A 57,671-nucleotide genomic window follows, 5' to 3' on the forward strand; every position below is an offset into this window, starting at 1 on the left:
CTGCTGGTAGCCGCCGCCAAACTGGCGTCCGCCCTCCATCATGCTCAGGAACTGATCAAACTGAATACGCGAGAAGCCAAGCTCTTCGGCGATGACATACAGCACCGCGCGCTCATTGGGATGCAAAGAACCATCGGCAAACGCGGCCTGTAGCTGGATCTCCAAGAACATACGGATGAGATCGACACGCCCAAAGCAGATGCTGCGCAATTCCCGCAGCTTTTCACGCAGGGGAAAATCGGCCTGCTTGCCTTCGCGAAACGCCTGCTGCGCCGCCGTTCTTGCCGCACCATGCAACTGCATTCTTTCCATCAGCGCACTGGCAACATGAATATCGGCTTCGGTTACACGCCCTTTCGACTTGGTTAAATGCCCCATTACCTGAAACGTCGTGCTAAAAAATAGAGCCTGTCGCTGCGCTTGGTTAGAAAAGTAGCCACTACTTCTCACCTGACGCGACTTATCTATCATATGGCCAATAAGTAGCCCTAACACGACGCCCCAAAAGCCCGTTCCTGACATTAGACCAAGAACTAATCCGATTAATTTACCCCAATACTGCATATCGTCCTCAATTCATCATGCCGAGGGACATAATTTGCTTTATCATACCTGTCATTTATTCTGACGCCTAACGACAGCAACCAAGAATGCGTCAATTTAACACTAGCGCAACGCTAAGGGGTGATATAGTCTCTGAGCGTTCGCTGCTCGACGCCTCTGATGACGGAACTTCTGAAACCGCGTATGAAAAAAAGTATTCCAACACTGGTTGCCACCTTGGTTTGGTCGGCACTCTATAGCCAGAACGCTCTGGCCGATCTTGCTGAGCAATGCTTGCTCGGCGTGCCTATGTATAACAAACCACTGGTATCCGGCAATCCAAATGATTTACCGGTGCATATTCAAGCCGATAAAAGCGACGCAAATTATCCCGATAATGCGGTGTTCAGCGGAAACGTGAACATTGAGCAGGGTAATAGCACGCTGACAGCCGATCAGGTTCAGCTCGATCAGAAGTTTCTTAAAGATAAACCCGATCCGCTGCGCACGGTCACTGCAACCGGCAACGTTAACTATTCAGATAATCAGGTCAAACTGAAAGGCCCGAACGCGTGGTCAAATCTGAATAACAAAGACACTAACGTATGGCAGGGTGATTATCAGTTCGTGGGTCGCCAAGGTCGAGGCACCGCGGATTTAATGAAAACCCGCGCCGAGAACCGTTACACCATTTTAGAAAACGGGACCTTTACGTCCTGTTTGCCTGGCGATAATAGCTGGAGCGTTGCAGGTTCTGAAATCATTCAGGATCGGCAGGAAGAAGTGGCAGAGATTTGGAACGCGCGCTTTAAAATTGGCGGAGTTCCGGTTTTCTATAGCCCTTACCTGCAGCTCCCTATCGGTGACAAACGTCGCTCCGGCTTCTTACTCCCTGATTTTAAATATTCCAGCAGCGATGGCGTTGAGTTTAGCCTGCCATGGTATTGGAACATCGCCCCTCAGGTCGATGCCACCATTACGCCACACTACATGGAAAACCGCGGTCTGCAATTGCAGAACGAGTTCCGCTATCTGACCGTAGCGGGTGCAGGTTTGATGGAGCTGGACTGGTTAAACAAAGATAAACAGTACGCTGACGATCGTCTGGATAAAAATAATATCTCTGACGCGGAAAAAGATAAAAAACGCTGGTTGTTCTACTGGCAACACAGCGGCGTGATGGACAAGGTGTGGCGATTCAACGTCGACTACACCAAAGTGAGCGATCCTTACTACTTTAACGATCTGGATTCGACTCACGGCTCCAGCACCGATGGCTATGCGACGCAGAAATTCAGCGTGGGCTACGCCGAGCAAAACTGGAACGCAACGCTATCCACCACGCAGTTCCAGGTGTTTGCTGATGCCGGTAATACAAACGCATACCGTGCTGAGCCACAGCTAGATTTGAACTACTACAAAAACGATATCGGGCCGTTTGACCTGCATTTGTATGGTCAAGCCGTTAAATTTACCAACGAAAGCGATACTCAGCCTGAAGCCGATCGTTATCACTTTGAACCGACTCTTGACCTTCCTTGGTCAAACGGCTGGGCCAGTGTGAATACCGAAACTAAGCTGTTGGCAACGCATTATCAGCAGACGCTGCCGGATAACAACAGCAACTTTAGCGATCTTAAAGACTCGGTAAACCGCGTTATGCCAGAGTTGAAAGTCGACGGAAAAATCACCTTCGACCGGGATATGGACTGGGCTGAGGGCTACACCCAAACGCTGGAACCTCGTGCTCAGTACCTGTATATCCCATACCGCGATCAAAGCGATATTGGCGTTTATGACTCAACGCTGTTGCAGATGGACTATACCGGTCTGTTCCGTGACCGTATCTATAGTGGTCTAGACCGTATTGCCTCCGCCAACCAGATGTCTACCGGCTTAACCACGCGTATCTATGATGATGCGTTGGTAGAACGCTTTAACGCCTCTCTGGGGCAGATCTACTACTTCGAACGCTCACGTACCGGTGATGAAACGCTATCTACCGATAAAGATAAAGACACCGGTAGCCTCGTTTGGGCGGGGGATTCTTATTGGAAAATTACCGATCATTGGGGTATCCGTGGCGGCTTGCAGTATGACACCCGTCTAAACAGCGTCGCGCTGGGCGATGCGGTCATGGAATATCGTAAGGATGCCGAAACGATGGTTCAGTTGAACTATCGTTACGCTAGCCCTGAATATGTCACCGCGATGATCCCACGTTATGCCAATAACGATCTGTATAACCAAGGGATTAGCCAAGTGGGCGCAACGGGGAGTATTCCTGTCGCCGATCGTTGGGCATTGGTGGCTGCGTACTACTACGATACCAACGCGAATCAAACCGCGGATTCTCTGGTTGGTCTTCAGTACAACACCTGTTGCTGGTCTGTTGGTGTAAACTACGAGCGTAAAATCACCTCTTGGGATTCTACCGCCTCTCAGCCAAACAGTAAGTACGACAACAAGTTCTCGTTCACCTTCGCACTGCGTGGATTGGGCACGAATTACAGCTTGGGTACGGCAGACATGCTGCAAAAAGGTATCTTGCCTTACCAGCGTGCTTTCTAACATTTTGCGATTTTTGTGGTCTAATCACTACCTAGTTGTAGCTTGATTAGTAAAAGCAGAGTTTTGACATTAACCCGCAGCAATGCGGATTGGACAAATGGAAAAGGTATGAAGAACTGGAGAACGCTGATCCTCGGTGTGGCATTCTGTGCCAACACTGCGTTTGCAGCCCCTCAAGTCGTTGATAAAGTAGCCGCTGTGGTTGATAACGGTGTGGTGCTGGAAAGTGACGTCGATGGTCTGATGCAATCCGTAAAACTGAACGCGCGTGAAGCAGGTCAGCAACTGCCTGATGATGACACATTACGTCACCAGATCCTCGAGCGTCTGATCATGGATAACATTCAGCTGCAGATGGCGAAAAAGATGGGCATCAATATGACCGATGCCGACGTCGATCGTGCGATTGGTAACATTGCTCAGCAAAACAACATGTCGATGGATCAGATGCGTAGCCGTTTGGCCGCCGATGGGATTAACTATAAAACCTATCGCGAGCAGATCCGTAAAGAGATGCTGATTTCTGAAGTGCGTAACAATGAAGTTCGCCGCCGCGTGACGATTCTTCCGCAGGAAGTTGAAGCGTTAGCTAAACAAGTTGGATCGCAGAACGGCGCTGATACCGAGCTTAACCTCAGCCACATCCTGATTGCTCTGCCGGAAAATCCATCTCAGCAGCAGGTTGACGACGCAGAACAACAGGCTCGTCAGTTGACTGACCAACTGAACAAAGGTGCTGATTTTGGCAAGATGGCAGTAAGTTATTCCGCAGACTCTCAGGCGCTGAAAGGCGGCCAAATGGGCTGGGGAAAAATTCAGGAACTGCCTTCACTGTTTGCGGCTGCACTGCAAACGGCTAAAAAAGGTGACATCATTGGCCCAATCCGCTCCGGCGTTGGTTTCCATATCCTAAAAGTAAATGACGTTCGTGGCGGTCAGGCTAATGTGTCTGTTACCGAAGTTCATGCTCGTCATATTTTGCTACGCCCTTCTCCGGTGATGACCGACGATCAGGCTCGTGCAAAACTGCAGGAAGTTGCCCAGCAGATTAAGAACAAGCAGATCACCTTTGATGAAGCCGCGCGTGCTATTTCTCAGGATCCAGGATCAGCACTGAAAGGTGGCGATCTCGGTTGGGCTGTTCCGACCATGTATGACCCTGCTTTCCGCGATGCGTTAATGAAGCTGCAAAAAGGCGAATTAAGCGCACCGGTTCACTCTTCATTTGGCTGGCATTTGATTCAACTGATGGATACGCGCCAAGTTGACCGCACCGATGATGCACAGAAAGATCGCGCATATCGCATGCTGTTCAACCGCAAGTTTGCGGAAGAAGCACAGACTTGGATGCAGGAAGAGCGTGCCAGCGCTTATGTAAAAATTATTGATGGTAGCAATGCCCAGTAATCATACACATGACACGTTTCGTGTCGTTATAACCCCCGGTGAACCTGCCGGGGTGGGGCCGGATTTGGTAATCGCTCTTGCTCAACAGGCTTGGCCTGCTGAGTTGGTAGTGTGCGCCGATCCGGCTTTGTTGCTTGAACGCGCCGCATTATTGCAACTGCCGCTGACGCTGCGAGAATATCAGCCTGATGTCCCCGCTCAGCCGCAAGCAGATAAAACGCTGACCATTCTGCCCATCAAGCTGCACAGCAAAGCTTTGCCTGGGCAACTTGATGTTAATAATGGTGCCTACGTGGTGGATACGCTGGCGCGAGCATGCGATGGCTGCCTGAGCGGTGAATTCGCGGCGCTCATCACCGGCCCCGTGCATAAAGGCATTATTAATGACTCTGGTGTGCCTTTCACTGGCCACACCGAGTTCTTCGCCGAACGTAGCCATCGCGATCGCGTGGTGATGATGCTGGCGACGGAAGAGTTGCGTGTGGCATTAGCCACCACCCATCTTCCACTACTTGATGTGCCTGCGGCGATTACGCCACAAACGCTCACTGAAGTTATCACGATCCTAGATCATGATTTACGTACCAAATTTGGTATCGATGAACCGCAAATTTACGTCTGTGGCCTCAACCCCCACGCGGGTGAAGGCGGTCATATGGGACGTGAAGAAATTGATGTGATTATTCCGACGCTTGAGTCACTGCGTCAACAGGGTATTCACCTGATTGGGCCCTTGCCCGCTGATACACTATTCCAGCCTAAATATCTGGAGCACGCCGATGCCGTTTTGGCGATGTATCACGATCAAGGCCTGCCGGTGTTAAAATACCAAGGCTTCGGCCGCGCTGTGAATATTACGTTGGGGCTGCCGTTTATCCGCACCTCCGTCGATCACGGCACCGCGCTGGATCTGGCTGCTACTGGCATCGCTGATGTGGGTAGTTTCAGAACAGCATTAAATCTCGCTATTAAAATGATAAATAACAGTAATGAATAACAGAGTTCACCAAGGCCATCTGGCTCGTAAACGTTTTGGACAAAACTTCCTGACCGATCAGTATGTGATCGACAGCATTGTGTCCGCTATTCACCCAATGCCAGGCCAAGCCGTGGTTGAAATCGGCCCCGGTTTGGGCGCACTGACCGAGCCTGTTGCCGACCGCATGGACAAAATGACGGTTATCGAACTCGACCGCGATTTAGCCGCGCGACTAGCAACGCATCCGTTTATCAGCAGCAAACTTAACATTCGCCAGCAAGATGCGATGACCGTTGATTTTGGCGAACTGTCACGCGAGTTGGGCCAACCGATACGCGTATTTGGTAATCTGCCTTACAACATTTCAACGCCGTTGATGTTCCACCTGTTCACCTATACTGGAGCTATCAGCGACATGCATTTCATGTTGCAAAAAGAAGTGGTGAACCGTTTGGTTGCCGGGCCGAACAGTAAAGCCTATGGCCGTTTGACCGTTATGGCGCAATACTACTGTCAGGTTATTCCTGTACTGGAAGTTCCGCCAACGGCGTTCCGTCCAGCACCAAAGGTTGACTCAGCCGTGGTTCGTTTGATCCCACATGCGACTATTCCGCATCCGGTCAAAGACATCCGCGTGCTTAGCCGTATCACCACAGAAGCTTTTAATCAGCGTCGCAAAACCGTACGCAATAGCTTGGGCCATCTTTTCACGCCAGAACAATTGACCGAGCTGGGTATCGATCCTGCTCAGCGTGCAGAGAACATCTCTGTCGAGAACTATTGCAAACTCGCCAACTGGCTGTGTGAGAAATCAGCAGAATAGTTGTGCAATATACCCTCTCTGTTTATCGGTGAGGGTATAGATCTCGCTGACAACGTCATAACGGGAGCCGTACATCATGATTGATTCACCTCGTGTGTGTATTCAGGTACAAAGTGCCTATGCAGAAACCCAGTCTCTTCCCGATGAAGAGCGTTTTGTTTTCGCGTATACCATCACCATTAGGAATCTTGGACGATTCAATGTACAGCTCCTACGACGTTACTGGCTGATTACCAACGGTAACGGGCGTCAGACTGAAGTTCAGGGCGAGGGCGTGATTGGCGAACAGCCGCTCATTCTGCCTAATAATGAGTTCCAATATACCAGCGGAGCCATTATTGAAACGCCTTGTGGCACCATGGAAGGACATTATGAAATGATCGATCATACTGGTCAGGAGTTTCGTATTGCCATACCCGTATTTCGTTTAGCTATCCCGACACTCATTAACTGAGCAAAACTGACTCATCTATGTCTACATTATTGATTGGCGATGTCCACGGTTGCTATGAAGAGCTTCGTTCTTTATTGGCGCAGGTTGATTTTGATCCGGCTAAAGATACGCTGTGGCTAACCGGAGATCTGGTTGCTCGTGGCCCAGACTCGGTGGAAGTTCTACGCTATGTACAGTCGTTGGGCGATAGCGTTCGGATGGTGCTGGGTAATCACGATCTGCATCTTCTCGCCGTGTACGCAGGTATTAGCCGTAACAAGCCGAAAGATAAGATTACCCCACTGCTCGACGCCCCTGATGCAGATAGCCTGATTAACTGGCTACGTCGCCAACCCGTACTTCAGGTCGACAACGAGCTTAAGCTGGTAATGGCGCACGCGGGTATCAGCCCTCAGTGGGATATTGAGACTGCGCAGCTTTGTGCACGTGAAGTCGAAGCCGTGCTCAGCAGTGACAGCTATCCACTGTTTTTAAACGCGATGTATGGCGATATGCCAAACAGTTGGGTTGATGGACTCACCGGATTACAGCGCCTGCGTTTTTCAACCAACGCCTTAACGCGCATGCGTTACTGTTTCCCTGGTGGCGAACTGGATATGATCTGCAAAGATGCACCGGGCGAAGCGCCTTCACCGCTAAAACCATGGTTTAATTTGCCTAGCAAAGTATTGGATGAAGGTTACTCAATCGCCTTCGGGCATTGGGCATCACTGGAAGGGAAAGGCACTCCGCCGCAGGTCTATGCGCTGGATACCGGATGCTGCTGGGGTGGTGATTTAACCCTGCTTCGCTGGGAAGACAAACAGTATTTCACCCAACCCTCTCTACGACCTAAATCGATAGAAGAGTCCGCGTAATTAGCGTTCAATGATTTCAAAACAAAAAAGCCCGCAGTCATATGCGGGCTTTTTTTTATCAGGCTGTCACTTAGCGCTTGTGCAAGATCTCAAAGCAATAGCCGTGAGAGTTTGCGCTATCCGCATCGTGAAACTCGCTAAATGAGGTTTCCCACTCATCGGGTTCATAGTCTGGGAAGTAGGTATCTCCGCCCACTTCAGCGTCAACGTGTGTTAAATACATCCGTTGAGCTAGCGGCAGGAACTGAGAATAAATACTGCCACCGCCGATAACCATCACCTCTTCAACATCACCGGCAGCGGCAATTGCGGCCTCGGGTGAAGCAACCCATGTCACGCGATCATCATTGCCCGGCTGGCTGCTTAATACGATATTGTGACGCCCTGGCAGAGGCCGGCCAATGGATTCAAACGTCTTGCGTCCCATGATAACGGGCTTATCTAAAGTATTACGCTTAAACCACGCGAGATCGGCCGGTAAATGCCACGGCATCGCGTTTTCCATACCAATAACACGATCTGCTGCAAGCGCAGCAATTAGGCTGATATACATGTTGGTCGATCCTATCAAGTAGAAAAATTGCGCACACTATAAGTAAAGGGTTAGCGGGTGTCGATAGCCAGATGGCCTCATTTACACCCGCTTAAACTAACCCTCAGATAAAACAGCATTTCTACTTCAATTTTTCGCTTCTCAGACTCGCAAAAACTAAACGCTTGGACGTTTGCGGTATAACCACAGTCCCGGAAGAGATAGGCCGATGGAAAGCGCGCCCACAATAAACGACGCTTTTAGAAAATTGGTGACCATGGTTTCAAACAATGCATCGCTAAAGCCAAGGTGTGAAATTTTCACCACGGAAATCATCGCCGTGTAGGCATAGATACCGGGGAACATTGGGATCACGGCGGCGACGGTAAACACCTTAGGATGAGCAAGCAGCCTGCGCGACCACTGAATTCCCAGCACCCCGATCAATATCGCAGCCCCCAACGTTGCCCACTCGATATTTATCCCAAAGTGCATCATCACCATGCGTGAACCATGACCGATGGCACCCAATAACGCACAGTAGCGCAGCGCACGAACGGGAACATTAAATACCAACGCAAAACCCACGGCAGGCACTGCGGCTAAAACCATGTCCTGCAACAATGCGAGCAATAAATCGATTATATCCATCCTCTAAGCCCCCACAGCGACATTGCCATCACCACGCCAATACAGGTCGCTAGCGTCAGCAGCGACGCCATTGCCCAGCGAGCCAAGCCGGTATTTACATGCCCTTTGAACATATCCGCCACCGCATTAATCAAAGGGAAACCTGGCACCAACAGCAAAACACTCGCCGCCATAGCGATGGTGGATGTTGCTTTAAATGGGTCATATTGGATAAGCAACCCCGATACCGAGGTGGCAACAAAAGCAGTGATACAGAAATTAATCTGCGGGTGCATTTGACGCTGAGTCAGTACCTGCCTCACATACATCGCCACGGCGCTGGCAATAAATGCCACCAAAGATCCATCCCAACCGCCACCGTTGAGTTTGCAGAAACAAGCACAGGACAGTCCAACCATTAAAACCAGCAACCAGCGTGGATAACGCAGCGGTTTGATATGCTCAAAACGCCGATGCACGTCTTTGATATCCAGCAAGTGGTGCTCAGCCATAATCACAATGTGCTGAACCTCAGTCACAACGTGCATATTGATCCCGCGATCCACATTTTTGCGCGTTGACGTCATGCAGTGACCACCAATAATCGTCGTCAACACCACCGCATTTGCCGAGATTGAGCTTTCAACGCTTTCAGCTCCAAGCGCAACGCCTAACCGAGATGAAAGCTGTTCAACTAACATGCTTTCGGCACCGTGTTGCAACAAAAAAAGGGCACATTGTATACAGAGCCGAGTAATTTCCCTCTGCTTATGAGAATCCACATCCATGGTTTTTCCTGATTTTTTTGGTTGTTATACGTTCATTTTTCGCTTAAAAAGAGTGCTTTCATATTCTTATCATATTGCTTCAATAACCCCAATAGAGGTGATGCACTTGCCTCATCATGGCGTTATGATTTCGTCATATTCTCGCTCACCACGGATCTCATCATGTTTGAAACCACGCTGTTTGTTGCGTCTATCGCAACGCTAGGAATGTTATCGCCTGGCCCCGATTTCTTCTTAGTGATCAAAAACGCCTCGCGATACAGGCGTCAGGCCGGCATGATGACCGCCCTTGGCGTGATCGGCGGCGTAGCAACCCACATGTCGTATTGTGTCGCCGGTCTAGCCGTGGTGATCACCACCACGCCGTGGCTGTTTAATATTCTAAAATATGCCGGTGCCGCTTATTTAGTCTGGATTGGCATTCATGCCCTCTTTTCCCGTGGCGGCAGCAAGATAAATGTCGATAACCAAACGCCTCAAGAAGTCAGCCTTAAAAGCGCATTTTTGCAAGGCTATTTGTGTAACTTGCTCAATCCGAAGGCGACATTATTCTTTCTGGCGGTATTCACTCAGGTATTAGAGGTTAACTCAGGCGTAGGTGAAAAACTGTGGTATGCGGGGATAATTCTGGGTTTATCTTTCATTTGGTGGCCAATGCTGGTAGTGCTGATTCAAAGCGCCCCTGTTCGTCTAGCACTGGCAAAAGCACAAAAGATAATCGACCGGCTTTTAGGTGTGATGCTTATTGGGTTAGGCCTGAAAGTGGCCTTAAGCTAAGGCTAAATGCCCTCTTTCCGTGCATGAAAGAGGGCGAAAACGTTATGCGTCTTTTTGCAGTTCTGGCACATCCTCTTCGTGGATCGTAACCATAGGGTCAAGATCAGGAGATTTGCCGTCAATACTTCCGCGCCAGCCGCTTTGCTGAGCGATGGTCAAACGCGCCTTATCCTGCTCAATCGCCTGACTCAGCATTTCTTTAGCCCGCTGTAAACTGGCAAGACGGAATTCGGCATCCTCGTAATTTGGCACCGTTTCTTCCAGCATACGTAGGTTATAACGACGGAAAATATCTGCCTTTTCGCGAGCCTCGTAGGCCCCACAGCCCAAGTGCTCCAGCACATTGCGTCCAACACGTAGCGATCCTTCAAACAGCTCACGTTCAACGAACTCCACGCCGCGCTGCCGCAGCTGATAGTAATGATCGACATCGCGCGCGCGCGCAACAATTTTCAGATGAGGGAAATGTTCCTGCGCCAGCTCAGTCAACTGCAGGTTGGCATCCACGTCATCAATGGCGTTAATTAATACTTTTGCCTTGGCGGCACCCGCCGACTCAAGCAGATCCACGCGGGTTGCATCGCCATAAAACACTTTCATGCCAAATTTACGCAGCGTTTCGACATGGTCGGGATCGTGATCTAGCACGACGGTATGCACGTCATTGGCTAATAGCAAACGACCCGCAATCTGCCCAAATCTGCCGAAACCGGCAATGATCACGCTGGCATTATCATCATCAATAATGTCCTGCGGGCGTTCATCCTGTTTAACGTTTTTCTCCATGCGTGTGTATATCACCAGCAGGATCGGCGTTACCGCCATGGAAAGCGCAACCGCCAACGTGAGTGATTTTGCCCACTCACCGGGCAAAACACCGGCCATTTGAGCCGCACCAAACACCACGAATGCAAACTCACTGCCCTGCCCTAATAGCACCGCAAATAACGTTCTCTGCTTACGCGGTACGCCTAAAATCGGCGCGACCAGCCACAGCAAAGCCGCTTTTAGGATTAAGAACCCGAACAGCAGCGTCGCAATCAGCAACGGATGGCTAAACAAGGTGCCAAAATCGATCGACATTCCCACGCCGATAAAGAATAGCCCCAACAATAGGCCTTTAAACGGCTGGATATCGCTTTCCAGCGCGTGTCGATACTCGGAGCTTGCCAGCAAAACACCGGCCAAAAATGCGCCCATCGCCATCGACATCCCTGCCATCTCTAGCAGTACACCAAATCCAAACACCAGAAATAACGCCACGGCGCTGAACACTTCACGCATGCCTGAACGCGCAACAAAATGTAGCAATGGTCGAGTCACGTAACGACCGAGCAAGATAACGATAGCTAAAGCGCCAACCACTTTCGCCGCCGACAGCGCAAATGCGCCCATGGTGGTGGTTGCTCCGCTGCTTGCCAGCAGAGGGATCATCGCCACCAGCGGTATCGCCGCAATATCTTGGAATAGCAGAACGGCAAAGGAGGAACGGCCAATCGGTGATGGGGTCAAGTTGCGCTCATTCATCGCCTGCATCGCAATTGCGGTAGAAGAAAGCGCCAACGTTAAGCCAATCAAGATAGCCACTTGCCAACTCAGCCCCAGCAAATAGCAGAACAGGCTTAGTACCAATCCACAGCCGACCATTTGAATACTACCACCGCCGAATACCGAGGCACGCAGCGTCCAAAGGCGCTTAGGATCAAGCTCAAGGCCAATCACAAACAGCATCAACACCACGCCGATTTCGGCGAAAGTCAGAATAGACTCCGCATCAGAAACCAGCTTTAGCCCCCACGGGCCAATAATGCAGCCAGCGATCAAATACCCCAGCACCGATCCCAAACCAAGGCGCACCGCAATTGGCACAAACAGCGCCGCAGAGCCGAGATAAATCAGCCCTTCAATCATCATGCCGTGATTATCCATGTGCAGGCTCCTCAACGTCTGATGCCGGTAATTCTGCCTGCGGATGAAGCGCAATATAATTGATCAAACGCCGACGATAGCTTTCACTGGCTCGAGCCAACGCCGCTTCGTCGCATGAAAACGTATTATGTTCAGCAAAATAGGGTAGCCAGTTCATGCCGCAATAAACTGCCGTTGCCTGAATCGGCTGAGAAAGAATCGGGAAGCCCGGATGGTCACCTAAATCAAAATGATGATCGTTGCCACCGGTGGTGACCGCCCACATAAAATCTTTTCCCTCTAACGCTTTGCCGTTATGTCCATATGCCCAACCGTGCTCCAAAACTTTATCGATCCACAGCTTCAACAACGGAGGCATGCTGTACCACTGCATCGGGTGTTGCAGGATGATGAGATCGGCCTGACTCAACGCCTGCTGTTCGGCAGCAACGTTAATATTGAAATCAGGATAGAGCTCATACAGTGAGCGAACTTCAACCTCAGGAATATCGATAACGGCGTCTAACAAACGCTTATTGGCATGCGAATGCCGAGGATAAGGATGGGCGTATATTATCAGGATCATGCGTTTCTCGTTGTGCGAAAGCCTTAATGTATCTTAGACCCAAATATTGATGTCATGGCAGCAATGCAAGCGGTGCTAACAGGAATATTAATCGGTTAAGGCATCAAAAAACTTAGGGAATTTTCTACGACATAGCATGACAGTTTTAAAAACAAATAAAATCTGAAAATTTTTAACAAGTTGCTCAAGTTTTTGGAATGACGAAAACATTAGCCAAAAAAAAGCCTGACCGAAGTCAGGCTTAGCATTTCAACTCAGAAATTTTTGGCGCCGATATTACCCTTTCAAGCGCGCATGCATTTCCTGCACCGACGTTACCTGCTCGGTTGGGTCGGAATTCAGCGCCATCGCGGTAGCAAAACCACCGTTCAGCGTGGTGTCGTAATGCACTTTGTATTGCAGCGCGCTGCGGCGAATCAACTTGGAGTCTTCAATCGCCTGACGACCTGCGGTGGTGTTCACGATATAGGAATACTCACCGTTTTTGATACGGTCTTGAATATGCGGACGACCTTCATGCACCTTGTTGACCAAGCGTGGATTAATCCCTGCTTCGCCCAGAACGATTGCGGTACCGTGGGTCGCATCCAGCTCGAAGCCTTGTTTCAGCAGTTTTGCCGCCAAATCAACTACGCGGTGTTTGTCGCCTTCACGTACAGACAGTAGCGCACGCCCCGGGGTTTTCACCTTAGACTGGCTGCCCAGCATCGCTTTAGAGAAAGCTTCCGCAAAGGTGCGGCCAACGCCCATCACTTCACCGGTAGAGCGCATCTCAGGCCCTAAGATGGGGTCAACGCCTGGGAATTTATTGAACGGTAGCACCACTTCTTTCACTGAGTAATATGGCGGGATAACTTCTTTCGTCACGCCCTGCTGTGCCAACGTTTGGCCTGCCATCACACGCGCCGCGACTTTCGCCAGCGGAACACCCGTCGCTTTAGACACAAATGGCACGGTACGTGCCGCACGCGGGTTCACTTCAATCAAATACACTTCGTTATCTTTAACCGCGAACTGCACGTTCATCAAACCACGAACGCCGAGCTCCATCGCCAGTTTTTCAGCCTGTACGCGCATCACGTCCTGAATTTCTTGGCTCAGCGTATAAGCAGGCAGTGAACATGCCGAGTCACCGGAGTGAACACCAGCCTGCTCAATGTGCTCCATAATGCCGCCGATTAATACGCGCTCACCGTCACAGATAGCATCAACGTCAACCTCAACCGCATCATCAAGGAAGTGATCCAGCAGCACCGGTGCATCGTTAGACACGCTCACCGCATTTTGGAAGTAACGGCGCAGGTCGATTTCGTCATACACGATTTCCATCGCGCGGCCACCCAGCACGTAGGATGGGCGAACCACCAGCGGATAACCGATAACAGCGCCCTTCTCGATGGCTTGCTCGATGGTTGAAACCGTGGCGTTAGCTGGCTGTTTTAAGCCAAGGCGCACAACGGCCTGCTGGAAACGCTCACGGTCTTCAGCACGGTCAATCGCATCTGGGCTAGTACCGATAACCGGCATACCGGCGGCTTCCAATGCACGAGCCAGTTTCAGCGGCGTCTGACCACCGTACTGCACGATGACGCCCTGTGGTTTTTCTACCGCCACAATTTCCAGCACGTCTTCTAGCGTAACCGGCTCAAAGTACAGACGGTCAGAGGTATCGTAGTCGGTTGAAACGGTTTCAGGGTTACAGTTCACCATGATGGTTTCGTAGCCGTCTTCACGCAGCGCAAGGGACGCATGCACACAGCAGTAGTCGAACTCAATACCTTGACCTATACGGTTTGGACCGCCGCCCAGCACGATAATTTTCGGACGGTCGCTGTTTGGATTCGACTCGCACTCTTCTTCATAAGTGGAGTACATGTAAGCCGTGTCGGTGGCAAATTCTGCCGCACAGGTATCCACACGTTTGTAAACAGGATGCAGATTGTACTTGTGGCGCAGTTTGCGAATTTCAGTTTCAGCCACACCAGCCAGCTTCGCTAAACGAGCGTCAGCAAAACCTTTGCGTTTCAATTGGCGTAAGAATTCATGGCTCAGACCATTGATACCCACTTCCGCGACCTGCTCTTCCAAGCGCACCAATTCTTCGATTTGCACCAAGAACCAGCGGTCGATGTTGGTCAGGTTGAACACGCCGTCAACGGACAGACCTGCGCGGAAAGCGTCGGCGATGTACCAAATACGCTCAGCGCCAGCATCTTTAAGCTCACGACGGATTTTGGTGAGCGCTTCTGGGTCATCGAGGCTCACTTTAGGGTCGAAGCCCGCAGCGCCGACTTCCAGACCACGAAGGGCTTTCTGTAGAGACTCTTGCTGAGTGCGACCAATCGCCATCACTTCGCCGACGGATTTCATCTGCGTAGTCAGACGGTCGTTTGCGCCCGCAAATTTCTCGAAGTTAAAGCGAGGAATTTTGGTCACAACGTAGTCGATAGACGGTTCAAACGAGGCCGGAGTACGACCGCCGGTGATGTCGTTCATCAGTTCGTCGAGGGTATAACCCACCGCCAGTTTGGCTGCCACTTTCGCAATCGGGAAGCCAGTCGCTTTGGACGCCAGCGCAGAGGAGCGAGAAACGCGAGGGTTCATTTCAATGACGATCAGACGGCCATTTTTCGGGTTCACCGCAAACTGCACGTTAGAACCACCGGTTTCTACGCCGATTTCACGCAGTACCGCCATCGAGGCGTTACGCATGATTTGATATTCTTTGTCGGTCAGCGTTTGGGCCGGTGCCACGGTGATGGAGTCGCCGGTATGAATGCCCATCGCATCGAAGTTTTCAATCGAGCAAACGATGATGCAGTTGTCGTTTTTATCACGTACCACTTCCATCTCGTACTCTTTCCAACCAATCAGCGACTCATCAATCAGTAGCTCTTTGGTCGGTGAAAGATCCAGACCGCGCTCGCAAATCTCTTCGAACTCTTCACGGTTATACGCAATACCGCCGCCGGTGCCGCCCATGGTGAATGAAGGACGAATAATACATGGGAAGCCAACGTCAGCCGCCACGGCTAAGGCTTCTTCCATCGTATGAGCGATGCCTGAACGTGCGGTGTCGAGGCCAATTTTCTTCATCGCGATATCGAAACGACGACGGTCTTCGGCTTTATCAATGGCGTCGGCGGTCGCACCAATCATGGTTACGCCAAACTCTTCCAGCACACCTTGGCGCTCTAACTCAAGCGCGCAGTTCAGCGCAGTCTGTCCACCCATGGTAGGCAGAACGGCATCAGGGCGCTCTTTTTCGATGATTTTGCGCACCACTTCCCAGTGAATCGGCTCGATATAGGTCGCATCGGCCATTTCAGGGTCAGTCATGATGGTGGCGGGGTTCGAGTTCACCAGAATGACGCGGTAACCTTCTTCGCGCAGCGCTTTACACGCTTGAGCACCCGAGTAGTCAAATTCACATGCTTGGCCGATAACAATCGGGCCTGCGCCCAGAATCAGGATGCTTTTTATATCAGTACGTTTTGGCATTTTATTTATTGCTCCTGATTATTTGGCTGTTCTTGTCATAGTGGTGCGGTAGGTCTGAATCAAATCGATAAAGTGGTCAAACAGCGGCGCAGCATCGTGCGGCCCAGGGCTTGCCTCTGGGTGGCCTTGGAAACTAAACGCCGCTTTATCCGTGCGATGAATCCCCTGAACCGTGTGGTCAAACAGGGACTTGTGCGTCACACGCAGTGTATCTGGCAGATTGTCGCCATCAACGGCAAAACCGTGGTTTTGAGCGGTAATCATCACAACGTCTTTATCGAGGTCTTTCACCGGATGGTTGCCGCCGTGATGGCCCAGCTTCATCTTGATAGTTTTGGCTCCGCTTGCTAGCGCCAGAAGTTGGTGGCCCAAGCAAATACCAAATACTGGAATTTCTGTATCTAAGAAGGTTTTAATGGCGCGAATTGCGTAATCACACGGTTCTGGGTCACCAGGACCATTGGATAGGAAAATGCCATCGGGATTGAGCTTCAACACATCTTCCGCTGGCGTTTGCGCTGGAACCACCGTTAGGCGGCAGCCTCTATCAACCAGCATGCGTAGGATGTTACGTTTCACGCCATAGTCATAGGCAACAACGTGGAATGGCAGCTCTGACTCTTCTTTCGCCGCAGGCAATTCGCCCATCAGCGTCCAACTACCTTGCGTCCAAGAATAAGATTCTCGGGTAGTGACTTCTTTTGCCAGATCCATGCCTTTTAAGCCTGGGAATGCTTTCGCTTTCTCCAGCGCCAATTGAACATCTGGCTGAGCACCGTCAATGCTACCGGTGATGATGCAGCCATTCTGAGCCCCTTTCTCACGCAGTAAACGCGTCAGTTTGCGGGTATCGATATCGGCGATAGCCACAACATTGTGACGTTTGAGGTAATCAGAGAGGCATTCGGTGCTGCGGTAGTTGCTAGCAATCAGAGGCAAATCGCGAATTATCAGGCCTTGAGCATGAACAGCGGAGGATTCTTCATCAGAGGCGTTAGTGCCGACATTGCCGATATGGGGATAAGTAAGAGTGACTAGCTGGCGGGAATAGGAAGGATCAGTGAGGATTTCTTGATAACCGGTCATTGACGTATTGAAGACCACCTCGCCCACCGCCGATCCATCTGCACCAATCGACCGACCGTGAAACTGGGTTCCGTCTTCCAGAACCAATATAGCTGACTTAATCAAAACACCCTCCAAAGAATATTCAGTCACATTATTTGCATATTAATGCAGATCATTCGATCTAAATCAATGCAAAAAACTGCCTTCTTGACTAATTTCCGGCAAATTGCGCGCATTCTAAAGACGTGATGAATGCTTGTCTACCTGAAAAGATGATTTTTTTGTATTTTTTAAGGCTTAAGAAGAGATTTTACAACGAAGAGGTTAAAAACAGGCATTAACTAGAAATAGAAAACGGTTGCCAGTGTCGTGAATTAGCGGCAATACGTTTATGATGCAATTTTCCTCTGCAAAGGTCAATCACAGTTTCTCACTAGGTTAATAAAAAGTAAAATAAAGAAACTAATAAGTCATTCACAATAAAAATCATTCCAACCTTACTTTAAAATAAAAAAAATGGATAACACATTGTTATCCATTTAATTTTTAATATTAAAAAAAACATTAAAAGAAGATTTTTACTGATTTTATCTAGAGTTCATTGAGAGAAAGAACATCACGCATATCGTAAAGACCAATAGGCTGATTGCCTACCCATGCAGCAGCACGTACAGCGCCGCTGGCAAACGTCATACGGCTTGATGCCTTGTGAGTAATCTCGATTCGTTCTCCCACATCAGCAAACATCGCCGTGTGCTCACCGACAATATCGCCTGCGCGAATAGTAGCAAAGCCGATACTCTTAGGATCGCGCTCTCCGGTGTATCCCTCACGGGCATATACCGCACACTCTTTTAGATCGCGCCCTAACGCTTGAGCAATGGTTTCTCCCATGGCTAAAGCCGTGCCTGACGGTGCATCAACTTTATGGCGATGATGGGCTTCAATAATTTCGATATCCGTATAATCCCCCATCACTTTTGCCGCTTTCTCTAGCAGCTTAAGCATCACGTTAACCCCAACGCTAAAGTTAGCAGCGAACACAATACCAATAGATTCAGCCGCTTTGCTAATGGTGGCTTTGCCCGTATCATCAAAGCCGGTGGTACCAATCACCATATTTTTGCGTTGGGATACACAGAACGCTAAATGCGCTAGCGTGCCTTCTGGGCGCGTAAAGTCGACCAAGACATCAAAGTTATCGGCGGCATCCTGTAGGCTTGCGCTGACTTTTATGCCTGTTTGGCCAATACCCGCTAATTCACCAGCATCTACGCCTAGCAATGAAGAGCCTTCACGCTCAAAAGCGGCACCGAGCACCACGCCTTCAACGTTTGCCACCGCAGCAATTAATTGTCTTCCCATGCGGCCACCGGCACCGGCGATAGCAATACGGATATGAGAATTAGACATCTTCCCTCTCTTAATTATTTAATTTCACTCAGCTAATTTCACTCAGCAAGATAGCCAAAGGCTTTCAATGTTAGTTTCAGGTTAACGACTCTTCCCTCTCACTGCCAGAGTAAATATACGGTAATTAGAAATTTGCGATTAGCGCGGTTCATCATCAGTTTTACGCGCTGACAAAACGTGTTGCCCCGTATTCAGAACAAAAATACAGCACCCGCATAATCATGCAAAACCAATCAGTTAGCATAGCGATACTAAGCATTTCATTACGATAACTTCGCTCTCAATTTGATACTAACATTCCCATTTTGATAGTTTTCCACTCTCCATCACCGTCATCCGACCTTCAGCCATCACATTCTGTAATTCGTCTAAGAAAAAACGCTCGATCCCCCTCACGTTTCCACCAATCACCTTACGGCTCTACGCCCTATGGCGTACATCTTGCTGCTTTATCGCTGATTTATAAATTTCGATTATTCATTTCATTCAAATTAAAAATCCCACGCTCCTCTAAGGAGAAAGCTATGTCGTTAGGATCCCCACTCAAGCGGGTGGACGCTGAAGCTAAGGTTACCGGCCACGCTCGCTATACCGACGATCATCAAATGCATGGCATGCGTTACGCTAAATATGTACGTAGTCCTCTCGCCCATGCTTATGTCACGGCCATTGATACTTATGCGGCACTGGCTTTGCCCGGCGTTGAAGCCGTATTTACTTATCAAGATGTGCCTGAATTACGATTCCCCACCGCGGGACATGCTTGGTCACTGGAACCCGCTAAACGAGACGTTGCCGATCGCCAGCTACTCACCCAACATGTGCGGCATTATGGCGACGGTGTTGCGATTGTGGTTGCGCGTGATGCGCTAACCGCAGAACGTGCCGCCGCGCTGGTTGAAGTGGCATACCAAGAGCTGCCGGTGATAACCACCGCACAGGGCGCTTTAGCACCAGACGCACCGCTGATTCATCCAGAAGGCAATACGCTGAAAAAAAGTAATATCAGCGCGAATCAGCCTAAAGAAGCAATCTCATCGGCTGATTTTCAACTCTCTGCGCATTTTCAAACGCCGGTGATCCAGCACTGCCATATGGAAGGCGTGACCTGTTTTGCCTATATGGAACAGCCAGATCATATTGTGATTGTCTCCAGCACCCAGATCCCGCAGATCGTGCGCCGTACCGTCGCTCAGGCGCTGGGTATGCCATGGTCAAACATACGCGTGATCAAGCCTTATATTGGTGGTGGATTCGGCAATAAACAGGACGTACTCGAAGAGCCGATGGCCGCATTTCTCACCCAAAAGATGGGCGGTATTCCGGTGAAGGTCGAACTCAGCCGTGAAGAGTGCTTTTTCGCTTCCCGCACGCGCCATGCCTTCAGTATCGACGCTGAACTGGGGCTTAATCACGACGGTATTTTAACGGGCTATCAGTTGGACGTGCTGTCGAACACCGGCGCTTATGCTTCGCACGGGCATTCCATCGCTTCCGCCGGTGCCAACAAAATCAGCTATCTCTATCCCCGTAGCGCCTTCGGCTATTCTGCTCTCACGCATTATTCGAACTACCCCGCCGCAGGCGCCATGCGCGGCTATGGCGCACCGCAGGTGGCTTTTGCACTTGAATGTTTATTAGATGACGCGGCAGAAAAACTGTCTCTCGACGCCGTCGATGTGCGTTTGCTGAATGCGGCACGCAGTGGTGATATCAATCCGGTTAACCACAAAAAGATTTATAGCGCGGGACTCGTTGAATGCCTTGAGAAAGGACGCGATCTGTTCGAATGGAACGCCCGTAAGGCCGCCTGTCAAAATCAAACAGGCGATCTGCGCCGTGGCGTCGGCGTCGCATGTTTTAGCTACGGTTCTAATACTTACCCCGTTGGCGTTGAAATTGCGGGAGCCCGCATGTTGCTCAACCAAGACGGCACGGTAAATCTGCAAATTGGTGCCACAGAGATCGGCCAAGGTTCAGATACCGTTTTCGCCCAGATGGCCGCCGAAACGCTTGGCATTCCCTTTGGACATATACGCGTGATATCCACCCAAGACACCGATATCACTGCCTACGACCCCGGCGCATTTGCGTCTCGACAGAGCTATGTTGCCGCACCGGCGGTAATGCAAGCGGCAAGCGAATTGCGCAGTAAAATACTGGCTCATGCTGAATTAATTAGCCACCAGCCACAGTGGGGACTCACGTTACTCAACGGAAATGTGGTGATGGCGGCTCAACCTGAAATGGTACTCATGAGCGTGGCGGAGGTTTCGATGCATGCTTACTACCATCAGGAAATCGGTGCCCAGCTGCTGGCTGAAATATCCCATAAAACCACCACTAACCCACCGGCTTTTGGCTGCACGTTTGTCGATCTCAGCGTCGATATTCCTCTATGCAAAGTCACCATCAATAAGATTATCAACCTGCATGATTCAGGCCGAATTCTTAACCCACAGCTCGCCGAAGGCCAAGTGCATGGCGGAATGGGCATGGGGATCGGCTGGGCTTTATTTGAAGAGATGATCATTGATGAAAAAACCGGCGTAGTTCGAAATCCAAACCTGCTGGATTATAAATTCCCCACCATTATGGATCTGCCCGATCTGGAGTGCGCATTTGTTGAAACCTATGAACCCCAGTCTGCCTACGGACACAAAGCGCTCGGCGAACCGCCAATTATCTCGCCCGCTCCCGCGATTAGAAACGCGATTCGTATGGCAACCGGCATCCCCATTAACACACTGCCCATCACGCCTAAAACGCTGTTTGCTGAATTCGTTCAGGCCGGACTCATCAGGGAGTAATCATGTACGATATCGAAAACTACTACCGTGCTCGCAGCGTACAGCATGCCTGTGAGCTACTCAGCGAATATCCCCAAGCGCGGCTTTTGGCCGGTGGCACCGATGTGCTGATCCAGCTCCATCACCTGAATCCTAACTATCGCCACATCGTTGATGTTCATGATTTACCCGAGTTAAAAGGGATCGCCATCGATCGCCATCATCATTTACGCATCGGCTCAGCCACCACGTTTACTGAGCTCATTGAACATCCGCTGATTCAGCAGCATCTGCCTTTGCTCGCCGAAGCCGCTGCGACGATCGCAGGCCCTCAGGTACGTAACGTTGCCACCTATGGCGGCAATATTTGCAACGGCGCAACAAGCGCAGACTCAGCGTCACCTACGTTAGCCCTGAAAGCAGAGCTAGAAATTGCGACTGCCCACGGTTGTTATCGGCGCTCTATTGAGGGTTTTCACACGGGTCCCGGAAAAGTTGCACTCCAGCAAGGGGAAATCGTGGTGGCCTTCCATTTTGCTCCCGAGTATTACCAACATATTGGCAGCAGCTACATTAAATACGCCATGCGTGGCGCAATGGATATCGCCACAATTGGCTGTTCGGCGGCATGTCGCATCGCTCAAGGGCGCTTCACCGATCTCCGTCTCACCTATGGCGTTGCTGCACCAACGCCAATTCGCTGCCCGCACGCCGAACAAAGCGCAATGGGTCAACCGCTGAACCAACAAACGTTGGCGGCTATCAGCGAAGCCGTGGCTCAGGATGTTTCCCCGCGCTCATCATGGCGCGCAGAGAAATCATTTCGCCTGCATCTCATTCGCACCTTGGCTCAACGCGCTATTTCACTCGCCGTTGAACGCGCTGGAGGAAAAATCGCATGAACCGTAAGCATTGGGTTGATATTGAATGTGAAATAAACGGGAAGCGTTACCCCTTTACGATTTCTCCCGCGCTGTCGTTGATGGAGCTTCTCAGAGATGAAGGGCTAACGAGCGTGAAGCAGGGCTGTGGCGTAGGAGAATGTGGCGCCTGCACCGTGCTTATCGACGGCGTCGCCACCGATAGCTGTTTATATCTCGCCGTATGGGCCGATGGAAAACGCATTCGTACCGCTGAAGGTGAGGTAAAAAATGGCCGGATCTCTCAGGTACAGCAGGCCTACGTGGATGCCGGAGCGGTACAGTGTGGTTTCTGCACGCCGGGTCTGGTAATGGCAACCACGGCGCTGCTCGCCAAGCATCCGTCCCGCCCGTTAACTCATGAAGAAATTCGCCGTGGATTAGCTGGAAACCTCTGCCGCTGCACGGGCTATCAAATGGTGATCCGTGCGGTTAAGGCATGCTGCGATAACTAACACCCGATCGCGGATACCTGTCAGATATAAAAAAATGGGATACCTTCCGGTATCCCATCTCATCAACGTTTGATATAGCCAAGCAATCAGTCGATTTGCTTCACATCCACACGCAATTCTTTAGGCACTTCAAAAACGATATTTTCTTCACGCCCTTGCATCTCAACGGCATCTTCGCCGCCTAACGCTTGAAGGCGCTTAATCACGTCTTGAACCAAGATATCAGGGGCTGAAGCACCTGCGGTGACGCCGATACGCTTCACATCTTTCAGCCACTCTTCGCGAATATCTTCCGCTGAATCAATCAAAAATGCGGGGATCCCTGCACGCTGTGCCAGTTCTGCCAAGCGGTTAGAGTTGGAGGAGTTTTTCGATCCCACCACCAGCACCACTTCAGCCTCACTAGCAAGATTGCGCACCGCTTCCTGACGATTAGTTGTGGCATAACAGATATCGTCTTTACGCGGGCCAACAATCTTAGGGAATCGTTCACGCAGAGCATCAATGATGTCTGACGTATCATCAACGGAAAGCGTGGTCTGAGTCATAAAGCACAGGTTATTTTCATTTTTCACCTGCAGCTTCCAAACATCTTCCGGCGACTCAACCAGATACATCCCGCCTTCAGGATTATTGTACTGGCCCATCGTGCCTTCAACTTCCGGATGCCCAGCATGACCAATTAAAATGGCCTCGGTTCCTTTACGGCTCGCACGCGCAACTTCCATATGGACTTTAGTGACCAGTGGACAGGTCGCATCGTACAGCATGGTGAGATTACGGGCTTTAGCCTCAGCACGAACGGCTTGAGAAACACCATGAGCCGAGAAAATCAGAATCGTGTTATCGGGCACTTCACTGATTTCTTCAATGAACACGGCTCCGCGCTCACGCAGGCTGTTGACAACATAGCGGTTATGCACCACTTCATGACGAACATAAATCGGCGCGCCGTAAATCTCTAGCGCGCGTTCTACGATACTAATGGCTCGGTCGACACCCGCGCAGAAGCCGCGCGGATTAGCCAGCAGGATTTGCATCAACGTCTCCCTGCTGCGGGTCAATCTCCAGCACCTCTACATCAAAGGTTACCGGATGTCCCGCAAGCGGATGGTTAAAATCAACGGTCACTGAATCACAGGCAACTTCACGCACGATACCCGGCATTTCGCTGCCATCTCGGCCAGTGAACATCATAATGGTTCCCGCTTCCGGCACGCCTACGTCAGCGAAATCACGACGGGTAAAGAACTGAACCAGATCGGGGCTATTTTCACCAAACGCGTCTTGCGGCTGCAAGGTGAACTGAAACTTATCGCCCGCTTGATGTCCCAGCAAGTGCTCTTCCAGCGCATCGGATAAACTGCCATCACCCAAACGGAACAGCGCTGGTTTGCCGCTGCTACGCGTTGACTCGGCCTGCGTGCCATCCTCTAACTGCAAGGTAAAATGCACTAACACTGCGCTGTTGCTTTGCACTTGCTGAGTCATACCTGCTATCCCTTTTTCTTCGCGGGAAGGAAACCTTCCAAAACAATGAATGCTGCGCCAATACAGATCGCCGAGTCCGCGAGGTTGAAGGTGGCAAAATGCCAATCTCCCACGTAGAAGTCGATCATATCGACAACAAAACCATGCCACAGACGATCGAACAGATTGCCCAGTGCTCCGCCGATGATCAGCGCATAGGCGATGTTATTGAGTTTTTGTGTCGCCCGAGAGCGATACATCATCACTAACAACGCCACACAGATAGCGATGGCGATACCGGCAAAGAACCAGCGCTGCCAGCCACCGCTGTCAGCTAGGAAGCTGAAAGCGGCGCCGTAGTTGCGTGCATAGTGCAGATTAAGCGATGGCAGCAGTGCTTTGGTTTCGCCTAAGGCGAAGTCCTGCAAAATTAAATACTTGCTGCCTAAATCAATCACTAACACGACAAGCACCAGCCAAAGCCAGCGCAGTCCTGTAGACATTATTGGTCGTTTCATCGCGTCAGCCATTATGCAAACTTACGTTTTTCGCCGTGACCGGCAACGTTCGTAATGCAACGTGGGCACAGGTCTGGATGCTCAGCATTCTGACCAATCTCGGTAGAGAAGTGCCAGCAGCGAGGACATTTCTGGCCGTCAGCCTTGCTCAACGCAACTTTCAAGCCTTTCAGCACGTCGCTCTGTACGGCGTCTGCCGGTGCGTTTGCCAGCGGTTCAACCTGAGCCGCAGAGGTGATCAGCACGAAGCGCAGTTCATCTTCTAGGCTGTTCAGTTTGGCGATCAGATCATCATCCGCATACAGCGTCACGCTAGCTTCCAAAGAGCCGCCTACACGCTTGTCGTTACGTGCCTGCTCGATGACCTTGTTCACTTCACCACGAACTTTCAGCAGCTCGGCCCAGAACTCGTTGTTCATAGACTCTGCATTACCTAAGCCGAACAAACCTTGATACCACTCTTCAGTGAAGACATAGTCAGCACGGTCGCCCGGCAAGTAGCCCCACAGTTCATCGGCAGTGAAGGACATGATCGGTGCCATCCAGCGAACCAGTGCTTCTGCAATGTGGAACAGCGCAGTCTGGCAGCTACGACGCGCAATGCTGTCAGCTTTGGTGGTGTACTGACGGTCTTTGATGATATCCAGATAGAAGGAACCCATCTCAACCGAACAGAACTGCATCAGACGCTGAACCACTTCGTGGAAATCATAGTTTTCATAGGAAACCAGAATTTCTTTCTGTGCTTCCATCGCACGCTCTACCGCCCAGCGATCCAGAACCACCATATCTTCCGGTTTCACCATGTGCTGTTTCGGGTCGAAACCGTTCAGGTTAGCCAGTAAGAAACGTGCGGTGTTACGGATACGGCGATAAGAGTCGGCGGAACGCTTCAGAATCTCGTCTGAAACCGCGATTTCACCGGTGTAGTCGGTAGAAGCCACCCACAGACGCAGGATATCGCCACCCAGTTTGTTCATCACATCCTGAGGGCTCACGGTGTTACCGATAGATTTGGACATTTTGCGTCCCTGACCATCCACGGTGAAGCCGTGAGTCAGTACCTGACGGTAAGGCGCTTTGCCTTTCATCGCGGTAGAAATCATCAGAGAAGACATGAACCAACCACGGTGCTGGTCAGAGCCTTCCAAATACATGTCGGCGGTGTTGCCATGGAATTCAGGGCGCGCATCAACCACGGAGAAGCTGGTTGAACCGGAGTCAAACCATACGTCCAAGGTGTCAGGTACTTTTTCATACTGGTCGGCGTCTGCGCCCAAAATATCTTTTGGATCCAGATCCCACCAAGCTTGAATACCGTCTTTCTCAACGCGCTTCGCCACTTCTTCCATCAGTTCGATGGTGCGTGGATGCAGTTCCTGAGTGTCTTTATGCACAAACATCGACATTGGCACCCCCCACGTACGCTGACGAGAGATACACCAGTCGGGACGGTTTGCCACCATTGATTCGATACGTGCTTTACCCCATGCAGGGATCCAACCGCTCAAGCCTTTTTCTTTCAGGCCAACCTGTTCGATTTCGTCGATCTCAGCCAGAGACTGTTTACGCAGTCCTTTCTGATCCATGCTGATGAACCACTGTGGGGTCGCACGGAAAATGATCGGCGTTTTATGACGCCAGCAGCATGGATAGCTGTGATTCATTTTTTCAACGTGCAGCAAAGCGCCATGCTCTTTCAGCAGCTCAACCACAACGTCATTGGCTTTGAATACAAACAAACCATCCAGACCTGGGAAGGTGCCTTTCAAATAGCAACCGTTCGGGCCCACTGGGTTAGCGGTTTCCAAGCCATATTTTTGACCAATGACATAGTCATCTGGACCATGGCCCGGCGCGGTATGTACTGCACCTGTACCGGCTTCGAGCGTAACGTGCTCGCCCAGAACGATAGGCACATCAAAGCCCATGAATGGATGCTGGAAACGCATCAGTTCTAGATCGGCACCTTTGCAGCTTCCCAGCACGGTCCAAGAGGCAATACCGGCGCGTTTCATGACGCTTTCAACCAGATCGGCTGCCAAAATCAGGCACTCGCCATCAACCTGAACCAGCTGGTATTCGAATTCAGGGTGCAATGAAACCGCGCGGTTAGCGGGCATTGTCCACGGCGTGGTGGTCCAGATAACAACGGAAACGTTGCCTTCGGCTTCTTTAACACCAAATTTAGCCAACACTTCGTTCTTATTGACCGCGGCAAAGCGCACGTCAATAGACGGAGAAGTTTTGTCGTAGTACTCAACCTCAGCTTCAGCCAGTGAAGAACCACAGTCTGGGCACCAGTGAACCGGCTTCGCACCTTTCATCAGGTGGCCGTTATCAACGATTTTAGCCAGTGCACGGATGATGTTAGCTTCGGTGTCAAACGCCATCGTCAAGTACGGGTGATCCCAATCGCCCAGCACACCCAGACGTTTGAAATCCGCTTTTTGGCCTTCAACCTGTTCAGCGGCGTACTCGCGGCATTTTGCACGGAACTCAGCGGCGCTGAATTTTTCGCCTGGTTTACCAATCAACTGTTCAACTTTCAGTTCAATAGGCAGACCGTGGCAGTCCCAGCCAGGAATGTACGGTGAGTCAAAACCGCTCAGGCCTTTGGACTTAATAATAATGTCTTTAAGAATCTTGTTTACTGAGTGACCAATATGAATACTGCCGTTCGCATAAGGAGGGCCATCGTGCAAAATGAAGGTTTTCTTGCCTTTTTTCGCGTTACGGATAATCCCGTACAGATCCTGCTCATACCAACGTTGCAGCATGCCAGGCTCGCGCTTGGCGAGATCGCCGCGCATCGGGAACCCTGTTTCCGGCAAGTTCAGGGTATTCTTATAATCACTCATTCGATTCTCGGTTCCGTTTTCGGCTATCCCCTTGGCTCAATAAGCTACTCATGCAGCTTTTATGACTTTGGGCATATGTATATAGATTAAACCGGTGTCGCCAGCCCAAAGAACTCTCGGGCCGTCACCACATCATTGGCGATTTGTTGCTTAAGTGCATCAAGCGAAGCAAAACGCTGTTCATTGCGCAGTTTTGCGCGGAGCACCACATCAATGTGGCGTCCATAGAGATCCATCGTGGTATCCAGCAGATGAACTTCTAGCTGCTGACGTATGCCAGCGACGGTTGGGCGGGTACCAATATTCGCCACACCGGGCAACGGTGTCGCTCCCAACCCATAAACATCAACGGCGTATACGCCCTTTACCGGTGCAACCAACCGTTTCAGCGGTAGGTTGGCGGTTGGAAAACCGATAGTTCGCCCAACTTCATCACCGTGCACAACGCGCCCAGAAATGCTGTATGGATGGCCTAAAAGGCTTTCCGCGAGTTCAAGCTTATCTTCCTGCAATGCCTGTCGAACGGCGGTGCTGCTAATGCGCTTGTTTCCTTCGCAAAAGCTGTCAGAGTTTGTCACGGTAAAGCCGAACTGTTCTCCGGCCTGTTTCAACAACTCATAGTCGCCCTGACGCCCTGCGCCAAAACGAAAATCATCACCGACCATTAGATATTTTACGCCGAGCTTTTCAACGAGTAACTTTTTCACAAAGTCATGAGCTGAATTCGCCGCAAAATCACGGTTAAAACGTACGCACAGGAGATAATCAACTCCTGCTTCTGCCAGATAGTGACATTTATCGCGTAACCGAGTCAGGCGAGCTGGCGCTTTATCTGCGCTGAACAGCTCTAACGGTTGGGGCTCAAAGATCATGACCATGACGGGCAGCCCCAAGCGCTTCCCTTCCTGCTTCAAACGGGCCAGCAAGGCCTGATGACCGCGGTGCACACCATCGAAGTTACCGATCGTCAGCACGCAGCCATGGTGGCGCGCCCGTAGATTGTGAATGCCGCGAATTAGCTCCATATCAGGCTCAAAACAGTGGAAATCGGCGGATTATACCTTGTACAGAGACTAAGGTTAACCAGCGATTAGAGAGTTTAAAGGGATTCTGCCACCATACCGGAGATAAGCCGCCGGTTAAATACATTACGCATGATTTCTACCACTCTATTTACCTTTCGATAAAATCATATCGGTTACTCACCTCGTCGCCTTTCAAGATGCAGGGGTATAAACCTGCGCTTTTATTGCAAACGCTGATATAATCAGCAACCGCACAGGAAAAAACTCTCGAAAGGGTGTATTCCAAGGGACAAAGCTGGTAAAATCCCGCGCCATCACAACGCGAAAGTGTCGTTCGTACAAGCGACGCTTATTTGCACAAATCCATTGACAACAGAGGGCTAAAAAGGCATATTTCTCGGCCTTTGAATTGTCCTCATAGAATATTTTGGGAGTTGGACCTTGGCTAATATCAAATCAGCTAAGAAACGCGCCGTACAATCTGAGAAGCGCCGCAAGCACAACGCTAGCCGTCGCTCCATGATGCGTACTTTCCTTAAGAAAGTATACGCGGCGATTGCAACCGGCGATAAAGCCGCTGCACAAAACGCATTTAACGAAATGCAACCAATCGTGGATCGCCAGGCTTGTAAAGGCCTGATCCACAAAAACAAAGCTGCACGCCATAAGTCAAACTTGGTAGCGCAAATCAACGCAATGCAGTAATTGCTTTACGTTGAAAGCTTTGAAAAAAACCGGCCTAGGCCGGTTTTTTTACGTCTCGACTAAGGCGCCTAGCGGCTAAACAACGCTGAGAAATCTTTGTTACAAACCCGCTGTACTGCCGGATGCTGAATCATTCGCTCAGCAAAAATCACGTAATACTCTTCCTGTAAGTTATCAATTCGTCCCACTTCCTTGATGTTTTCGGAGTCGTTCGCGTATAAATCCTGCGCATAGATCGACGGTGCAACAAAAATAGCGTCGTGGAATTGAGCAAACGCCTTCATCAAAGCGGCATCATCAAACTCACCGAGGATCTGCACTTGTAGCCCTTGGCTATTGAACCAGTTTAATAACTTACGCCCTAACATGGTTCGGCGCCCTGGGATCAACAGCTTACGTTGCTCAAGGCAGGCAGGAAAAGGCTGCTCAGGCAACGGCTGGCGACAATAGAAACTCACACCACACTCACCCAGTTTTACCGAGAACAGCCCTTCTTGCTGGCTAGAATCCACCGGGCAATCCGATAAAATCATGTCCAGCTTATGCTGGCTCAGCTGTTCCAACAGCATTTCATGAGTCGATTCAAAGCAGCGCAAATGAATTTGCTCGTGATCGGCAACCGCGGTTTCCAATACTTGGCTGACTAAACGTTTAGACAGCGCATCGGCAACGCCGACGTCAAAGAGCATGTTGGATTCTTTGCGGTAGTTCACAATGTCGAGCATTTCTTGGCTAAGCATAAACATGCGGTCGGCATAACGAAAAACCAACTGTCCTAGCTCAGAAGGCACTAATCCACGGCCTTGGCGTTTGAACAGCTTTCCGCCCAAGCGCTCTTCCAAGGCTTTAATCTGCCCGGTAATGGTCTGCGGCGTTAAAAACAGCGCTTCAGCTGCGCCGACCACCGACCCTTCTTTGCAAACCTGCCAGAAATAATACAGGTGGTTAAAATTGATATGTGCCAGACGCACGATAGTGCTCTCCTATTCCCTTTCGCATAGTGAAAACGATGCGAACATTGCTGCGGTGTTTAAATCAAAAAGGCGGCACAAACAGTGCGACCAAGAAGGCGCAGCGGCGTATGACTTATCTTGCCACTAAAACCGCTGAGCACCTATGATGAAGCCTCCCCAACGGGAGCCAGATTACAAAAGGCGCTCCATTTTCACCAAGAGCGCCCAAGAATACTTATGAATTCTCGACCGCCGCTCGGCGAGGCAGCACGCGACTCAAAAGCATATATCCCACGAAAGCCGCTGCCGTCGACCCCAACAAAATACCCAATCTTGAATAGGTGGCCAGCTCAGGCGCGCCGCCAGCAAACGCCAACGAAGCAATAAAGATAGACATCGTAAAGCCGATACCACACAGCACGGAAACGGCAAAAATATGCTGGAAGTTAATGCTTTCAGGCAAACGAGCAACGCCCATTTTTACCGCCACCCAGCTAAACAGGAAGATCCCAAGCGGCTTGCCGATAAACAAGCCCAGCATAATTCCGGAAGGCAGAATCCCGGTCAGATTCTCGAGCGAAACGCCCTGTAGAGATACACCGGCGTTCACAAAAGCGAACAATGGCAGAATCAAATACGCTACCCACGGATGCAAGCTGTGTTCTAATTTTTCAGCCGGACGCTTACCGTTTTTCGCTTTCATCGGCAGCATAAAGCCAACAATCACACCGGCCAAAGTGGCATGAACACCTGATTTCAGAATCGCAGTCCACAGCACCGCACCGACCAGCAGATACACCGAGGTTTTGCCAATACCGCGCCAGTTTAGATATCCCAGCACCGCGATGGACGCAGCGGCAACGCCCAACGCGGGCAGAGAAACCTCATGGGTATAAAACAGCGCGATAATAACGATAACGCCTAAATCATCGATAATGGCCAGCGCCAGCAGAAATACCTTCAAGCTGGTTGGGACGCGATTCCCAAGTAAAGCCATAACGCCTAAAGCAAAAGCAATGTCCGTTGCCGCTGGAATTGCCCAGCCTTGGCTCGTCACAGGATCGGCATGGTTAAACGCGAGATAAATCAACGCGGGAGCCAGCATTCCGCCTAATGCCGCAATAGCGGGGAAAATAGCCTGCTCACGGCTGGCCAGCGATCCGCACATCAGTTCACGCTTAACCTCTAGCCCCACCACTAAAAAGAATATCGCCATCAGGCCATCGTTCACCCATAGCAGCAGCGTTTTGTTGATATCCAGCGCCATAAAACGGAACTGAACCGGTGAGTTTAAGAACTGCTGATAGAGATCGTGCAGTGGGCTGTTTGCCAATACTAAAGCCACTATTGCGGCCATGATGAGAATAATGCCACCAGCGGCTTCAAGGCGCAGAAACTGGCGGATTGCACGGGTTACCATAGTCACTCTCAGAAACTCCTTACACACATTCGTTAATAATGGGCGAGAGAACGAATTAATGCAGTTAGTTTACGGATTACTTTATTTCGGCAAAAGTAGTTTATAAGTGCTATTAACGTAGGGAAAACCGAGTTATTTATGAGATTCGTCACACAATAATGTAAAAAAATCCCCACGTATTAGGCGGGGATTTTTATTAACTGCTTATTTTAAAAGAAAATCTTAACGGGTTAAATCGTCGAAGAATTTCTTTACACCGTCGAGGAAACTTTTAGAACGTGGGCTGTTATTCGCGCTCGAAGAATCGCCAAAGCTCTCTTCCAGCTCGCGCAGCAGCTGCTTCTGTTTCTCATTCAAGTTAACCGGTGTTTCAACCACGACGCGGCATAGCAGGTCGCCCTGACTTCCACCACGTACAGATTTAACGCCTTTGCCTCGCATACGGAACATCTTGCCGGTCTGGGTTTCCGCAGGGATTTTCAGCTTAACGCGACCATCCAGCGTTGGAACTTCAATCTCGCCGCCAAGTGCAGCCATCGCAAAGTTGATCGGTACTTCACAGAACAGGTTGTTATCTTCACGTTCGAAGATTGGGTGCGCTTTAACCTGAACCTGTACGTACAAATCACCCGCTGGAGCGCCATGCTCACCGGCTTCACCTTCGCCGCTTAAGCGAATACGGTCACCGGTATCAACGCCCGCAGGAATTTTCACCGATAGCGTTTTAGATTTCTCTACGCGGCCATGCCCATGACATTTGTTGCACGGATCTTTGATAATCTGACCACGTCCATGGCAGTGTGGACACGGTTGTTGCACGGTAAAGAAGCCCTGACGCATCTGTACCTGACCTGCACCATGACAGGTTGGACAAGTGACAGGCTCAGTGCCTTTTTTCGCGCCGCTGCCGTGACAAACTTCGCACTCAACCAAGGTTGGAATGCGAATTTCTTTGGTCACACCGCGCACCGCCTCTTCCAGCGTCAGCTCCATGTTGTAACGGAGATCTGCACCACGGGTCGCACGCTGACGGCGACCGCCGCCGAAGATGTCGCCGAACACGTCACCAAAGATGTCGCTGAAGTCTGCACCGCCGCCGCCATATCCGCCGCCACCGCCGCCCATACCACCTTGTTCAAAGGCTGCATGGCCGTATTGATCGTAGGCTGCACGTTTCTGCGCATCGGTTAAGATCTCGTAGGCTTCTTTAACCTCTTTGAACTTTTCTTCAGCGTCTTTTTCCTGATTGCGGTCAGGGTGGAACTTCATCGCTAGGCGTTTATAAGCCTTTTTGATTTCGCGCTCTTCCGCATCGCGGGATACGCCCAAAACCTCGTAATAGTCTCTTTTCGCCATTCTCTATCCTGCCCTTAACATAACTGCACGGGCGTTGAGTTTCCTCGACGCCCGTGCCGGTTAATAGTAACGACGCTTAATGGTTAACCACTACCGTCTTTACCTAGCCCGCTAAGGGCGATTATTTTTTATCTTTCACTTCTTCGAATTCAGCATCAACCACGTCGTCATCTTTCTGAGCGCTGGTATCTGCCTGCTGAGCACCACCGGCCTGAGCCTGCTGCTGAGCCATTTCTAACAGTTTGCTTGAAGCCTGAACCAGAGTCTGGATTTTCGCTTCGATGTCAGCTTTATCTTCGCCTTTCGCTGCAGTATCCAGCTCAGCCAAAGCAGCTTCGATCGCAGTTTTGTCTTCTGCTGGCAGTTTATCGCCTGCTTCTTCCAACTGTTTGCGAGTACCGTGAACCAGCTGATCGGCTTGGTTACGAGTCTGTACCAGCTCTTCAAACTTACGGTCAGCTTCAGCGTTAGCTTCAGCATCACGAACCATTTTCTGGATTTCTTCTTCGTTCAGACCAGAAGAAGCCTTGATGGTGATCTTCTGCTCTTTACCGCTGTTTTTGTCTTTAGCAGACACGTGCAGGATACCGTCGGCATCGATGTCGAAGGTGACTTCGATCTGCGGCATACCGCGTGGTGCAGGCTGGATACCATCCAGGTTGAACTGACCCAGAGATTTGTTATCCGCAGCACGTTTACGCTCACCCTGAATGACGTGAATAGTCACGGCAGACTGGTTGTCTTCAGCGGTTGAGAACACTTGGCTGTGCTTAGTTGGGATCGTGGTGTTCTTCGCAATCAGAGAAGTCATCACGCCGCCCATGGTTTCGATACCCAGAGACAGAGGGGTAACGTCCAGCAGCAGAACGTCTTTCACTTCACCGGTCAATACACCGCCCTGAACCGCAGCACCGATAGCCACTGCTTCATCTGGGTTAACGTCTTTACGTGGTTCTTTACCGAAGAAATCAGCCACTTTCTTCTGAACCATAGGCATACGAGTCTGACCACCAACCAGGATAACGTCCTGTACGTCAGAAACAGACAGGCCAGCGTCTTTCAGAGCCACTTTCAGTGGTTCCATAGAACGGTTAACCAGATCTTCAACCAGTGATTCCAGTTTTGCACGGGTCACTTTGATGTTCATGTGTTTTGGACCAGACGCATCTGCAGTGATGTACGGCAGGTTAACGTCGGTCTGCTGAGCAGAAGACAGCTCAATTTTCGCTTTTTCAGCAGCTTCTTTCAGACGCTGCATCGCCAGCGGATCATTGCGCAGATCCATGCCCTGTTCTTTCTTGAATTCGTCAACCAGATAGTTGATCAGACGGCTGTCGAAGTCTTCACCACCCAGATGGGTATCACCGTTGGTTGCCAGAACTTCGAAGGTTTTTTCACCGTCAACTTCGTCGATCTCAATGATAGAGATATCGAAAGTACCACCACCCAAGTCGTAAACGGCGATAGTGCGGTTGCCGACTTCTTTATCCAAACCGTATGCCAAAGCAGCAGCGGTTGGTTCGTTGATGATACGTTTTACTTCCAGACCTGCGATACGGCCGGCATCTTTCGTTGCCTGACGCTGAGCATCGTTGAAGTATGCAGGAACGGTAATAACCGCTTCGGTTACTGGCTCACCCAAGAAGTCTTCTGCTGTTTTCTTCATTTTTTTCAGAACTTCAGCAGAAATCTGTGGTGGAGCAATTTTCTGACCTTTAACTTCGACCCATGCGTCGCCGTTGTCAGCGCCTACGATACCGAAAGGCATGATGCCTTTATCGCGCTGAACTTCTTCGTCTTGGAAACGACGACCAATCAAACGCTTGATCGCAAACAGAGTGTTTTGCGGGTTAGTCACAGCCTGACGTTTTGCTGGCTGACCAACCAGAATTTCGCCGTCCTGAGTATAAGCAATAATAGAAGGAGTGGTGCGGTCGCCCTCGGCGTTCTCCAGCACACGTGCGGTAGTTCCATCCATTACAGCTACACAAGAGTTAGTTGTACCCAGGTCGATACCAATAATTTTGCCCATCGAACATCTCCACTAAGAATTTTGTTATTAATCTCGTTGCTACCGTAGGTGGGGGCGATATTTTGCTTTTCAACCGCCTTTTTTTCTACCTACTCCCTAAATCATTCAAGTTGTGCCTAAGGCTCATACAGCTTGAATTAAAACAGGGTTACTCGGTAACCAACTGCGTTGTAAGTAAGATGGGGTCGCTCAAGCGGACAACAAGGGGGGAGATTAAAAAAAATATGATTTTTTAACCTACAAGATCATTGTTTATGTTCTAACTCCTCATTATTATGCCGCGCGCTCGATCGTTGAAAACAACCGCAATGCCATAAAGCATTGTGTTCTCGGGCACGTACCAATGAATTTCCATGCATAACTAATTGATGCTGAATATATAAATATCAACATCAATTGCATTGGATTATTTGTTTCTACATTAAACTTCTCTTATTACAGAGGCTCTATGCACACCAACAAGTTGGCGAATCCCGGTCCTTTAGGCCTGATGGGCTTCGGGATGACCACCGTCTTGCTGAACCTGCACAACGCAGGCTTTTTCCCTCTAACTTCCGTGATTATCTCTATGGGGATTTTCTTTGGAGGGTTTGCTCAGATCTTAGCTGGGCTGCTTGAGTACAAAAAAGGCAATACTTTCGGTTTAACCGCATTCACTTCCTACGGCGCTTTCTGGCTGTCTTTGGTCGGTATTCTTGTCTTGCCAAAAATGGGTCTGGCCGATGCCAGCGATGCAAGCTTCCTCGGTACCTACCTGGCGCTGTGGGGCATCTTCACCCTATTCATGTTCTTCGGTACTTTAGGCGCTAACCGCGTTCTGCAATTCGTATTCGCGAGCCTGACCGTGCTGTTCTTCCTGCTGGCCTACGGCAACATCACTGGCAACGCAGCGGTTCTGCATTTTGCTGGCTTTGAAGGCATCGTTTGTGGCGCGAGCGCGATCTACTTAGCAATGGCTGAAGTGATTAACGAACAGGCTGGACGCACCGTGCTGCCAATCGGCGAGTGCAAATGCCCGAAAGCAAACGCACATCCAGCTGAGCTGTAATCTTCAGTACGTTTCTTGATATAAAGAACGTGAGAAAACAAAAAGCCCCGTGATGAATACGGGGCTTTTTTTATCATCATGATTTATGTGAAATTACTTATGCGGAACCGGCACAGCTAAAACTTTCTTTGCCGGACGCCCAATTGCACCACTAAAAGGTTTTCCATCAATCGTATCATGCGTTCTTATTCCTTCCGGCTTTAACCAGCGCTGCACGCGCGAGGGCATATCCAAACCAATCAGCAGAATAACGACAAAGGTCAGGCTAAAGGAAAGCGAGGCCAAGGCAGTCCCCAGATCCAAACGCTGAGCAATCGTTGCGCCTAGAATCGGTGCTAAAGCTCCGCCTAGCGCCCCGACGTTATAGGTAAAGCCAAGCCCTGCCGCACGCTGTTCTGTATCAAAATAGCCGCCGATCAGCTTAGGCAAAATCCCCGAAATCCCCTGCCCTAACATTTGTTGCAGGAACAACAGAATGCCAAGCGTCCATAAACTTCCGCCACCGATGGCAAATACCGGGATAATTAATAGCTGGGAAAGCAGCAAACTGTAGACATAGGCTTTACGCGTCCCCAACCAATCGCCGAGAAAACCACCCACACAGCAGCCAACCGCCGCACCAAATCCGCTAAAGAACAGGATATGCGCCACGGTGGACGGATCGTATAACAGCTCGGTTTTTAAGTAGGTTGGCAACAGCGCCTGAATCGGCCATGAGTAAAGGAAGGCAAACAACACCACGACCATCAGCATAACGCCCGTTGGCCAACGATTGCCGCTGCTTTGCACCATAAAACTGATGAAGATAGCCGCGCAAATTAGGCCAAGCACCGTGATAATAAATGGATTGCCAATATCTCCGGTAAAGCATAAATAGAGCGCTAACGATGCAATCACGGTCATCATCACGTTCATAACTTTACGCGGGCCACGGTATAAAATATCCACCATGGTTTTTACCGGTTGTTTATCACCAAATTTCTTTTCCCAATCTTCTGCTTCAGGAATATTTTTACGTAGCCAGAGCGCAAAGATAATCGGCAAAATGCCAATAAAGAACAGCGCACGCCAACCCCATTCAGGTACAACCACGCTATATACCTGCGCGGAAATAACGGCACCGATGGAAAACCCTGAAATCAAAAAGCCGCTGGCTTTATTACGCAAATGTTTTGGCCAACTCTCGATCACATAGGTTGCGCTGGAACCATATTCACCCGCCATACCCATGCCAATCATGAGTCGAGCAATAAACATGGTAGTGAAACCCGGAGCAAAGCCACAGGCTAATGTGCCTACTGAAAATAAAACGATGCTGGTGATCATCGCTAATTTTCGTCCATAGCGATCGCCCATGGCACCTAATAATAACCCGCCAAACCATCTGGATATAAAGGCGGCTGAAATAAGACTTGCAGCTTCTACGGTGGTTAATCCAAATTCGCTTTGGATTTCAGTTAATACTAGAGCGATTAATACAAAATCAAAACCATCAAGCAAATAGCCAATCCATGCGGCTGAAAACGCTTTCCATTGTGACTTGCTGATATGTCGGTACCACGGAAGATCTTGGGTAGTGTTATTCATAAAGCACTCCCGGCGCAGGTCTAATTATTTAAGGTCTATAAATTGCCCGCGCTCTATATCGTAGGGTAAGAGGTCTTTCGGTATACCTTAAATTTCAAGATGAAGCCTATGGCCCACATCTTGAAATTAACAGGCATAAGAATAAGTTCAGCGTTATTGCGCTGCTCTTTCTGCACTTAGCTGTGCAGCTAACTGGCGAAGCTCAGGTAAATACTGCTCTTCAACCGGTGCAAAAGGTTTGCGACAAATCGGCGTATCTACAACATCCATATAATGCAGAATGGTTTTCAATCCACGGAATACGCCGACTTTAATCAGCACATCAATCACCTTATTACACTCGGTTTGCAGCGACTGAGCCTGAGAAATATTGCCTTCTTTGAGAGCTTGCATAATGCCCTTATAGCGCCAGCCCATTACGTTATAGGTACTGCCGATCCCGCCATCCGCACCGGCCAACAGCCCTGACAGGAAAATTTCATCATAGCCGTTATAAATGACTTTATCTGGATGGGCGCGACGAACTTGTTCCATCTGATATAAATCACCGGAAGTTTGTTTCAGCGCTGCAACGCCAGGTAAGGTAATCAGGGTTGAGATTTGATCGAGTGAAAGTTTCACGCCGCTTAAGGCCGGAATGTTATACACCACCATCGGCAATCCTTCAGCCGCGTCAATGATAGCGCGGTAGTGATCGCAATGTTCGCTAAAGCTGAACGGATAATAGAACGGCGTCACGGCAGATACGGCGTCGAAGCCATAGCGTTTTGCCGCACCCGCCAAGATCTGGCTTTCATGCGTGCTGATCCCACCCACGTGGGCAATCAGCGTCAGCTTACCTTTAGCTTCCTGCGCCACGACTTCTAATACCTGCTCGCGCTCCTGCAAGTTTTGGATAAATGCCTCACCGGTAGACCCACCCACATAGAGTCCATCTACGCCCTGAGCAATGTTGAACTGCACCAATCGGCGCAGGCTTGGAATATCCAACTGCTGTTGTGGATTAAACGGCGTAAGTAACGCAGGCATCACCCCATGGAGATTTTTCGACATAAGACCCTCTGACTTGATTATTTGATACACACAAAGATATACCTTTATACCTGTTATACCAGACTAAAAAACGAACTAGCGCGATATTCGCTTTGATATGTGATCAATCTCAGATAAAGCCGTGTGAAGAAGATCTTCTTTCAAGATTAAAGATGAACAAGATCTCGTTTAGTTCATTCTCGGCGAGGAATAAAGCGAACGTTATTTTTTGGCAGGGTAATAGGCAGCAAAAACGCTATTGAGATGGGATTTGAGAGCCTTATCCGCAGCATCGGGATCTCGCTTGCAGATCGCCTGATAGATTGCGATATGCTGCTGATAGCTAATATTGTTGTGGGCATGCAGTTCAGCCAGCGACACCGTTGGACGAGCGGCAATCAACCAATCTAGCAACGCTACGTGAATCACCATGAAGATCGGATTGCCGGGGATCTCCGCAAGCTCGCGATGAAATTCGATATCGGATCGAATAAACAGATCGTTATCGTCCAGCGACTGGCTGTTCATTTCCAGCGCCTTGCCCAAGCGCGCAATCTGCTCATCGGTGGCAAATTCAGCGGCATAGCGCACTAGGCTGGACTCAAAGAATAAACGCAGTTGTTCAAAATGAGCGATACCGCCAGGCTTGGTGAGAAAGTCTTTGGCCATGCCTGAAAGTTCAGAAATGATAGTATCTGCGGATGGGCGACAAACGCGTGCGCGCTCGCCGTTATTAATCTGAACCAGCCCTTTGCGCTTTAGCGCGGCCAGCGCCTCTCGCACGGAAGGTCGACCCACATTAAAAAAGGCCATCAGCTCACGCTCTGAAGGCAACTGCTCACCTTCGGCAAATTCCCGCCGACGGATCATCTGCTCTAACTCTTCTTCCACCACATCCGACAGTTTTTTACGAGGCACTGGGCGTCGGCGCATTGCATGTCCGATAGCTTCAGGTTTTTCAAAAGGACGATCGTCTGATGTGCTCATAAATTAACGTTCTGGCTGGTTCCGTCAGTAATAAATCCAATCGCAGGAAGTCTATGATATTTCGATAAACCTACTGGGTCGAGAAGAGAAAGTTCGTTTGAATCATAACATAGGAAAAGTAAGGCGGCTAAGCAAGCAGGAATGTTGAAAGCGTGATGTTCACCCTAAGCCAAAACGCCCTGCCACGGAGGCAGAGCGTTTACGATGATGATTTAGCTGTGTTCTTGGTGCCCAGATGGCATTAACGGCTTATTTTCGACATGAGCCTCACTGTTTAAATCACGCTGCAAATAAAGCCCCAGCAACAATCCAACCAGTGACAGCGCCAACACGTAATATGCCGGAGCCATCGGCGTCACTTTCATGATTAGCGTAACAAAAATCGGCGTTAATCCCCCGAAGATGGCGTAGGCCACGTTATAGGAGAATGAAATTCCGCTAAAACGCACTTCAGCGGGGAACGCTCTCACCATGACATAAGGCACTGCGCCCACGATACCCACGCTAAATCCGGCTAACGCATAGCCCAAGAATAAGTGCTCAGCGCTGACGCCAGCGGCTACCGAGTGGTAAAACGTCCAGCTACACACGGCTAAAAATAGGCTACCAACGATAAAGGTTTTGCTGGCGCCAAAGCGATCGATTAAACGTCCTGCAATCACGCAGCCCACCGTCAATGCTATCGTCGCCAAGCAGTTAGCCTGCAACGCCAGCGCCGGTGAAATGCCAAATTGTTTTTGCAAATAGGTTGGCGTCATCAGAATCACCACCACAATACCGGCCGACAACAGCCACGTGAGCAGCATGGAAATAGCCACTTCGGTGCGATGATTTTTCACCACCGTTTTCAACGGCATCTCTTCGGCTAACGCCTTGCGCGCCTGCATTTCGACAAAAATCGGCGTTTCTTGTAACCAACGGCGCAGATACATCGCGAACAGGCCAAAGATCCCACCCAAGAAGAACGGAATACGCCAGCCACCGGCCAGAATAGCGTCTTGGCTCATCACGGTATTAAGCAGAGTCGCCACCAGCGATCCCAACAAAATACCGGCGGTTAATCCGGCGGTTAACGTGCCGCAGGCAAACCCAACGCGTTTACGCGGCACATGCTCGGCAACAAATACCCAAGCGCCTGGGACTTCACCACCAATTGCAGCGCCCTGAAGCACGCGCATCAGCAACAGCAGCAGCGGTGCGGCAATCCCAATGCTTTGATAAGTCGGCAGCATCCCCATCGCCAACGTTGGCAACGCCATTAACAGGATACTGAGAGAGAACATTTTTTTGCGCCCGACTTTGTCACCAAAGTGCGCCATGATGATCCCGCCAAGCGGGCGAGCCAGATAACCGGCGGCAAAAATCCCGAAGGTCTGCACTTGACGCAGCCACTCAGGCATATCGACTGGGAAGAAGAGATCGCTGACAACCGCCGCGAAGAAAACGAAAATGATGAAGTCGTAGAACTCTAACGCGCCGCCCAAGGCTGCCAACGTCAAAGTCTTGTAGTCCTGCCGATTTAAACGGCGATTGTGATTTTGTTCCATAAGATCCAGCCCAGTACGTTATTTTTCATATTATTTTGCGATGTTGTGTGGTTATAAACCGGCATCACGGCTTCGTGTTACAAAGTTGTAATGCAAAATAATTAATATAACGTTACTGGATGACTGGCTAGTCGTACTGAATCTTATGCCGCAATGAGTTCAATTTCAGTCGATTGTTTCGCGACGTGCACTTTTAGGACGAAAAGCTGCTATTACGCGCGGATCGGTTTCCACATACGGCCCGTCTAATAGTTGGATGCAATAAGGTACGCTGGCGAAAATACCATGCACAATGGGTTTACCGTTTTCGTCCTTCACGCCTTCCAGCGTTTCTTTGATCGACTTCGGCTGCCCAGGCAAATTGATGATCAACGCCTGCTTGCGGATCACGCCCACCTGACGAGACAAAATCGCCGTCGGTACATAGTGCAAACTGATTTGGCGCATCTGTTCGCCAAAGCCCGGCATTTCACGATCGGCGACCGCTAACGTTGCATCCGGCGTGACATCGCGGCGAGCAGGGCCGGTGCCACCGGTGGTCAGCACTAAGTGACAGCCCATTTCATCAACCAGCTCGCACAAAGTCTGCTCGATCATAACTTGTTCATCGGGGATCAACCGCGTTTCCAGCGTAAACGCCGTAGTGAGCGCCTGCTCCAACCACTCTTGTAAGGCTGGAATACCTTTATCCTGATAAACACCGCTGGAAGCACGATCGGAAATCGAGACCAGACCTATACGCAATGCATTCATGCAACTACCTCTATGACTATTCCTTGACGCTGGGGATGCAGAATAATACTACGCCAGCCGCTAATAACCACATCTGCACGCTGTAAATGATGTCGTTGATGGCGATGGGTGATGGCAATCACCGTCATTCCTGCGGCCTGTGCGGCTTTAATCCCAGCCTCATCGCTTTCAAACACGAGGCAATCACGCGGATCTACGCCGTAAAAACTGGCGGCGAGTAAGTACGGCTCAGGATCGGGCCGACCGCTCGATACCTGCTCGGCTCCCACCACAAGCGGTGGACGCTGCATACCGGCCTGCTGCAACTGTGCTTCAGCGCGTGCACGATGGGACTGCGTCACCACGCCCCACGGCGTTTCGCCTAGTGCCTGTAGTAGCTCAGAAACGCCCTGCTGTAATTGGCTTTGATGACGCTGAGTCATTTGCAGCAAGGCCGCCTCCAGCGCATTCACCTCTTGCAGGGTATCAAGATGCGGGGCTAAACGGCGTACAATTTCCTGCACGCGTTGGCTATGAATCTGTTCTCCCAGCAGTGCCTCATCAATGCCGTGTTGCTGCGCCCACTGCATCCACACTTGCTGAGCATGGTTACCTGAATCCAAAAGAGCGCCATCCATATCCAGAAAAACGGCGGCAAATTGTTTTTTCCACATAGCGAATTCCTCTTAGAGAACGATTAACCAAGTATAAGAGTTACGGTAGATCTGTCTGGTTTGTGAATCAAAGATTCGGAATAAACTGTAGGGGGAGAAGTGGCAAGGAGTGATGACAGGGCTTTCCTTTCTCACCTATTCACCAGCGGTGTATGTAATTACGGTGTAAGGTATCGTCCTTCAGACACGCATGCGAACACGGTGTAAGGTTTCGTCCGTCAGACACGCATGCGAACACGGTGTAAGGTTTCGTCCGTCAGACACGCATGCGAACACGGTGTAAGGTTTCGTCCGCCGATTTATACCGAACTCCATTGATACATCAATGAAGGCGTCCGATGAGGGGCGCCAGCGCGCGCCCCTTCAATCCTCGCGCTTTTATCCGAGACGCCATCTCCGCGCCGGGTCGGCATGCGCCATCCTTGGCGCCTCCTCCCCTCGTGAAAACATCCTGTTTTCACTGCTCTAAATGCCATAACTTAAACTCAAAAACAGATAGAGTTTTTGTCTTTTGTCTTTTGTCTTTTGTCTTTTGTCTTTTGTCTTTTGTCTTTTGTCTTTTGTCTTTTGTCTTTTGATTTCTGGGTTTTGGGTTTTGGGTTTTGGGTTTTGGGTTTTGGGTTTTGGGTTTTGGGTTTTGGGTTTTGGGTTTTGGGTTTTGGGTTTTGGGTTTTGGGTTTTGAGTTTTGGGTTTTGGGTTTTGAGTTTGACCTTTTCTGGCACGTTGTTCTTCAGCCGAATTGAGAAATGCAGGCTAGGATTTGCCGACCGGACGTCGGCAAAAGAGCGACGGAGGCATGGACAAATTTGCAGGGAGCAAATTTGAACAACGCTTGCGTTGGCCCCGTAGGGGTGAGGCGCAAGGATGCGCCGAATATCCGCGATTGTCGCTCGTTCCGTTAAAGCCGGAATGACGAGATGAGGGAACCTGCGAAGCAGGCTGAAGAACGGTGCCAAGCCGGGTTGTTAGGGGGCGGCGATTGGCCCCCTAACACGGACGCCCGCACAGTTTAGATGTGGAGTTAAGTGCTTTAGGCGGACGTAACTTACCCCAATATAAAAATATTCGAGCATGAGTAATTGAGAGGTTGCGCGCTAGCAACCTTTCGTCGGACGCCTGCACGGTTTAAATGTAGAGTTCAGTGTTTTAGGCGGACGTAACTTACCCCATATCTAAAACACTTATCCCCCCTTCCCCCCCATTGCCTCCTGAATAATCGGTATCGGCGTGAGTAAATGCTGCCTCATCAGTTCACCGGCGCGCTTTCCATCACGGGCCAAAATTACCTTCACCAGCTCATCATGCTCATGATGTTTATTTTCTAACATCTCCACGGAAAGCACGGTTTCACGCAGCCAAATGAAGCGGTAGCGCGCCGCGAGATCAAACAATCTAGCACGCATTTGCAGCAGGTATTGCGATCCACATCCGGCAACAATCGCCGTGTGAAATGCCTGATGACGTTGATCCCATTCATCCAACAAATCTTCGCTGGCATCACTGGCCTCTAGTTTGGCAAGCATATGGGAACGCGCAAGGATCTCAGCTTCCCAATCGTCTTTGCCGCGCTCAATCGCCAACTGCACCAGCATCGATTCCATATTGGCTCGAGCATCGAAAATATCGAGCAGCTCGGCCTGCGACATCGAGGCAACGCGATAGCCTTTTTGGCTAACCACCGTCACCAAATGTTCTGCCACCAGCTGCGAGAGCGCCTCGCGGAGCGGGCCGACGCCCAGCCCATAGCGGCTCGTCAACAGACTCATGCGTAACTTTTCATCCGGCTGATAGATACCGCGGATGATGTCTCTTTTCAGCCATTGATAACCGTCAAACGTTGAATAAGGTAAAGAGGCGGTCATAGGCATAGCTCCCAAATTGCCACGAAGCAAAAAGAATAACCTACCAAAGTTGCAGGATCTCTTATACGAAAATGCGCCGTTTCAGTACTGACCGAACCGGCGCATCAAGATTATTAGCAAGCCTTTCGTTACCTCAAACTCTGCTGGGGCTGTTTTTGCCACTGAAACAGCGCCTTCCAGCGAGTCATGATCGGCACCGTGCAGATGATGCCAATCCCCAATAGCACGGTAGAAACCACTTCAATACGCTGCTCTGGCCTAAACATCATCACCACTAACACGAAGGTGATAAACAGGATCACCGTCCATGTTAGATAGGGATACAGCCACATTTTAAGCTTGAGTTCGTTGCCTTGCGTTAACAGGATCTTGCGCATTCTCAATTGAGAAACCGCAATCACTAAATACACCAGCAGCGCAATCGCGCCAGAACTGGCAATCAAGAAGTTAAACACCTTGGCGGGGGCATAGTAGTTAACAATCACGGTCAGAAACGCCGCGCCGGTAGACAATAAAACCGCCACATAAGGCGTTTTACTGCGGTTGGTTTTTCCCATAAAGGCGGGCGCATCACCGCGATGGCTCAGTGAATAGAGCATGCGCGAAGCGGTATACAACGCCGAATTCAAACAGCTGGTGACCGATAGCAGGATCACGCAGTCCATTATCAATTTGGCGTGCGGAATATGCAGCAGTTGCAGCACCGAGCTATAAGATCCCACGGTTTTCAGTTCCGGCGCGTTCCAAGGCACCAGCGCCACCACCACAAAGATCGAACACAGATAGAAGATCGCAATGCGCCAAATCACGGAATTGGTCGCCCGCACAATATGCTTGTCTGGAGTATCTGATTCAGCCGCCGCGATCGTTACGATCTCCGCCCCCATAAAAGAAAACATGGTGATCAACATAGCGCTAATCACAGCCCCAAAACCATTTGGCATAAAGCCGCCGTGATCCCAAAGTCGAGAAACGCCGCTGACCTGAACATGCGGATAAAATCCGGTGATGGCAATCGCGCCCACCACGATAAAGGCCAGAATGGCGATCACTTTGCACAGCGCCAACCAAAATTCAAACTCACCGTAGTTTTTAACGCTAAGCAAATTACTGCCGGTTAATGCCACGGTAATGAGTAAGGAAAATAGCCAGATAGGCACTACAGGAAGCCATGAGTTAAGAATGATAGCGGCGATATTGGCTTCCAAAGGGATCACCAAAACCCAGAACCACCAGTAGAGCCAACCGATGGTATACCCGGCCCACTTGCCAATAGATCGTTCGGCGTAGGTTGAGAAGGAGCCGGTATCCGGCGACGCCACCGCCATTTCCCCCAGCATGCGCATAATCAACAGCACCAGCAAGCCGGCGAAAAGATAAGACAATAATACCGCTGGCCCCGCCTGTGAAATCGCAACGCCTGAGCCAACAAATAGGCTAGCACCGATAACACCAGCAATGGACAGCATGGTGACATGGCGGGACTTCAGCCCGCCTCCCAGCGAGTTTGTTTCTGCAATCTGACCCATAATTCGAACCCTCTCGAAAGTTTTGCACTTAGGGAGAGCGCTCCGGCATTCCCGCGCCGGAGCACGCGCATTGTTATTATTTAGCCATCAGACTTCCTTTATGACGGGTGCTACTCGCATAACCACAAGCACCTCGTTGCGCTTAGTTTTTCTTAGCCTCGGTAAAACATTCGGCGATAATATCCAGACCCTGTTTGATCTGCGCGTCACTCACCGTGAGCGGAACCAAAATACGCAGCACGTTATAGTAAGGCCCGCATGACAACAGGATGAGCCCCTTATCACGCGCCCGCGCCACCACTTCTGCCGTCAGTTTGGCATTCGGTTTATGCACATCGCCGTTTTCGAACAGCTCAATCGCAATCATCGCGCCAAGACCACGCACATCACCAATTTCTGGATGAGTTTCAGCGATATTGAGCAGGCCATCTTTCAGCTTCTGCCCTACATCGTTAGCGCGCTGCAACAGATTTTCTTCATCAAAGGTTTCAAGCACCGCTAGGGCCGCCGCACAGGCAATGGGGCTACCGGCATAGGTTCCACCTAGTCCGCCCGGCGCAATAGCATCCATGATCTCGGCTTTGCCTGTCACGCCCGCGAGAGGGAAACCACCCGCGATAGATTTCGCAAAGGTGGTGAGATCGGCAGCAACGCCTAACTGTTCCATCGCAAACAACGTTCCGGTACGCCCTGCTCCGCTTTGTACTTCATCGGCAATCAGCATGATCCCATGCTCATCACACAGTTCGCGCAGACGTTTCATAAAGGCAGGTGACGTTGAATAGAATCCCCCTTCCCCCTGCACCGGTTCGATAACGATGGCGGCAATATCTTCCGGCGCAGCGTCGTTTTTGAAGATGCGATGAATGCTGGCAATCGCATCATCGTCGCTGACACCGTGTAATTCACAAGGATACAAAGCGCGGAATACGTGCCCTGGCATTAATCCCATACCCGCTGAGTAAGGGTTTACTTTGCCGGTCAACGACAAGGTGTAATGAGTACGCCCATGATAAGCGCCGCTAAAAGCGATGGTTCCGCTGCGCTTGGTGGCCGCTCTGGCAATCTTCACCGCGTTTTCTACCGCTTCAGAACCCGTTGTCACCAGCAGCGTTTTCTTGTCAAAATCTCCCGGAACGCGCTTGTTCATGATTTCGCACAGTTCCAAATACGGTTCGTAGGCCAACACTTGGAAACAGGTATGCGACAGTTTTTTCAGCTGAGCTTCAACCGCAGCCACCACTTTTGGATGCAAATGGCCCGTATTCAGAACCGCAATCCCACCGGCAAAGTCCAGATACTCACGTCCTTCGACGTCCCATACGCGGCAGTTTTCTGCTCGCTCGGCAAAAATAGGATGAATCTGCCCCACGCCGCGTGGAATGGCGTTACTGCGGCGCTGCATCAGTTCTTTATTCGTGCTCATCAGGTGTCCTCTCAGTGTTCGGGTAGGCGGCTGATGCCGCTCTGTTGGTGTTAAAAAGTAAGATCAGTTCTCTTTACAAGCCGATGCACATATATTTGATTTCGAGATAATCTTCGATGCCATACTTCGAGCCTTCGCGGCCCAGGCCTGAGGCTTTGATCCCGCCAAAAGGCGCGACTTCATTCGAAATAATGCCGGTGTTGATCCCCACGATGCCGTACTCCAGCGCTTCGCCAACGCGGAATACGCGGCTAAGATCGCGCGCATAAAAATAAGCCGCCAAGCCAAATTCGGTATCATTGGCCTGTGCAACCACGTCTGCTTCATCTTTAAAACGGAATAACGGAGCCAACGGGCCAAAAGTCTCTTCTTTGGCGACTTTGGCGCTCGCAGGAACATCCACTAAAATGGTGGGCTGGAAGAAATTGCCGCCTAATTCGTGCGGCTGGCCGCCGGTGATAATGCTAGCCCCTTTCGACAGCGCATCTTCAATATGCTCTTTCACTTTCGCCACCGCTTTTTCATCAATCAGCGGGCCGGTTGTTACGCCCTTCGCTAAGCCATCGCCCAGAGTGAGTTTTTCAACCGCAGCCTGTAACTTTTTAGCAAAAGCGTCATAAACCCCATCCTGAACATATAGGCGGTTGGCACACACGCAGGTTTGTCCCGCATTACGGAACTTAGAGGCCAGCGCACCGTCAACCGCTTTATCCAAATCAGCATCATCAAACACGATGAATGGCGCATTCCCGCCCAGCTCCAGCGAGACTTTTTTGATGTCTTTAGCGCACTGTTGCATCAGTTGACGACCAATTTCGGTCGATCCGGTAAACGAGAGTTTGCGCACTAACGGGTTGCCCGTAAGCTCATTTCCCACTTCGCTGGCCGAGCCGGTTACCACGTTAAAAACGCCGTCGGGGATCCCTGCGCGCTGGGCCAACTCCGCAAGAGCTAATGCTGAAAATGGCGTTTGGCTCGCAGGTTTAAGCACCATGGTGCAGCCAGCGGCAAGCGCAGGCCCTGCTTTACGCGTGATCATTGCCGCAGGAAAATTCCACGGGGTGATCGCAGCGGTAACGCCAATCGGCTGTTTGATCACGATGAGGCGTTTGTCTGCCTGATGACCTGGAATGGTATCCCCATAAATGCGTTTACCTTCTTCGGCAAACCACTCAATAAAAGAGGCGGCATAGGCAATCTCACCCTTGGCCTCAGCCAACGGTTTGCCCTGTTCCAGCGTCATGAGCTTGGCGAGATCGTCTTGGTTAGCCATCATGAGATCAAACCAACGGCGCAGGATCGTCGCACGCTCTTTGGCGGTTAACGCACGCCATGCCGGCAACGCCTGATTAGCTGCTTCAATCGCCGTACGCGTTTCATTTGCCCCCATTTTGGGCACAGTGCCCAAAAGCTGAGCATTAGCGGGGTTTGTCACCTCGATAGTTTTGTTACTTTCTGCGTCACACCACTTTCCTTGGATAAAAGCCTGCTGGCGAAAAAGCGTTGAGTCATTAAGTTGCATAGCGAATTCCTTATTCATCAGTAAATTAGCTTTTGTTATTCGATGACGTTTATACGGTGGCCAAAGATGGCTTATCGTTAATTGCCGCAGTTAAAGTGCGGCCGTTATGGGTTTGCCCTGCCAGTAGCGCCTGAACTTTGCCTACAATATGCGTGCCAATCGGGATCGCCGAGGTTGCCGCCGGTGAAGGCGCGTTGCAGACATGAATACTGCGAGCGGTGGTCACAAACAGAAAATCATCAATCAATTTGCCATCGGGCGAAACGGCCTGAGCACGTACTCCGGCGGGATAGGGCTGAAGATCTTGTTTGGTCAAGCTTGGGCAATACTTTTGCACGCGTTTGAGATAGCCGCTTTTGCACAGAGAATTTTTCATCTCATCCAGACCGGATTTGAGATTTTGTCGCATCACGCTGCGAATACCGGAAGAACCAAATATCTCCAGCGTGTCGCTCAGTGAAATATCGCGTTTGCGGTAGCCTTCGCGCTTAAATGCCAGCACGGCGTTCGGCCCCACCGTCACGCTGCCATCGATCATGCGAGTCAGATGTACGCCGAGAAACGGCATCGCCGGATCGGGGATCGGATAAATGAGATGATTAACAATATGATTATGCTGCGGCGCTAAACGGAAATATTCGCCGCGGAACGGGCAAATAATAAAACCGGGATCAACACCTAGCATTTTCACCAAACGATCCGCCATCAGTCCTGAACAGGTGATCAGGTTAGAGCCTTCATAATCACCCGCCGTCGTCGTTACGATCACGCCCTGCGCATGTTCCCGCAGCGCGGTAACTTCTGCGTTATAGACGATCTCGCCCCCTGCGGCGCGGAAACGATCTGACATTGCCTGTGTGACTTCGGTGTAGCTGACGATCCCGCTGGAGGGAACCAAAATACCGCCCAGCCCGACGATGTTGGGCTCGCGTTCATGAAGTTCCTCCGCGCTCAACCAATAACGCTCTAAGCCGTTGGCTTCAGTGCGATCCCATAGCGCGCGCATACGCTGCATTTCTAGCTCGGACGTTGCCACCAGCATTTTCCCGCAGGTGTCATAGCGAATGCCGTTTTCATCACAAAAGGCTTTGGTCGCCCGATTACCTTCCAAACAGAATTTGGCTTTTAAACTTCCGGGCGTGTAATAAACCCCCGCGTGGATCACGCCGCTATTGTGGCCGGTCTGATGGCACGCCGGGCCGCCCTCTTTTTCCAGCAAAGCAATGCGGGCATCTGGATAGACGCCGATCAACTGCATGGCAGTCGACATCCCAATGATGCCGCCGCCAACGATCACAAAGTCATACATCCGGCTCATTCCTTCCTCAAACTCTCTTGCATGCTCTCTTGATCCAACGAGAGCACGCTCGGTTAATCAAAAATGAAGCCGAAGCTTATTGCCCAGCCTGATAGTGCGAGGTGGAATAGCTGATATATCCGCGCTGACGCATCAGTTCGCGGCGCAAATCTGGGTGTGGGGTAAAGCGATCGCGACCATGCAGCCAGAACAAATTATTAATCAAAAGGAATTTGCCGACGGGAACCGGAACCGAAACGATATTGCGGCTGCCTTCGAGCGCATCTGAAAGTTCACTCAGCCAGTTACCTTCTTCAAAATCCTTTGGCTGAACAAACTGATCGATATAGCGCATTACCGGACGCCCTTGCCCATCGACATCAAATACTGGGTGGAAAACATCTTGGGTAACATTTTTGCTAGGCGGCGCAGTCCAGCGCATAGGGCGACGTGCTAACGGATGGCTGAAATATTTATCGAGTGACTCCCAGTCATCCAGATGCAGCAATAGGGAATTGCCGCCCTGCATATTCTGCTCGTCGATTTTCATCATCAGCACATAGTCAGTCACTTCATCCACGAAAGTGCCATCGTTATGCAGCTCTAATACGCGATGAGGTTGACGCAGATAGCTATCTGAACTATCGACGTTTTTCACTACAAAACGCGCATAATACTGGCCGCTCATGGCGTCATAGTTGGAACGCCCGATAAGATGCGCCACCGCGGTAGCAATTTTAACCATCTCATCTGCCTGCTCGACGTGGTCGATACCCTCAGCGCCAATCAGTAATGCACCTTGAGTCCGCGCCAGAATGGTATTGAGCAGCAGTGGCTGAAGCTGGTTGCCACAGAGTTCATCAAGGATTTTCGCCACGCGGAAACGCAGGAATGATTTGTACTCCAGCGCTTGCACGGGCCATTCAGCCACCAGCTCTAAAAAACGTTGCGTGGTAGCAGCATCGAAATTGAGTTCCAGCATGCGTGGCGACTGTGCCGACGGGCGAACGGTAAAGCCCTGCCCTTTGGTTTTAGCTTCAGAGATATCCTGCTTTACGGCGGTTAACGCATTCATCAGAAAGTATCCTCATTGCAGAAAATTATTATCGGCAGAGCAATTTCCAGACATGCTCATTTCGTAGCCATAATTTAAAAATATCTACATTTTGGAGAATTGCGTATAAAAAAAGCAGAAATGTTTATTTTTTGCGATCAACAATACACAATAATTTTACATATGCATGCGAAGATAATTAGGAGGAATGGTTTAAGGTGATGAAATAAAACAATTTAATTCGAATATAAATGAAGGGAGAATATTTAGTGTTATTAAAATGTAAAAACCAGCCCTAAGGCTGGTTTTATAAACTGAGTTGCTTGATTACAGCAGGTCAGCGATCATTTTTTCCAGTTTGCCTTGGTCTACGGCAAACTTACGGATGCCGTCAGACAGTTTATCAACCGCCATTGGATCCTGATTGTGCTGCCAGTAGAACTCAGCTTCGGTCAGACGCGCTGGACGCGCTTTGATTTCACCGGTGTAGCTCAGCTTACGCTCAACGTCGCCCTGAGCTTCAGACAGCTCTTTCAGCAGCGCTGGAGCGATGGTCAGACGGTCACAGCCAGCCAGTTCCAGAATCTCACCCATGTTACGGAAGCTTGCGCCCATAACCACGGTTTCATAGCCGTGCTGTTTGTAGTATTCGTAGATTTCGGTCACGGATACAACGCCTGGATCTTCGTTTGGCGCATATTCTTTCTTGTCGGTGTTTGATTTGTACCAGTCAAGGATACGACCAACAAACGGAGAAATCAGGTATACCCCTGCTTCAGCACAAGCACGCGCCTGAGCGAAGGAGAACAGCAGCGTCAGGTTACAGTTGATGCCTTCTTTTTCCAGCTGCTCCGCAGCGCGGATACCCTGCCAAGTTGAAGCCAGTTTGATCAGAATGCGATCGTTGCTGATACCAGCATCGTTATACATTTTGATCAGACGTTTAGCTTTAGCAACGCTAGCTTCGGTGTCATAAGACATGCGCGCATCAACTTCGGTAGAGATGCGGCCTGGGACCAGTTTCAAAATTTCCAGACCGATATTGACGGCCAGCTTGTCTGAAGCATCCACAACCTGCTGAGCTTTGTCGCTGCTCTGGCTGCGCGCCCAAGCAATCGCTTCATCAATCAGCTTACGGTATTCAGGAATTTGTGCTGCATTCAGGATCAGAGAAGGGTTGGTGGTTGCATCTTGTGGTTGATACAACTTCATTGCAGCGATATCGCCGGTGTCGGCCACAACGGTGGTCAGCTGGCGTAGGGATGTCAGTTTATCGGTCATTTTTAGCGTTTCCATTATTGGTGCATAAAACCAGAATTGATGCAGCAATGGTTTTGCTTGTCACTTTTCGAGCTATAACACGGATATTCTCAAGTGAATAACGCCATTGTGCATGAACTGTTGGCGGTTTATGACGTGCCTGTAGCTGATAATAACACGCATCCACTGTTGCGCAATGCACTAAACTCGTCATAAAACCTATCACTTTTATCGGTTCTAACGCAGAAACGGCAGGCAACCGTTTTCGGCTCCGATAAAAACGGCACATGGGCGGCAATGAGAATAAAGCGCCATCGTTTTTCAAACTTATGTTACATTCTTGCCGTTTTTTCAGACCCAAAATTTGCGCCAGTTGCGCAACACCAAAGCCCAGTTATCACTATAAAAATATTATCGGCGCGGTGAAATTTGCGTTGTGCTTTTAGGCACATACGCCATGTTATCGAACACTAGGAGTACGTTTTGACGGATCTAATTAGCTTTATCAACAACATATTATGGGGATCGGTGCTGATCTACCTTCTAATCGGCACAGGGATCTTTTTCACGATCCGAACCGGATTCATTCAGTTTCGTCATTTCGGCCATATGTTTTCGGTTTTAAAGAACAGTAATAAGGCCGACAGCTCAGGCATTTCTTCTTTCCAAGCGTTATGCACCAGTCTTGCCGCCCGCGTTGGCACAGGCAACTTAACCGGCGTCGCCATTGCGATTACCGCAGGCGGGCCTGGAGCCGTTTTCTGGATGTGGGTGGTTGCCGTGATTGGTATGGCAACCTCTTTCATCGAAAGCACCTTGGCACAGTTATACAAAACCAAAGACGATCAGGGAAATTACCGTGGTGGCCCCGCCTATTACATGGAAAAAGGGCTCGGCATGCGGTGGATGGGCGTTCTATTTTCGATCTTCTTAATCATCGCATTTGGTTTGGTATTTAACGCCGTGCAGTCTAACTCGATTGCTCAGGCTACCGCTGTTGCCTTTGGCACTAAGCCGCTCTATGTCGGCATTGCTTTAGTTTTGCTCAGCGGCGCTATCATTTTTGGCGGACTACGTTCAATTGCCAAAACGGCAGAATTAGTCGTGCCGTTTATGGCTATCGCCTATTTGGCGCTGGCATTCTGGGTGGTTGGGCACAATCTGAGCCGAATGCCCGAAGTCCTTTTGCTGATATTCAAAAGCGCTTTCGGTTTGCAGGAAGCGGCCGCAGGCGCCGTCGGATATGGAATTGCGCAGGCCATGACGCAAGGCATTCAGCGCGGCTTATTTTCAAACGAAGCCGGTATGGGATCTGCGCCTAATGCTGCAGCGTCTGCCGCACCATATCCACCGCATCCAGCATCACAAGGCTATGTGCAAATGTTCGGTGTTTTTGTCGATACGCTGGTTATCTGCAGCGCCACTGCGGCCATTATTCTTTCATCTGGCGCATTAGACCACGCGCCGGGCACGATTAGCGGGATTGAACTCACCCAGCGAGCGCTAGCCTCCTCGGTAGGCGGATGGGGTTCTATCTTTATTGCTACCGCCATCTTTTTCTTTGGTTTTACCTCAATTATCGCCAACTATTCGTATGCCGAGAGTAATCTGGTCTTTCTCGAACACAACCATCCCGCCGGTCTCATGCTGTTCCGCTGCTGTACGTTGGGCATGGTGATGTTTGGTACGCTCGCTGAACTGCCGCTGGTATGGAAAATGGCCGATCTTTCCATGGCAATGATGGCCATTACTAACCTGATCGCAATTTTACTGCTCTCCGGTGTAGCGCTGAAATTGGCCAAAGATTATAACCACCAGCGAAGCATCGGGCGCTTGCCAACCTTTGATATCAGCCAATACCCTGAAATTCAGCAGCAGGTTGAACCCGGCATTTGGGATAAACCGAAATCTGAGTAGTTCCCCGAAAAGTAGGGGGCGTCGGTATAATACGATGCCCCTATCGCACTGATTAATCCCCTCTCAAGATTAAATTTGTTACATTAGTAGACAACTCTCATAACAGGATCAATCCATGCTGATTATTATCTCACCTGCCAAAACGCTGGATTATGAAAGCCCGCTGGCAACAACGCGCTTTACTCAACCTGAACTGCTCGATCGCTCTGCTGAGCTCATGGAATATTGCCGTGAATTAACACCGGCGCAGATTGGCAGCCTGATGAAAATCAGCGATAAGCTCGCAGGACTGAATGCCGCGCGCTTTGCCGAATGGCAGCCAAATTTCACGCCTGAAAATGCACGTCAGGCCATTCTGGCCTTTAAAGGCGACGTTTATACAGGGCTGCAAGCCGAAGACTTTAGCGAGCAAGATTTCGACTTTGCTCAGCAGCATCTGCGCATGCTTTCTGGCCTATACGGTTTGCTTCGCCCACTTGATTTGATGATGCCGTATCGTCTGGAGATGGGTATCAAATTGCATAACGCCAAAGGCAATGATTTATATAGTTTCTGGGGCGATTTGCTCACCGAGAAATTAAATCAGCAATTGAAAGCGCAAGGCGATAACGTGCTGATTAACCTTGCGTCTGATGAATACTTTAAAGCCGTAAAACCTGCCAAGTTAGACGGGCAACTGATTAAGCCGGTATTTTTAGATGAGAAAGGCGGCAAGTTTAAAGTCATCAGTTTCTACGCCAAAAAAGCGCGTGGCCTGATGAGTCGTTTTATCATTCAGAACCAGTTAACCAAACCTGAGCAATTGAAAGATTTCAATTTAGAAGGGTATTTCTTCGAAGAAGAGAAGCCGTATAAATCAGGCAGCGAACTAATTTTTAAACGTCACGAAGCGTAAAAAAGAAAACCGGCTTATCGCCGGTTTTTTTATCACTTATTTTCAATGGGTTACTTTGCCCACTGCATCATAAAGGCGCGAAGCGGAACGAAATCCGCCGCCATTTGATGTGAAAGCAGAGGCAAATCAGCGCGTTCTGCCAGTTCGGCTGGCAAAGGCAGATCGCTAGTTAAGATCTCATCCACCACTTCTTTAAACTTCGCCGGATGCGCGGTGCCTAAGAACAGGCCAAACTCTCCTGGCTGCAAAGTGTCACGCAAAACACGATAGGCAATCGCCGCATGAGGCTCAGAGATATAACCAAGCTGCGCCATTTCACGCACCGTTTGGCGCGTCACATCATCAGAAACGTGCCCATAAGCCAGCTCTTTGAGCTGCCATATCTTGCGGCGGAATAACTCCTCAACCCGCGGCCAGTTATTTGGGCGGCTAACGTCCATAGCATTCGATAGCGTTGCTACGGTGTTATGCGGCTGCCACTCGCCGGTGGCGAGAAAGCGTGGCACGGTGTCATTCGCGTTGGTCGCCGCAATAAAACGCTTAATCGGTAACCCCAGAGATTTCGCCAGTAACCCTGCGGTTAAATCTCCAAAATTGCCGCTAGGTACAGAGACCACCAGCTGGTTACGTGCTTCTTGAGGCAGTTGCGCTACGGCTTCGAAGTAGTAGCAGATCTGAGCCAGCAAACGGCTGATATTAATTGAGTTGGCAGAATTCAGCCCCACCGCGTTTTTAAGCTCTTCATCATCAAAGGCTTGTTTAACCAAGGCCTGACAATCATCAAAATCGCCATCGATAGCAATCGTCTGGATGTTTCCACCCAACGTGCAGAACAGTTTTTCCTGCAACGGGCTGATTTTTCCCTGAGGGTAGAGAATGACAACGCGCACGTTCTCTAAGCCGTAAAATGCGTGAGCTACCGCTGCGCCGGTGTCACCGGAGGTGGCGGTCAGAATCGTGACAGGCTCATTGCCCGCCACTTCCTGTAGCATCTGCGCCATAAAACGCCCGCCAAAATCCTTAAACGCTAACGTTGGCCCGTGAAATAGCTCAAGCGCGGCGATGTCCGGCTCCACCTGTGCAACCGGCGCGGGGAACGCAAAAGCCGCTTTCACGCGATTATAGATAACCTCTGGAGCAAATTCGTCCGCCAAATAGGCAGATAAGATATTCGCGCTGCGGGTCACAAAATCCTGCTTCAGTAAGCTATCAATTTCAGTAAGCTCAAATTCTGGAAGTTCTAAAGGAAAAAAGAGTCCCTGATTTTTGCCCAACCCCTGTTTAATTGCCTGCGCAAAGCTGACCTGCTCGTTATGATCTTTCAGATTATAAAGTTTCATGCGTTATCCCAGTCGTCGTGCGCCTGCATTGTCCAGACGGCAAATGTGAACAAAACCTTCGTCGTTTTGCAGATAGTTTTCTTTCAGCCATTGCGCCATACGCTGCGCGGTATCTTGGCGATCGCAGATGGCAAACAGCGTTGGACCTGAGCCAGAAATCCCACAGGCCAAAGCGCCAATGTCGTGAGCGGCCTGACGAGCCTGAGCAAACCCAGGTAAGAGGCGAGTACGGTAAGGCTCGGCAATCACATCATTCATTAACTTAGCCGCTAAAATTGGCTGGCGGGTGTGGCAGGCATGAATAAACCCAGCCAGATAGCGGCCATGGCTAATGCAGTCCTGACGACGGTACTGCGCGGGTAAAATGGCCCGCGCTTCGGCGGTCGAGACTTTAATTCCCGGATAAGCCATAACCCAGAACCAATCATCAAAGCAGGGAACGGTTTGGCTAATAATACCGTTCTCTTCCAAAATCAGTTGTAGACCACCGAGGTAGCACGGGGCCACGTTGTCATAATGCACGCTCCCTGAAATGCGCCCTTCCATTTCGCCCATCAGCGCTAATAACTGGGTTTGGTCGAGTGGCTGCTGAGCAAACTCATTCAGCGCCATCAGCGCCG

At 50.3% G+C, this 57,671-nt stretch carries 48 protein-coding genes (2 of these 48 running past the window's edge); 14 read left to right on the plus strand and 34 right to left on the minus strand.

Translation table 11 applies throughout. From position 1 onward, the window contains the following. A protein-coding gene (gene djlA / locus U0008_RS17705; RefSeq protein WP_025801440.1) for a co-chaperone DjlA crosses the window boundary here: on the minus strand, positions 1-564 show its 5' portion. The gene continues 273 nt to the left of window position 1, outside the view; the window shows 564 of its 837 coding nt (coding positions 1-564); the start codon lies at positions 562-564; its stop codon lies beyond the left edge, outside the window. A gap of 159 nt (positions 565-723) precedes the next feature. Between djlA and lptD the strand changes: the two genes are divergently transcribed. The 6 genes from lptD (at position 724) to apaH (ending at position 7,634) form a co-directional block, all read left to right on the plus strand. After that, positions 724-3,114, plus strand: coding sequence for an LPS assembly protein LptD (gene lptD, locus U0008_RS17710; protein WP_038502452.1), 2,391 nt, complete (start codon positions 724-726; stop codon positions 3,112-3,114). Between the two features lie 108 nt (positions 3,115-3,222). After that, on the plus strand, positions 3,223-4,521 hold the full coding sequence (surA, locus tag U0008_RS17715) for a peptidylprolyl isomerase SurA (RefSeq protein WP_043495412.1): 1,299 nt from the start codon (positions 3,223-3,225) through the stop codon (positions 4,519-4,521). Continuing rightward, positions 4,502-5,518 carry a 4-hydroxythreonine-4-phosphate dehydrogenase PdxA gene (gene pdxA, locus U0008_RS17720; protein ID WP_043495414.1) on the plus strand — a complete coding sequence of 339 codons (1,017 nt, stop codon included), beginning with the start codon at positions 4,502-4,504 and terminating at the stop codon, positions 5,516-5,518. The genes surA and pdxA overlap by 20 nt, the downstream gene beginning before the upstream one ends. Next, the gene (gene rsmA / locus U0008_RS17725; RefSeq protein ID WP_025801436.1) at positions 5,511-6,323 is read left to right on the plus strand and encodes a 16S rRNA (adenine(1518)-N(6)/adenine(1519)-N(6))-dimethyltransferase RsmA; all 813 of its coding nucleotides are present in this window, start codon (positions 5,511-5,513) and stop codon (positions 6,321-6,323) included. Before pdxA ends, rsmA begins: the two co-directional genes overlap by 8 nt. 76 nt (positions 6,324-6,399) lie before the next feature. Then, the gene (apaG, locus tag U0008_RS17730) at positions 6,400-6,777 is read left to right on the plus strand and encodes a Co2+/Mg2+ efflux facilitator ApaG/CorD (RefSeq protein ID WP_043495415.1); all 378 of its coding nucleotides are present in this window, start codon (positions 6,400-6,402) and stop codon (positions 6,775-6,777) included. Positions 6,778-6,794: 17 nt separating this feature from the next. Further along, on the plus strand, positions 6,795-7,634 hold the full coding sequence (apaH, locus tag U0008_RS17735; RefSeq protein WP_043495417.1) for a bis(5'-nucleosyl)-tetraphosphatase (symmetrical) ApaH: 840 nt from the start codon (positions 6,795-6,797) through the stop codon (positions 7,632-7,634). Positions 7,635-7,704: 70 nt separating this feature from the next. Here apaH and folA read toward each other — a convergent pair whose 3' ends face one another. The 3 genes from folA to U0008_RS17750 form a co-directional block, all read right to left on the minus strand. Continuing rightward, a complete protein-coding gene (gene folA, locus U0008_RS17740) occupies positions 7,705-8,187 on the minus strand; it encodes a type 3 dihydrofolate reductase (RefSeq protein WP_040045409.1) in 483 nt (160 codons plus the stop codon). A gap of 156 nt (positions 8,188-8,343) precedes the next feature. Beyond that, positions 8,344-8,808: a threonine/serine exporter gene (locus tag U0008_RS17745; RefSeq protein ID WP_025801432.1), complete on the minus strand. Its 465-nt coding sequence runs from the start codon at positions 8,806-8,808 to the stop codon at positions 8,344-8,346. Next, positions 8,808-9,584 (minus strand): threonine/serine exporter family protein, encoded by a 777-nt coding sequence (locus tag U0008_RS17750; RefSeq protein ID WP_025801431.1) that lies wholly within the window; start codon positions 9,582-9,584, stop codon positions 8,808-8,810. Before U0008_RS17750 ends, U0008_RS17745 begins: the two co-directional genes overlap by 1 nt. Positions 9,585-9,746: 162 nt before the next feature. On the opposite strand from U0008_RS17750, the gene U0008_RS17755 reads away from it, so the two are divergent. Further along, on the plus strand, positions 9,747-10,361 hold the full coding sequence (locus tag U0008_RS17755) for a LysE family translocator (protein ID WP_025801430.1): 615 nt from the start codon (positions 9,747-9,749) through the stop codon (positions 10,359-10,361). A gap of 42 nt (positions 10,362-10,403) precedes the next feature. Here U0008_RS17755 and kefC read toward each other — a convergent pair whose 3' ends face one another. The 5 genes from kefC to dapB form a co-directional block, all read right to left on the minus strand. After that, positions 10,404-12,290, minus strand: coding sequence for a glutathione-regulated potassium-efflux system protein KefC (gene kefC, locus U0008_RS17760; RefSeq protein ID WP_043495419.1), 1,887 nt, complete (start codon positions 12,288-12,290; stop codon positions 10,404-10,406). Next, complete coding sequence (gene kefF, locus U0008_RS17765) at positions 12,283-12,855, minus strand: glutathione-regulated potassium-efflux system oxidoreductase KefF (RefSeq protein ID WP_025801428.1); 573 nt, start codon at positions 12,853-12,855, stop codon at positions 12,283-12,285. Before kefF ends, kefC begins: the two co-directional genes overlap by 8 nt. A gap of 276 nt (positions 12,856-13,131) precedes the next feature. Continuing rightward, positions 13,132-16,356 carry a carbamoyl-phosphate synthase large subunit gene (gene carB, locus U0008_RS17770; protein WP_043495421.1) on the minus strand — a complete coding sequence of 1,075 codons (3,225 nt, stop codon included), beginning with the start codon at positions 16,354-16,356 and terminating at the stop codon, positions 13,132-13,134. A gap of 18 nt (positions 16,357-16,374) precedes the next feature. Further along, positions 16,375-17,547 carry a glutamine-hydrolyzing carbamoyl-phosphate synthase small subunit gene (gene carA / locus U0008_RS17775; protein WP_043495423.1) on the minus strand — a complete coding sequence of 391 codons (1,173 nt, stop codon included), beginning with the start codon at positions 17,545-17,547 and terminating at the stop codon, positions 16,375-16,377. A 468-nt stretch (positions 17,548-18,015) separates the two neighbouring features. Continuing rightward, positions 18,016-18,837: a 4-hydroxy-tetrahydrodipicolinate reductase gene (gene dapB, locus U0008_RS17780; protein WP_043495427.1), complete on the minus strand. Its 822-nt coding sequence runs from the start codon at positions 18,835-18,837 to the stop codon at positions 18,016-18,018. Between the two features lie 524 nt (positions 18,838-19,361). Between dapB and xdhA the strand changes: the two genes are divergently transcribed. From xdhA to xdhC, 3 genes are read left to right on the plus strand one after another with little or no spacing between them, the layout of a single operon-like run. Next, complete coding sequence (gene xdhA, locus U0008_RS17785) at positions 19,362-21,647, plus strand: xanthine dehydrogenase molybdenum-binding subunit XdhA (RefSeq protein WP_043495428.1); 2,286 nt, start codon at positions 19,362-19,364, stop codon at positions 21,645-21,647. A gap of 2 nt (positions 21,648-21,649) precedes the next feature. Next, positions 21,650-22,528, plus strand: a complete 879-nt coding sequence (gene xdhB, locus U0008_RS17790; protein ID WP_043495430.1) for a xanthine dehydrogenase FAD-binding subunit XdhB — start codon at positions 21,650-21,652, stop codon at positions 22,526-22,528. Then, positions 22,525-23,001: a xanthine dehydrogenase iron sulfur-binding subunit XdhC gene (gene xdhC, locus U0008_RS17795; RefSeq protein ID WP_025801422.1), complete on the plus strand. Its 477-nt coding sequence runs from the start codon at positions 22,525-22,527 to the stop codon at positions 22,999-23,001. The genes xdhB and xdhC overlap by 4 nt, the downstream gene beginning before the upstream one ends. Before the next feature lie 86 nt (positions 23,002-23,087). Here the strand turns inward: xdhC and ispH are convergent, their stop codons facing one another. The 5 genes from ispH to ribF form a co-directional block, all read right to left on the minus strand. Then, complete coding sequence (gene ispH, locus U0008_RS17800; RefSeq protein WP_043495432.1) at positions 23,088-24,041, minus strand: 4-hydroxy-3-methylbut-2-enyl diphosphate reductase; 954 nt, start codon at positions 24,039-24,041, stop codon at positions 23,088-23,090. Further along, on the minus strand, positions 24,022-24,492 hold the full coding sequence (gene fkpB / locus U0008_RS17805) for an FKBP-type peptidyl-prolyl cis-trans isomerase (protein ID WP_038502460.1): 471 nt from the start codon (positions 24,490-24,492) through the stop codon (positions 24,022-24,024). Before fkpB ends, ispH begins: the two co-directional genes overlap by 20 nt. 5 nt (positions 24,493-24,497) lie before the next feature. Beyond that, positions 24,498-24,989 carry a signal peptidase II gene (gene lspA, locus U0008_RS17810; protein WP_025801419.1) on the minus strand — a complete coding sequence of 164 codons (492 nt, stop codon included), beginning with the start codon at positions 24,987-24,989 and terminating at the stop codon, positions 24,498-24,500. 11 nt (positions 24,990-25,000) lie between these two features. Beyond that, complete coding sequence (ileS, locus tag U0008_RS17815; RefSeq protein WP_043495434.1) at positions 25,001-27,850, minus strand: isoleucine--tRNA ligase; 2,850 nt, start codon at positions 27,848-27,850, stop codon at positions 25,001-25,003. 86 nt (positions 27,851-27,936) lie between these two features. Then, the gene (gene ribF, locus U0008_RS17820) at positions 27,937-28,875 is read right to left on the minus strand and encodes a bifunctional riboflavin kinase/FAD synthetase (RefSeq protein WP_025801417.1); all 939 of its coding nucleotides are present in this window, start codon (positions 28,873-28,875) and stop codon (positions 27,937-27,939) included. 441 nt (positions 28,876-29,316) lie between these two features. Between ribF and rpsT the strand changes: the two genes are divergently transcribed. Then, entirely contained in the window at positions 29,317-29,580 is a 264-nt protein-coding gene (rpsT, locus tag U0008_RS17825; RefSeq protein ID WP_008814663.1) for a 30S ribosomal protein S20, read from the plus strand. Between the two features lie 68 nt (positions 29,581-29,648). Here rpsT and nhaR read toward each other — a convergent pair whose 3' ends face one another. From nhaR to dnaK, 4 genes are all read right to left on the minus strand, one after another. Further along, positions 29,649-30,551, minus strand: coding sequence for a transcriptional activator NhaR (nhaR, locus tag U0008_RS17830; protein WP_025801416.1), 903 nt, complete (start codon positions 30,549-30,551; stop codon positions 29,649-29,651). 217 nt (positions 30,552-30,768) lie between these two features. Beyond that, on the minus strand, positions 30,769-31,953 hold the full coding sequence (nhaA, locus tag U0008_RS17835) for a Na+/H+ antiporter NhaA (protein ID WP_043495435.1): 1,185 nt from the start codon (positions 31,951-31,953) through the stop codon (positions 30,769-30,771). A 222-nt stretch (positions 31,954-32,175) separates the two neighbouring features. Beyond that, positions 32,176-33,309 carry a molecular chaperone DnaJ gene (dnaJ, locus tag U0008_RS17840; protein WP_025801414.1) on the minus strand — a complete coding sequence of 378 codons (1,134 nt, stop codon included), beginning with the start codon at positions 33,307-33,309 and terminating at the stop codon, positions 32,176-32,178. Between the two features lie 121 nt (positions 33,310-33,430). Continuing rightward, entirely contained in the window at positions 33,431-35,341 is a 1,911-nt protein-coding gene (dnaK, locus tag U0008_RS17845; RefSeq protein WP_025801413.1) for a molecular chaperone DnaK, read from the minus strand. A 448-nt stretch (positions 35,342-35,789) separates the two neighbouring features. Here dnaK and satP point away from each other — a divergent pair, with 448 nt between their 5' ends. Then, positions 35,790-36,389, plus strand: coding sequence for an acetate uptake transporter (gene satP / locus U0008_RS17850; protein WP_025801412.1), 600 nt, complete (start codon positions 35,790-35,792; stop codon positions 36,387-36,389). Between the two features lie 93 nt (positions 36,390-36,482). On the opposite strand, the gene U0008_RS17855 is transcribed toward satP, so the two are convergent. From U0008_RS17855 to tal, 14 genes are all read right to left on the minus strand, one after another. Beyond that, positions 36,483-37,976, minus strand: coding sequence for an MFS transporter (locus tag U0008_RS17855; protein ID WP_043495437.1), 1,494 nt, complete (start codon positions 37,974-37,976; stop codon positions 36,483-36,485). 153 nt (positions 37,977-38,129) lie between these two features. After that, positions 38,130-39,029: an N-acetylneuraminate lyase gene (gene nanA / locus U0008_RS17860; RefSeq protein ID WP_043495440.1), complete on the minus strand. Its 900-nt coding sequence runs from the start codon at positions 39,027-39,029 to the stop codon at positions 38,130-38,132. A gap of 201 nt (positions 39,030-39,230) precedes the next feature. Further along, complete coding sequence (locus U0008_RS17865) at positions 39,231-39,995, minus strand: transcriptional regulator NanR (protein WP_043495442.1); 765 nt, start codon at positions 39,993-39,995, stop codon at positions 39,231-39,233. Between the two features lie 212 nt (positions 39,996-40,207). Continuing rightward, entirely contained in the window at positions 40,208-41,542 is a 1,335-nt protein-coding gene (locus tag U0008_RS17870; RefSeq protein WP_025801408.1) for an MFS transporter, read from the minus strand. 165 nt (positions 41,543-41,707) lie between these two features. Further along, positions 41,708-42,295: a molybdopterin adenylyltransferase gene (gene mog, locus U0008_RS17875; RefSeq protein WP_025801407.1), complete on the minus strand. Its 588-nt coding sequence runs from the start codon at positions 42,293-42,295 to the stop codon at positions 41,708-41,710. Next, positions 42,292-42,948, minus strand: coding sequence for an HAD family hydrolase (locus U0008_RS17880; protein WP_043495444.1), 657 nt, complete (start codon positions 42,946-42,948; stop codon positions 42,292-42,294). The genes mog and U0008_RS17880 overlap by 4 nt, the downstream gene beginning before the upstream one ends. Positions 42,949-43,413: 465 nt before the next feature. Continuing rightward, positions 43,414-43,671: a hypothetical protein gene (locus U0008_RS17885; RefSeq protein ID WP_327058431.1), complete on the minus strand. Its 258-nt coding sequence runs from the start codon at positions 43,669-43,671 to the stop codon at positions 43,414-43,416. A gap of 459 nt (positions 43,672-44,130) precedes the next feature. Then, complete coding sequence (csiR, locus tag U0008_RS17890) at positions 44,131-44,811, minus strand: DNA-binding transcriptional regulator CsiR (protein ID WP_043495447.1); 681 nt, start codon at positions 44,809-44,811, stop codon at positions 44,131-44,133. Between the two features lie 128 nt (positions 44,812-44,939). Continuing rightward, the gene (gabP, locus tag U0008_RS17895) at positions 44,940-46,340 is read right to left on the minus strand and encodes a GABA permease (RefSeq protein ID WP_043495449.1); all 1,401 of its coding nucleotides are present in this window, start codon (positions 46,338-46,340) and stop codon (positions 44,940-44,942) included. Between the two features lie 142 nt (positions 46,341-46,482). Next, positions 46,483-47,766 carry a 4-aminobutyrate--2-oxoglutarate transaminase gene (gene gabT / locus U0008_RS17900; protein WP_040045431.1) on the minus strand — a complete coding sequence of 428 codons (1,284 nt, stop codon included), beginning with the start codon at positions 47,764-47,766 and terminating at the stop codon, positions 46,483-46,485. A 73-nt stretch (positions 47,767-47,839) separates the two neighbouring features. Beyond that, positions 47,840-49,288 carry an NADP-dependent succinate-semialdehyde dehydrogenase gene (gabD, locus tag U0008_RS17905; protein WP_043495450.1) on the minus strand — a complete coding sequence of 483 codons (1,449 nt, stop codon included), beginning with the start codon at positions 49,286-49,288 and terminating at the stop codon, positions 47,840-47,842. A 49-nt stretch (positions 49,289-49,337) separates the two neighbouring features. Next, on the minus strand, positions 49,338-50,597 hold the full coding sequence (gene lhgO, locus U0008_RS17910; RefSeq protein WP_043495452.1) for an L-2-hydroxyglutarate dehydrogenase: 1,260 nt from the start codon (positions 50,595-50,597) through the stop codon (positions 49,338-49,340). An 85-nt stretch (positions 50,598-50,682) separates the two neighbouring features. Continuing rightward, the gene (glaH, locus tag U0008_RS17915; RefSeq protein WP_025801400.1) at positions 50,683-51,660 is read right to left on the minus strand and encodes a glutarate dioxygenase GlaH; all 978 of its coding nucleotides are present in this window, start codon (positions 51,658-51,660) and stop codon (positions 50,683-50,685) included. Between the two features lie 306 nt (positions 51,661-51,966). Beyond that, entirely contained in the window at positions 51,967-52,920 is a 954-nt protein-coding gene (gene tal, locus U0008_RS17920; RefSeq protein WP_025801399.1) for a transaldolase, read from the minus strand. Positions 52,921-53,382: 462 nt separating this feature from the next. Between tal and U0008_RS17925 the strand changes: the two genes are divergently transcribed. Together U0008_RS17925 and yaaA are read left to right on the plus strand one after the other, a co-directional pair. Continuing rightward, a complete protein-coding gene (locus U0008_RS17925) occupies positions 53,383-54,816 on the plus strand; it encodes an alanine/glycine:cation symporter family protein (protein WP_043495454.1) in 1,434 nt (477 codons plus the stop codon). Positions 54,817-54,931: 115 nt separating this feature from the next. Next, complete coding sequence (yaaA, locus tag U0008_RS17930; protein ID WP_025801396.1) at positions 54,932-55,711, plus strand: peroxide stress protein YaaA; 780 nt, start codon at positions 54,932-54,934, stop codon at positions 55,709-55,711. 50 nt (positions 55,712-55,761) lie between these two features. Here the strand turns inward: yaaA and thrC are convergent, their stop codons facing one another. Together thrC and thrB are read right to left on the minus strand one after the other, a co-directional pair. Further along, complete coding sequence (gene thrC / locus U0008_RS17935; protein ID WP_043495455.1) at positions 55,762-57,051, minus strand: threonine synthase; 1,290 nt, start codon at positions 57,049-57,051, stop codon at positions 55,762-55,764. 3 nt (positions 57,052-57,054) lie between these two features. Beyond that, positions 57,055-57,671 carry the 3' portion of a homoserine kinase gene (thrB, locus tag U0008_RS17940; protein ID WP_043495456.1) on the minus strand. It continues 313 nt past the right edge of the window, so only the last 617 of its 930 coding nucleotides appear in the window; the start codon falls outside the window, past its right edge; its stop codon occupies positions 57,055-57,057.

This window comes from Hafnia alvei (assembly GCF_034424155.1).
GTDB classification, from domain to species: domain Bacteria; phylum Pseudomonadota; class Gammaproteobacteria; order Enterobacterales; family Enterobacteriaceae; genus Hafnia; species Hafnia alvei.

Bases quoted from the DNA above. Each gene is read 5' to 3' on its own strand.
- folA (WP_040045409.1), bottom strand. From the start codon at position 8,187: ATGTATATCAGCCTAATTGCTGCGCTTGCAGCAGATCGTGTTATTGGT.
- carB (WP_043495421.1), bottom strand. From the start codon at position 16,356: ATGCCAAAACGTACTGATATAAAAAGCATCCTGATTCTGGGCGCAGGC.
- fkpB (WP_038502460.1), bottom strand. From the start codon at position 24,492: ATGACTCAGCAAGTGCAAAGCAACAGCGCAGTGTTAGTGCATTTTACC.
- nhaA (WP_043495435.1), bottom strand. From the start codon at position 31,953: ATGGTAACCCGTGCAATCCGCCAGTTTCTGCGCCTTGAAGCCGCTGGT.
- U0008_RS17855 (WP_043495437.1), bottom strand. From the start codon at position 37,976: ATGAATAACACTACCCAAGATCTTCCGTGGTACCGACATATCAGCAAG.
- pdxA (WP_043495414.1), top strand. From the start codon at position 4,502: ATGGTAGCAATGCCCAGTAATCATACACATGACACGTTTCGTGTCGTT.
- U0008_RS17880 (WP_043495444.1), bottom strand. From the start codon at position 42,948: ATGTGGAAAAAACAATTTGCCGCCGTTTTTCTGGATATGGATGGCGCT.
- yaaA (WP_025801396.1), top strand. From the start codon at position 54,932: ATGCTGATTATTATCTCACCTGCCAAAACGCTGGATTATGAAAGCCCG.
- glaH (WP_025801400.1), bottom strand. From the start codon at position 51,660: ATGAATGCGTTAACCGCCGTAAAGCAGGATATCTCTGAAGCTAAAACC.
- ispH (WP_043495432.1), bottom strand. From the start codon at position 24,041: ATGCAAATCCTGCTGGCTAATCCGCGCGGCTTCTGCGCGGGTGTCGAC.
- apaG (WP_043495415.1), top strand. From the start codon at position 6,400: ATGATTGATTCACCTCGTGTGTGTATTCAGGTACAAAGTGCCTATGCA.
- kefC (WP_043495419.1), bottom strand. From the start codon at position 12,290: ATGGATAATCACGGCATGATGATTGAAGGGCTGATTTATCTCGGCTCT.
- xdhB (WP_043495430.1), top strand. From the start codon at position 21,650: ATGTACGATATCGAAAACTACTACCGTGCTCGCAGCGTACAGCATGCC.
- thrC (WP_043495455.1), bottom strand. From the start codon at position 57,051: ATGAAACTTTATAATCTGAAAGATCATAACGAGCAGGTCAGCTTTGCG.
- xdhA (WP_043495428.1), top strand. From the start codon at position 19,362: ATGTCGTTAGGATCCCCACTCAAGCGGGTGGACGCTGAAGCTAAGGTT.
- U0008_RS17870 (WP_025801408.1), bottom strand. From the start codon at position 41,542: ATGGAACAAAATCACAATCGCCGTTTAAATCGGCAGGACTACAAGACT.
- csiR (WP_043495447.1), bottom strand. From the start codon at position 44,811: ATGACCGCCTCTTTACCTTATTCAACGTTTGACGGTTATCAATGGCTG.
- surA (WP_043495412.1), top strand. From the start codon at position 3,223: ATGAAGAACTGGAGAACGCTGATCCTCGGTGTGGCATTCTGTGCCAAC.
- lspA (WP_025801419.1), bottom strand. From the start codon at position 24,989: ATGAAACGACCAATAATGTCTACAGGACTGCGCTGGCTTTGGCTGGTG.
- satP (WP_025801412.1), top strand. From the start codon at position 35,790: ATGCACACCAACAAGTTGGCGAATCCCGGTCCTTTAGGCCTGATGGGC.
- lptD (WP_038502452.1), top strand. From the start codon at position 724: ATGACGGAACTTCTGAAACCGCGTATGAAAAAAAGTATTCCAACACTG.
- gabP (WP_043495449.1), bottom strand. From the start codon at position 46,340: ATGGGTCAGATTGCAGAAACAAACTCGCTGGGAGGCGGGCTGAAGTCC.
- lhgO (WP_043495452.1), bottom strand. From the start codon at position 50,597: ATGTATGACTTTGTGATCGTTGGCGGCGGCATCATTGGGATGTCGACT.
- ileS (WP_043495434.1), bottom strand. From the start codon at position 27,850: ATGAGTGATTATAAGAATACCCTGAACTTGCCGGAAACAGGGTTCCCG.
- dnaJ (WP_025801414.1), bottom strand. From the start codon at position 33,309: ATGGCGAAAAGAGACTATTACGAGGTTTTGGGCGTATCCCGCGATGCG.
- gabT (WP_040045431.1), bottom strand. From the start codon at position 47,766: ATGAGCACGAATAAAGAACTGATGCAGCGCCGCAGTAACGCCATTCCA.
- tal (WP_025801399.1), bottom strand. From the start codon at position 52,920: ATGACCGATAAACTGACATCCCTACGCCAGCTGACCACCGTTGTGGCC.
- xdhC (WP_025801422.1), top strand. From the start codon at position 22,525: ATGAACCGTAAGCATTGGGTTGATATTGAATGTGAAATAAACGGGAAG.
- gabD (WP_043495450.1), bottom strand. From the start codon at position 49,288: ATGCAACTTAATGACTCAACGCTTTTTCGCCAGCAGGCTTTTATCCAA.
- U0008_RS17750 (WP_025801431.1), bottom strand. From the start codon at position 9,584: ATGGATGTGGATTCTCATAAGCAGAGGGAAATTACTCGGCTCTGTATA.
- U0008_RS17865 (WP_043495442.1), bottom strand. From the start codon at position 39,995: ATGAGCACATCAGACGATCGTCCTTTTGAAAAACCTGAAGCTATCGGA.
- nanA (WP_043495440.1), bottom strand. From the start codon at position 39,029: ATGTCGAAAAATCTCCATGGGGTGATGCCTGCGTTACTTACGCCGTTT.
- ribF (WP_025801417.1), bottom strand. From the start codon at position 28,875: ATGGAGCTAATTCGCGGCATTCACAATCTACGGGCGCGCCACCATGGC.
- dapB (WP_043495427.1), bottom strand. From the start codon at position 18,837: ATGTCTAATTCTCATATCCGTATTGCTATCGCCGGTGCCGGTGGCCGC.
- rsmA (WP_025801436.1), top strand. From the start codon at position 5,511: ATGAATAACAGAGTTCACCAAGGCCATCTGGCTCGTAAACGTTTTGGA.
- apaH (WP_043495417.1), top strand. From the start codon at position 6,795: ATGTCTACATTATTGATTGGCGATGTCCACGGTTGCTATGAAGAGCTT.
- dnaK (WP_025801413.1), bottom strand. From the start codon at position 35,341: ATGGGCAAAATTATTGGTATCGACCTGGGTACAACTAACTCTTGTGTA.
- kefF (WP_025801428.1), bottom strand. From the start codon at position 12,855: ATGATCCTGATAATATACGCCCATCCTTATCCTCGGCATTCGCATGCC.
- mog (WP_025801407.1), bottom strand. From the start codon at position 42,295: ATGAATGCATTGCGTATAGGTCTGGTCTCGATTTCCGATCGTGCTTCC.
- U0008_RS17755 (WP_025801430.1), top strand. From the start codon at position 9,747: ATGTTTGAAACCACGCTGTTTGTTGCGTCTATCGCAACGCTAGGAATG.